Source organism: Mesorhizobium sp. M4B.F.Ca.ET.214.01.1.1 (genome assembly GCF_004791545.1).
Lineage (GTDB): Bacteria > Pseudomonadota > Alphaproteobacteria > Rhizobiales > Rhizobiaceae > Mesorhizobium > Mesorhizobium abyssinicae.
The window spans coordinates 506,770-561,281 of the sequence record NZ_SRUX01000003.1 but is presented as its reverse complement, the minus strand read 5'-3'; the positions used below and the strand labels follow the sequence as shown (position 1 = coordinate 561,281).

Below are 54,512 nucleotides of genomic sequence, written 5' to 3'. Positions count from 1 at the left end.
CAGGCAGATGTCGCTCGACTATGCCAGGCACAATGTCCGCATCAACGCGCTTTGCCCTGGCTGGGTCGACACGCCGTTCAACGAGCCGTTCATCGCCCAGATGGGCGGGCGCGAAGCGATCGAAAACTATGTCCGGACCAAGATCCCGATGGGGCGCTGGGCAAGCGCCGACGAGATCGCCGAAGCGATCCTGTTCCTCGTCTCCGACCGCTCGTCCTTCATGACCGGGCAGGCGCTGGTGGTCGACGGCGGCGAAAGCATCGGCTGAGCCAGGGGGTCCCCCGGCTCGCCTTACACGTGCTTGCGGCCGCCGGTGTCGCGAAACCAGCTGTCCGGGTAAGGGTACCACCAGCCCTGGATCTCGGGTTTGTGGTCGATGATCACCATCTTCGAGCGGCGGAAGGCGTCGAGCCCCTGGCGGCCGAGCTCGCGGCCGAGGCCGGAAGCCTTCCAGCCGCCGAAAGGCAGCGCGTCGTTGTCGATCAGCGGGTTGTTGACCCAGACCATGCCGGCCTCGAGCCGTTCGGCCGCCTCGTGCGCTTCGGCGAGATCGGTGGTGAACACCGAGGCGCCGAGACCGAAGGGGCTGTCATTGGCAAGCCTGATCGCCTCGTCGAAATCCTTCACGCGGCAGATCGCGGCGACCGGCCCGAAACATTCCTCGCGCACGATCGCCATGTCCGGGGTGACGCCGCTCAGGATCGTCGGCTCGTAGAACCAGCCGGTGTTGTGCGCCGGCGGGATGCGCCCGCCCGTCACCGCCCTGGCGCCGTTGCGAACCGCGTCGTCGACCAGGCGCATGACCTTGGCGCGTGCGGCTTCGCTGACCAGCGGGCCGATCTCGGTCCTGTCCAGGCCGTTACCGATCCTCAGCGCCCGGGTCTTTGCGGCGAACAGATCGACGAAGCGGTCGTGCACGGCATCGACGACGAAGAAGCGCTCGGCCGAGGTGCAGACCTGGCCGGTGAGGTGGAAGGCTGCGGTGACGGAGCCGGCCGCCGCGACGTCGAGCGGGGCGTGTTCCGAGATGATCAGCGGATCGCTGCCGCCGGCCTCGATGACGCAAGGCTTCATGCGCTCGGCGCACGCCACCGCGACGGCCTTGCCGGCGGCAACCGAGCCGGTGAAGGCGACCGCATGGGTGCGGTCGGAGGCGATCAGCGCCTGCGCGGTGGCGGCTCCGCCGGGCAGGCAGGAGACGAGGCCTTCTGGCAGCGAACGGAACACCGTCATGTAGTCGAGCGTCGACAGCGTCGTCGCCTCGGCCGGCTTGATCACGCAGGCATTGCCGGCGGCGAGCGAGGCCGCAACCGTCCAGCACATCAGCAGGATCGGGAAGTTGTAGGGCATGATGTGGACCGAGACGCCGTAGGGCTCGTAGCGCGCATACTGGAACGAACCCGCCTGCGTCGTGCCGGCGACCTTGCCGGCCTCGTCTCGCGCCATCTCGGCATAATAGCGGAAGATCGGCGCGCAATTGGCGATCTCGCCGATCGCTTCCGGATAGGGCTTGCCCATCTCGCGCACCATCAGCTCGGCGCAGCGGGTGAAGTCCGCCGCCTCGATGGCATTGGCCACCGCGTGCAAATGTTTTGCGCGGCTCTTGGCGTCGAGTCTTTTCCACGCCGCCTGCGCCGTTGTCGCGGCGGTCAGTGCGGCATCGATCTCGCCGTCGCTGGCCGAAGCGATGGCGCCGACCGTCTCCAGCGTTGCCGGATCGATCACCGGTTTTTGCGCACCGGTGGTCGGCCGGTAGTCCGGATTGACGAAGTATACCGGACGGTCGGGCGAGAATTCCATGAAACAATCCTCCGGGTCCGCTCAGCGGATCATGTAGACCTTCTTGATCGTCTCGTGGACGGTGCAGACGCCTTTCCAGTCCTGCGGGAAGAACGCCGCCGTGTCAGGCTCGATCTCGATCACCTCGCCGGACTCATGCACATAGGTGCAGCGCCCCTCGAGGAAATGGCAGAACTCGTCGCGGGTGACGTGGCAGTGCCATTTGCCCGGCGTGCAGACCCATAGGCCGCATTCCGAGCGGCCTTCCGGCCCCTTGTAGAGCAGCTTGCCGGAGGTGTGGGACTGGCCCTCGATCATCGTCGGGATGACGCCCCAGTCGACGAGGTCGACAATAGTGAGCGGCGATTGCATGGTCGGCGTGGTCATCGATCTTATCCTGGATTTCGTTGGCTGCTTACCGGCACATGAAGGCCTTGGTCAGCGTTTCGGTGATTTCGGAAGTGCCGGTCCAGCCGGCTGGGAAGAAGACCAGTGTCCCGGCCGCGACCGGGATCGCCTCGCCATTCTCGTGGATGTAGCTGCCGCGCCCGGACAGGAAATGACAGAACTCGTCGACGGCGAAGGTGATGTGGCGCGTGCCGGGCGTGCAGGACCACAGCCCGCATTCGCTCGATCCGTCCGCATGCTGGAACAGGACCTTGCCCGACGCACGCGGTGAGCCGGCGATTGAGTTGGCGCCGGCGCCCCAGTCGTCCAGTTCCACGGTCGAGGCCTTCGGCCAGTGCGGTGTCGGCATGTCAAGTTCCTCGCTCAGGCCAGCATGTAGACGTTGCGCATGGTCTCATGCACGGTGCATTCGCCGCTCCAGCAGGCCGGGAACAGCACCACCGTCCCGGCTGTCACCTCTAGCACCTCGCTGTCGTCGGATTTGTAGGTGGCGCGACCTGAAACGAAGTGGCAGAGCTCGTCGCGCGGGATCTTGAGCCGCCAGCGTCCCGGCGTGCAGACCCAGATGCCGGATTCCGGCTGGTTGTTCGGACCCTTGTGCACCAGCCTGCCGGTCGAGTGCGAAGCGCCTTCGAGCGCGTCAGGCTGCGCGCCCCAGTCGACGAGATCGGCGCGGGTCGAGGCCTGGTGGAGGTGCGGGGCGGAGGAGGTCACAGCAACTGCTCCAGCAGCCCGGCAGCCTTCTCGGGGCCGTTCTGCGACTGCATCTGCGCCGATGCCTTGGCGAGCGTGGCCTTGATCGCCGGATCGGTGAGGCAGGCCTCGATCTTCGCGATCAGCTCGGCATCGCTCCAGTCGTAGCGCGGGATGCCGAAGCCGCAGCCGATCTCGCCGACGCGGGTGGCATTGTCGTGACCGTCCCAGACATAGGGCATGATGATCGCCGGCTTGCCGAAATAGAGGCACTCGGTGAAGGAGTTGTTGCCGCCATGGTGGATCACCGCGTCGACCTGCGGGATCACCGAAGGTTGCGGGAACCAGCCGTCGACGATGACGTTGCCGGGCACATCGGTGTATTGGTCCTTGTAGCCGCCGACATTGACCAGCGCCCGGTAGCGCGTCTTGCCGAGCGCAGCGATGATGCGCTTCAGGAGGTCGACGTCGCCGGCCCCCAGGCTGCCGAACGAGACGTAGAGCAGTGGTCCGTCATTGTTCCTGGCGAAGGTCGGTATTGCGTAGGGCTTTTCTTGCCGCACGCAGCCCTCGAGATACTGGAATTTCGCCGGGTCGAGCGGGTGCCGGCGTTTGAACTTCGCCGCTTGCGGATAGAGCAGCAGGTTGAGATAGGGCGAGGCCTCAAAGAACTGGCCGATCGGGTAGGGCGCCTCGCCATTGGCGGCGAGGAAGGCGTTGAAGTCGTCATGGATCGGCTTGATCACCGCGTTGAAATGGTCGCGGTAGCGCTTGTGGCCGGCATGGTCGTTCTCGGCGCAGCCGGAAAGATGCGGCGGGATGTCTTCGTCCTCGATCTCGTTTTCCGAGCAGGAGATGACCCGCACCCAGGGCTTGCCGTATTGTTTGATCGCCGGAAACAGGATGACGTTGTCGACCGATATGACGTCGGGCTTGATCTTGTCGAGCACGCCGGGCAGATCCTTCTGCGCCCATTTGGCGCTGTCGACGATCGCCGTCCAGCAATCCTTCACGTAGTTGTCGACCTGGTCGTAGGGCGACTTGCGGAAGTTCGGGATGTGGCCGTTGATGAAGTCCTCCCAGAATTTGGCCATCTGCTCCGGCGGCATCGGCTCGGAGAGGTTCACCGGATGCGCCTCGAAGCCGTAGCCCTTGTAGACGTCGACGAAGCCCGGATCGGACAGGAACACCGCCCTGTGGCCGCGCGCCTCGACCGCCTGGGCGATGCCGACGGAATTGAGCGCCGGTCCAAAGGCCGCTTCCGGGAAAAACGCGATGGTCTTCTGCCCCATGGTTTCAATCTCCATCAATCTGCGAAAATTCTGACATCGGCGGCGTCCCAGCCGAGCTCGATCCGGTCGCCGGCGGCAACCGGCCGGCGGTCGGCGGCATCGGCGGTGACGCGCACCAGGAACGGCTTTTGCGAAAGAGCGGTGCGGACATGCACCTGCAGGTCGAGGCCCTGATAGGCGAGCGCCTCGACCGTGCCGGCAACGCGGTTGGCGGTGTCGGGCGACGGAAACAGCCGGATGCGTTCGGGCCGCACAGCGGCGACAGCCGAGGCGCCCGACGAAAGTGTCGCCGGAACCTTACCGGTGATCTTCGTGCCATTCGTCGCCTGGACGCCGTTGGCGTCAGCACGGCCGGGGACAAAATTCATCACGCCGATGAAGTCGGCGACGAAGCGGTCGGAAGGATGCTCGTAGATCGCGTGCGGCGTGTCGCATTGCAGCAGCCTGCCATCCTTCAGCACCGCCATGCGGTCGGCCATGACCAGCGATTCCTCCTGGTCGTGGGTGACGATGACAAAGGTGATGCCGACCTCGTGCTGCAGGCGCTTCAGTTCGAGCTGCATGGCGCCGCGCAGTTTCTTGTCGAGCGCGCCGAGCGGCTCGTCGAGCAACAGCAGGCGCGGCCGCTTGACCAGAGCGCGGGCGAGCGCGACGCGCTGCTTCTGGCCGCCAGACAATTGCTCCGGCTTGCGGTCGGCGAAAGGCACGAGCTCGGTCGTCGCCAGGATGGCGTCGACGCGGCTGCGGATCTCGGCCGCCGGCAGGCGCTCCATTTCGAGGCCGTAGGAGACGTTGGCCCTGACGCTCATATGCGGAAACAGCGCATAGGACTGGAACATCAGGTTGACCGGCCGCTTGTTGGGCGGCGTGCGGGCGATGTCGCGGCCGTCGAGCAGAATCTGGCCGTCGCTCGGCGTCTCGAAGCCGGCCAGCATGCGCAGCAGCGTTGTCTTGCCGCAGCCGGAGGGACCGAGCAGGGCGAAGAACTCATTCTCGCGGATGTCGAGCGAAATGCCGTCGACGGCCCTCACGCGGCCGAAATTCTTCGACACGCGATCGATCCGGAGCAGCGTGCGCGGTTCGCTCATTGGCCGATGACCCCACGATTGAGCCGCTGCGAAAGGGTGAGCGCGGTGATCGAGACCGCCATGACGATGGTCGCCAGTGCGTTGATCTCCGGCGTGATGCCGAAGCGGATCATCGAATAGATCTGCATTGGCAGCGTGGTCGAGGCGCGCCCGGCCCCGGCGGTGAAGAAGGCGATGATGAACTCGTCGACCGAGAGCGTGAAGGCGAGCAGCGCGCCGGCGACCACCGCCGGCAGGATCACCGGCAAGGTCACCCGCCGGAAGGTGGTGAGCGCGGAGGCTCCGAGATCGGCGGAGGCCTCGACGATCGACCAGTCGAAGCTCTTCAGCCGCGCGCGTACCACCGAGCAGACGAAGGCGAGGTTGAAGACGACATGGGCGAGAATGATGGTGTGCAGGCCCATGGTGACATCAAGCATGGAGAAGAACGACAGCAGCGCGATGGCGAGCACGATGTCGGGGATGATCATCGGCGCGAAGATCAGTGCCTCGAGACCCTTGCCGTACTGCCGGCGCATCTCGATGCCGATCGCCAGCAGCGTGCCGAGCAGCGTGGCGATGGCGGTCGAAACCAGCGCCACGATCAGGGTGTTCAGCGCTGCCTGCAGGATCGCCGTATTGCCGGCGAGCGAGGCGTACCATTTCAGCGAAAACCCGGACCATGCCGTCGGCAGTCCGCCCGCATTGAAGGAGAGCGCCACCAGGACGGCGATCGGGATGTAGAGGAAGGCGAAGACGAGGACGAGGATCGTCCGCAGGCCGAGAAGGCGGGCAGGCGATGACGTCATGGCTGCCCTCCGACGGTCAGGAGGCGAGTGGCCGGACAGCCTCCTTCCCCCCGTTTACGAGGAGAAGATGCCGGCAGGCCGATGAGGGGCAGCGCTGAGCGTCGCAAAGGCTGGCGCCGCCCCTCATCCGCCCCTTCGGGGCACCTTCTCCCCGTGAACGGGGAGACAGAAGCAAGGCAGCGCTCAGCCATCGGCGCCTCCCTCGGCTTCCCTGGTTCGGCCGGCGGCGCGGTCGGCAAGCAAAGCCTGCGCCATCAGCACCGCGAGCATGATGGCGATCAGCGCCATTGCGAGAGCGGCGCCGAACGGCCAGTCATTTGCGGTCAGGAACTGGTCGTAGACCAGGTTGCCGATCATCTGGAAGCGGCCGCCGCCGAGCAGAGCGGGGGTGACGAAATTGCCGATCGACAGCACGAAGACGAAGACCGCGCCGGCGGCGATGCCCGGCACCGTCAGGGGCAGGATGACGCGGCGAAAGGTGGTCAGCGCCGAAGCGCCGAGGTCGCGCGAGGCCTCCGCCAGCTCCGGGTTGAGGCGCGACAGCGGCGCGTAGCAGGCGAGGATGACGAAGGGCAGGTAGTTGTAGACCAGGCCGGCGATGACGGCGCCCTCGGTGTAGAGCATCGACGGCGGCTCGCCGGTGTAGCCGATCCAGCGCAGCAACTGGGTGACGAGGCCTTCGCGGTTGAGCAGCACGATCCAGGCATAGGTGCGGATCAGATAGTTCGACCAGAACGGCAGCACGGCGAAGAACAGGAAGACCGGCTGCAGCCGGCGGGGCGCTGCTGATATCGCATAGGCAGCGGCGTAGCCGATGATGACCGCGATCAGCGTTGCGGTGCCGGCGATGCGCGCCGAATTGAGGAAGATGCCGGCATAGAGCGGGTCGAGGACCTGGCTGAAATTCTCCAGCGTGAAAGTGTATTCGATGCCGCCATAGATGCCGCGCCGGAAGAAGGCGAGCGCCAGCACCAGCGCGCATGGCACCACCATGAGCGCGGTCAGCCAGGCCAAAGCCGGCGCCATCAGCAGGTTGGAGCGAAGTCTGGTCTGGGACAATTTTCGATACCGCTCAGCGGCCGACGGCGACAGCCCGCCATCGGCCATTGTCTCTGGGCTGCAAGCGCCTACTGCGCGGCCTTGATCTCGCTGACGATCTTGGAATAGTCGCGCTGGGCGTCACCGACGTCGCGCAACTGCTCGAACTTGACGAGGTCGGCCACCGGCATCGCCATGTTGGGGAATTTGGCCAGGAAGTCGGCCGGCAGGCTCTCCATCGCCGGCTTGTTCGGCACCTTGTAGTCGATGTTCTGGGCCGCCCATGCGTGGTTCTTGGCGTCGAGCATGAAGTTGATGAACTTGAAGGCGGCGTCCTTGTGCTCGGAAGCCTTCATCACCACCATCGTGTCGACCCAGAGGTCCGAGCCTTCCTTCGGGATGACGTATTTGATCTCGGGTTTCTCGGCGATGCCGTAGTTGCACCAGCCGTCCCAGGCCTGCACCAGCAGCGCCTCGCCGGACACCAGCTTCGAATAGAAGGTGGTGTCGTCATAGGCGAGCAGGGTCTTCTTGGCCGAGATCAGCAGGTCCTTGACCTCGGCCATCTTGGCCGGATCGGTCTCGTTGACGGAGAAACCCTTGTCGAGCTGGCCGGCGGCGAGCAGCCAGCGGTCGGTCGCCAGCATGGTGGTCTTGCCCTTGAGGTCGTCGGAAGGCGCCAGCAGGTCGCTCCAGCTGGTCGGCGCGGCCTTGACCAGGTCCGAACGATAGCAGAGGCCGGTCGTGCCCCAGGTGTAGGGCACCGAGAAGGCGTTGCCGACATCGTGCGGCAGCTTGGTCGCTTCTGGATAGAGATTGGCGAGGTTGGGGACCTGGGCATGGTCGATCGGCTCGGTCAGGCCGAGCTTGTTCAGCACCTCGGCGAAGGGCGAGGAGACGAAGACCACGTCATAGCCCTTGCCGCCGGAGGCAACGAGCTTGCCCATGATCTCCTCATTGGTGGCGTGGACCACGACCTCGCCGGCAACACCGGTCGCGCTCTTGAAGGCGGCCATGGCGTCGGGCGCCATGTAGCCGTCCCAGTTGGAGATGACGAGGTCGGCGGCGGCCGCCGGCGCCGAAAGCGCCAGAGCGAAGCCGAGCGCGATTGAAGACGTTCTGAACGAACGATGCCGCAGGGCGGTGGTCATGACAGTCTCCCATTCCGGTTGGTCAAATTCGTTGGCGGACCGGCATTCGCGGTTCCCGCCGCGGCTCGATCCTGTTCCCCGGTCTTTTGTTGCCGATTGCAGTGACAGTACTATTGCAGAAAAAAGTACGTCAATCCATAATTTGGCAGGCGGCTCCGGAGTCTGGCCGATTGCCTCGGCGGGGACGATCGGCCAAACCGGGGTCGCACCGATCCACGAGAACAAGTCATGCAAGCGGCAGCCAGGCGACCTCGCACCAACCATCTCGATCTCGCGCAGCGCATCCTGGACGTTGCCAGGCAGCGCGGCTTCGCGCCCGGCGCCCACCTTCCCGAGCAACAGATCGCCTCGCTCTGCAGCGTTTCGCGGACTCCGGTGCGGGCGGCGCTGCGCCTGCTCACCGAACAGGGCGTGGTGCGCTGGGAAGCAGCCACAGGCTACCGCCTCGCCATCGACCTCGCGGCGCAAAGGGCTGTCGCCACCGAATTGCCGAATGCGGAGGAAGACGAACTGGCCGAGGCGATCCTGCGCGACCGCTCGGCGCGGCGGCTGGACCAGACGGTAACCGTCAGCGGGCTGATGCGGCGCTACGATGCGGAACGCAAGACGGTACTAAAAGCGCTTCAGAGACTGACTGAAGAGAATCTCGTCGACCGCGCGCCGGGCCAGTCCTGGCTGTTTCGCCGGGCGCCCGACGATCCCGAGGCGCAGGGCGAGAGCTACGACTTCCGGCTGCTGCTGGAACCCGCCGCCATATTGACGCCGGGCTTCAGCCTCGACGGCGCGCGGGCGGCGGCGCTTCGGCAGGGCATGGAGGCGCTGATGGCGCAGCCCGATGCGGCCTTCGACACCAGGGAATTCCAACGGCTGGACATCGAGTTCCACGGCATGATCGCCGACGGCTCGGCCAACCGGTTCATCACCGACGCGCTGTCCGATCATCTCCGGTTACGCCGGCTGCCCGGCATCTATGCGGGCGTCAACGTGTTCCGGCTCAAGCAGTCGCTGCGCGAGCACCTCACCATACTCGACCATCTGGAAAGCTGGCAGTATGAGGTTGCCGCCGATCTGTTGCGTGTGCATCTCAGGCTGTCGCGCAGCCAGCGGCCACGGGCGGCGAGCCGCGGCGCGCCGGCGCTGTTCGGCATGATCAGCCGGCCGGATTGACCGAGGACCATCGTGACGCGCAAAGCCAGCCCGACCATAGCGCTGTTTCCCGAAGCGAGCTTCGGCGCGGCGCTCAATTGCGTCGGCATCGCGCAGGCCTTGCGAGCCAGGGGCGCCCGGCCGGTCTTCATCTGCCATGCCGGCTTCTCCGGCGTCTTTGCCGATTACGGCTTTCAGGAATACCAGCTGCCGACCAACGACCCGCTGAGCGACAGCGAGCGGCAGAGCTACTGGCAGGCTTTCGTGCGCCGACACCTGCCGCATTTCCGGCTGAGCCCGGTCGACCAGCTCGAAACCTATGTCGCGCCGACATGGCAGGCGATCGTCGACACGGCGGCCCAGGCCGAGGCGCCGCTCAGGCAATTGCTGGCGCGGCTGAAGCCCGACGCCGTCGTGCTCGACAATGTCATCATGTTTCCGGCGATCGCCGGCGCAAGCTGCCCGTGGGTGCGCGTCGTCTCCTGCGCCGAGACGGAATTGCCCGACGCCGAGGTGCCGCCCTATCTTTCCGGCCTTGCGGCCGACGACCCCGGGCGCGCCGCCTTCGAGGCGCGCTATCTCGCGGCGGTCGCCCCGGCGCATGAACGGTTCAACCGGCTGCGCGCCGATTCAGGCCTCGCGCCGCTGCCGAGGGGCCTGTTCCTGGAGGCATCGCCCGATCTCAACCTGCTGCTGACGCCGGCCATCGTGCGCCGCGAACGCGCCGAGCCGCTCGACCCCGCGCGCTTCACCTATCTCGAGGGCTGCGTCCGCTCCGAGGGGCCGTTCGAGGTGCCGGTCTTTCCGCGCAACGGCGGGCCGCTGGTCTATCTCAGCTTCGGCAGCCTGGGCGCCATGGATGTCGGGCTGATCCAGTGCATGCTTGCCGTCTTCGACCGGCTGCCGGCACGCTTCATCGTCAATGTCGGCGGCCTGCGCGATGCCTATCGCGCGGTGCCCGACAATGTCTATCTCGGCGCCTGGTTCCCACAGCCCTCGGTGGTGGCGAAATCGGACCTCTTCATCCATCACGGCGGCAACAATAGTTTCTGCGAGGCGCTTCGCTTCGGCGTGCCGTCGCTGATCATGCCCTATTGCTGGGACGGACACGACAATGCGCGGCGCGCCGAGGAGACCGGCGTCGGCAACCATATCGGCCGCGATGGCTGGACCGAAGGAGTACTGGAGCGAGCGATCCTCGGCCTGCTGGCCGACGATGCGATGCGCGCCCGCCTGAAGGACAGTGCAGCGCAGATGGCGCTGAAGCCCGGAACGGATGTGGCCGCCGAAGCGATCCTCTCTTTGATACGGACATGACCAAATGCCTGAAAACCACCTGACGACCCTGCCGCCGACGAGCGGCGCCAACGATCCGAAAAGCTGGCTGGCCGCGCACGCGATCAGCGAAGTCGAATGCCTGGTGCCCGACATGAACGGCGTGCTGCGCGGCAAGGCGCTGCCGGCGGCGAAATTCCTGAAGGCGCTGGAAGACCGCGCGCTCTATCTGCCGAGCAGCGCCTTCCTGGTCAGCATTGACGGCCGCTATTCCGGCTCGATCGACGAAGGCTTCGCCTATTCGGACCCGGACATGCGCATGGTGCCGGATGTCTCGACACTTTGCCTGGCGCCCGGCGGCGGGCCTGGCAAGGCCTATGTCTTTGCCGATGCCTTCCACATGGACGACCGCCCGTGGATGGCCTCGCCGCGTCACGTCCTGCGGGCGGTGCTCGATCTCTATCGCCAGCGCGGCTGGCGGGCGGTGGTGGCGCCGGAGCTCGAATTCTATCTCACCGCGCCAAATCCCGATCCGGACCAGCCGCTGACCGCCCCGGCCGGGCGCAACGGCCGCGCCGAAAGCGTGCAGCATCCCTACGACATGGCGGCGCTGGAGGAGTTCGAGCCGGTGATCCAGCGCATCTACGCGCATGCGGCGGCCGCGGAGCTGCCGCTCGATACGCTGATCCATGAGTCGGGCACGGCGCAACTGGAAATCAACTTCCTGCATGGCGATGCGCTGGCGCTGGCCGACAAGGTGCTGTTGTTCAAGCGCCTGACCAGGCAGGCGGCTCAGGCGAGCGGCATGCACGCCACCTTCATGGCCAAGCCGATCGCGGCGCAGGCCGGCTCCTCGATGCATCTGCACATGTCCATTGTCGACGAGGCTGGCAACACGCTGTTTGCCGGCGGCGACGATGCCGACACCGCGATGTTCGGCCACTTCATCGGCGGCTTGCAGAGATATGTTCCGGAAATCATGCCGCTGTTTGCGCCGAACGTGAATTCGTACCGGCGCATTCGTCCGAACCACAGCGCGCCGGCCAATATCGAATGGTCGCACGACAACCGCTCCTGCGGCCTGCGCGTGCCGGCGGGCGGCCGCGCCGCGCGGCGGGTGGAGAACCGGCTGCCGGGGGCCGATGCCAATCCCTATCTGGCGATCGCCGGCTCGCTGCTCGCGGGCTATCTCGGCGTGGAGGAGAAGATCGCGCGCTCGGCGGAAGCGTCGGGCAATGCCTACAAGATCAAGAGCACGCTGCCGAAGACCATGGAGGAGGCGCTCGACCGTTTCACCGCCTGCGCGCCGGTGCGGGCGCTGCTCGGCGAGGATTTCTTCCAGACCTATCTGCGCGTCAAGAGCGTCGAGCTCGACCTGTTCCAGAGCGTGGTGACGTCCTGGGAACGCGACCACCTTTTGCTCAAGGTGTGACCATGGTTTCCAGTTCGACGGGTTTCAATTCCGGTCTCGATATCGGCAAATCCTACTATGTCGCCACCGCCAATCCGGCGCCGGATCATCCGGCGCTCATCGGCGATATCGAGGCCGACCTTGTGGTGGTCGGCGGCGGCTGCACCGGGCTGTCGGCGGCGCTCCACGCCGCGCAGCGCGGGCTGAAGGTGGTGCTGCTCGAAGGCGGCAAGATCGGCTGGGGCGCATCGGGCCGCAATGGCGGCCAGATGATCCCCGGCCTGCGCAAGGGCGCCAAGGGCCTGGTCAAGGCCTTCGGACCGGAACGGGCGAAGGCGCTGTTCGACCTCGCCTTCGAGGCGCGCGGGCTGGTGCTCGACATCATCGAGCGGCACGCCATCGACTGCGACCTCAGGCTCAGCGGCCATCTGGTCGGCGCGGTGAACAGTTCCGACCTCAAGGACCTGGAAGATGAGGCCGAGTGCCTGGCCCGCGTGATGAATTTCCGCGACGTCGAGATCCTGTCGGCGGCGGAAGCGCGCGGCAAAGTCGACACGCCCTATCACGGCGCCATGTACGAGCCGCTCGGCGGCCATATGCATCCGCTGAACTACACGCTTGGGCTTGCGCGCGCGGCCGTCGCGGCCGGTGTCACCATCCACGAGAATTCGGTCGCCGCGCGGCTGGAGCGGGAGCCTTCGATCAGGGTCTCGACGGCGACAGGATCGGTGCGGGCGAAGCATGTCGTACTGGCGGGCGACGCGCTGCTGCAAGGACTGGAGCCGCGCGTCAACAGCCGCATCATGCCGGTCGGCAACTACATCGTCGCCACCGAGCCGCTGGAGGGCAAGCGCAATGTGATCCCGGCCAACGTCGCGGTGTCCGACACGCGCTTCGTGGTCAACTACTACCGGATGTCGGCGGATGGGCGGCTGCTGTTCGGCGGCGGCGAGCGCTACACGCCGTCGCCGCCGGCCGACATTGCCGGCTTCGTGCGGCCGCATATGGAACAGACCTTCCCGCAACTGAAGGGCTGCCGCATCGACCATGCCTGGGGCGGGCTGGTGTCCGTGACGACGTCGCGCCTGCCGCATGTCGGGCACTATGGCGAGGTCTATTTCGCGCATGGCTATTCCGGCAAGGGCGTCATCCTGTCGACGCTGTCGGGCAAGCTGCTGGCCGAGGCGATCACGGGAGACGCCTCGCGGCTCGACCTGTTCTCGACGCTTAGCCCGCTGCCGTTCCCCGGCGGCACGGCGCTGCGCGGTCCGCTCTATGTGCTCGGCATGCTTTGGTATGCGATGCGCGACCGCATCAAGCACTGAGCGCGCGGGACGACGGCAAGCTGGCTAACCGGCATCCCTGTTGGTCAGCGCGATGTGGCAGCAGCCGGAGCCGTGGCCTGGCGTCCAAGTGACGTTGGCGAAGCGCACGCCGGTCGCCTCGAACAGGCCGCGGTCGAAGGCGCCGGCGATGCGGCAGAGCGTGGCGAGCTTCTCCTCGCCGACGCCGGCCTCGACCCAGGCGTCCTTCAGCGGACAGCGCTTCACCTTGAAGGCGATGTGGGTCGCGTTGCGCTCGACATCGGTCGGGTACATGCGGCCGCCATCCGGGCTGACGGCCAGAAACGCCTCGCCGATCGCCGGCGCATCGTTGGGGCCGAAATCGGCGAAAGCCGCGGCTGCGACTTCCTTGCCGCGCTGCTCGATGGTGCGGATCATGACAGCCTCGGCTCTCTCGGCGCCGAGTTCGGCCGTCAGTTCGTCGAGGAAGAGACGGTAGAGATCGGCCCGGTTGCGGAAAGCGGAATCGAGCTCGCGGGACAGTTTTTCGGCTCTGACGTCGGGGTCGGTCATGGTGCGGTGGTCCTGTTCAATCTCGGTGCCGCCGCCACCAGCGCCCTGCCGATCGCCGATTGCGGATTGCCGATGACGGCACGGGCATCGCCGCTTTCGGCGACCCGGCCGGCATCGAGGATGACGAGGCGGTGGGCGACGGCGCGGACGACGCCGAGATCGTGCGAAATGAAAAGGTAGGCGATCCGTTCCGTGGCCTGAAGGTCGAGCAACAAGTCCAGGATCCGGCCGCGCACCGATACGTCGAGCGCCGACACGGCCTCATCGAGCACGATCAGCGACGGTTTGGTGGCGATGGCGCGGGCAATGGCGACGCGCTGGCGCTGGCCGCCGGAGATCTCGTGGATGGCGCGCGGCGCGAGATCGGCGCCAAGGCCAACGCGCTCCAGCAGGGCGGCGATGCGGCGCGGGCGCTCTGTGCGCGAGGCAATGCCGTGAATGCGCAAGGGGTCGTCCAAGACACGCGCCACGGTGGCGCGCGGATTGAAGGCGGCGAGCGGATCCTGGAACACCATCTGCAGGCGCGCGCGCCTCGCACGCAGGGCAGATCCGCCCAGCGAGCGGAAGTCTGCGCCCTCGAACTGGATGGTGCCGGCGTCCGGCTCGGTCAGCCTGAGTACCAGCCGCGCGATGGTCGACTTGCCGCTGCCGGACGGGCCGGCAAGCGCCAGCGTCTCGCCGGGCTCGATCGCAAACGCAACGCCATCGACGGCGGCGACGGTTCCGCCGCCGCGACGATAGCGCTTGGTGAGACCGGAGACGGCGAGCAGGCTCATGCCGGCGCTCCGGCCTGCCGCAGCGGTCCGGCGTCGAGGCCGAGATGAGCGTCGAGCAGCGCGCGCGTGTAGGCGTGGCGCGGGGCGTTGACGATCTGCGCCGTCGTGCCGAGCTCGAGCAGTTCGCCATAGCGGAACACGGCGATGCGCTCGGCAAGCTCGGCGGCGAGCGCGATGTCATGACTGATGAACAGCAGCGTCATGCCGTCCTCGGCGACCAGCCGCCGGATGAGCGACACGATCTCGGCCTGCACGATGGTGTCGAGCGCGCTGGTCGCCTCGTCGGCGATTAGCAGTTTTGGTCCGGCAGCGATGGCGGCGGCGATGGCGACGCGCTGCTTCTGGCCACCCGAGAGTTGATGCGGATAGGCGCGCATGGAGGCGTCGGGATCGGGCAGACGGACGCGTTCGAGCAGGGTTTTGGCATGGGCGTAGGCTTGCGGCCAGGAGAGGCCGAGATGGGTCAGGGCGACTTCAGCGATCTGCTTGCCGACGGGCATGACCGGGTCGAGGCTGGAGGAGGGGTCCTGGAAGACGAAGCCGATGTCGCGGCCGAGGCGGGGTACTGCGCTGCCAAGATGAAGAGGTCGGCGCTCTACGGCGCCCCCCTCTGTCCTGCCGGACATCTCCCCCACAAGGGGGGAGATTGCCTTCTCATTACCGCTTTCGCCGATCATCGACGTTGAAAAAGAAGTGCCGGCGACGGAACTGCTGATCTCCCCCCTTGTGGGGGAGATGTCCGGCAGGACAGAGGGGGGCGCGAAGGAATGAGGCATTTGCAAATTCGGCATCGCCCATTCGATCGCACCTCCAATCCTGGCACCCCTCGCCAACAACCCCGCAATCGCCAGCGCCAGGGTGCTCTTGCCCGAGCCGCTCTCGCCGATGATCGCCAGGCGCTCACCGGCCTCGATCTCAAGGCTCACGCCCCTCAGCGCCGGCACCTCGCGGCCATCGCCGCGATAGCTCACCGTCAAATCGCGGATCGAAAGCAGCGCCGTCACGACAGGCTTCTCCGCACCGCCGTCGTCTCGACGACGCCTTCGCCGGCGAGGTAGACGCCGAGCACGGTCAGCACCAGGGCGATGCCGGGAATGATCGACAGGAAGGGCGTGGTGCGCAAGACGGCGCGGCCTTCGGCGATCATGGCGCCCCAGGTGACGCGGTTGGGGTCGCCCAGGCCGAGAAAGGACAGGGCGGCTTCCGTCAGGATCGCCGCCGCGACGATCACCGAGGACAGCGCCAGCACCGGCGGCAGCGCGTTGGGCAGCACTTCGCGAAAGGCGATCTCGAGCGGATGCATGCCGATGACGCGGGCGCCGGCGACATAGTCGCGCTCGCGGATCGACAGCACCTCGGCGCGTGCGACGCGCGCCGGTCCGGTCCAGGCACCGAGCGCGATGGCGGCAACGACCACGCCAAGCGAAGGGCCGACGATGCTGACGAAGGCCAGCGCCAGCAGGAAGCCGGGCACGGTCTGGAAGGCATCGGTGATGCGCATCAGCACCTCGTCGATCAGGCCGCCGGCAAAACCGGCCAGCGTGCCGACCACCGCGCCGATCAGGAGTGCTGCGCCCGCCGCCGACAGCCCGACGGCCAGCGAGGTGCGGGCACCGTGGAACAGTTCGGCCAGCACGTCGCGGCCGAGCCGGTCGGTACCGAGCGGCAGCGACCAGTCTTGGAATGGCGGCAGCAATGCCGGGCCTGCGATGGCCTGCGGGTCGCCGGGAAAGAGCAGCGGCGCGGTAAGCGCCATGGCGAATAGCAAGGCGAGGATCGCAGTTCCGGCGATCGCTTCCGGGCTGCGAAGGAAACGATGCAGCCGGCTCATGCGCCGGCCTCACTGGCGCCGACGCGCGGATCGAGCAGGGCGTAGGCAAGGTCGACCAGGAGGTTGATCACGATGACGAGCACGGCGCTGGTGAGAATGATGCCGAGCAGCAGCGGCGTGTCGCGTCCGGCGACGGCTTCCTGCGCCAAACGGCCGAGGCCGGGTACGGCAAAGACGCTTTCTATGACGACGCTGCCGCCCAGCGTCTGCGCCGACTGCAGGCCGAGCATGGTGATGAGCGGCAGCAACGCGTTGCGGGCGACATGGGCAAGCACGATGCGTCGGCGCGACAGCCCCCTGGCGCGGGCGGCGAGGACAAAGTCCTGCCGCCAGGCCTCGGCCATGCCGGCACGCATCATGCGCAGGTAAAGCGCGAGGTAGATGAAGCCGAGCGCCGAAACCGGCAGCACGAGATGGGTGGCGATGTCGGCGGCCCGCGAAAGGCCGGTCTTGGCGGAGGCGATGGTCTCGATGCCGCCGATCGGCAGCCAGCGCAGGTCGACGGCGAAGACGACGATCAGCACCAGGCCGAGCCAGAAGCCAGGCACGGCATAGAGTGCCAGCGAGCCGATCGACAGGAAGCGGTCGCGAAAGCTTCCGGGCTTTGCACCGGCATAGATGCCGAGCGCCGAGCCGAGGCCGAAGGAGAGCGCGGTGGCGCTGCCCATCAGGATCAGCGTGGTGGGCAGGCGTTCGAGGATGATGTCGCGGATAGGTCGCGAGAAGGTGACGGACTGGCCGAGATCGAGATGGCAGAGCGCCCAAAGATAGTTGGCGAGCCGCGTCAGTTCCGACTGGTCGAGGCCCCAGCGGTGGCGCAGCACCTCGATCAGGCCGGCGTCGCCGCCGGTCGAGACGATGTAGGCGTCGACCGCGTCGCCAGGGGCAGCTTCGAGCAGGAGGAATGTGCCGATGATGACGATCGAAAGCACAAAGACGCTGCCGACGAGACGGCGGCGGATGAGGGCGAGGGCGCGGGTCATGGCGAAGCCGCTCCAAGGCCAAGCCATGAACGCCGAGTTCTACGGCGCCCCCCTCTGTCCTGCCGGACATCTCCCCCACTTGGGGGGAGATCAGCTGGCACCGCGGCTTTCGCCAACCTGCAACGCTGCAGGAAAGTGCGAGGCGCCAAAGCCGCCAATCTCCCCCCTTGTGGGGGAGATGTCCGGCAGGACAGAGGGGGGCGCGAAGGAGCTCTCATTCTCGAAGCTGAGCACCCGAGCTGTCGATGCGCAAGTATGGGATCAGCCCGCCAAATAGGTGTCCGCCCAGTTCGATACCGCCCAGCGCGGGTTGTTGGCGATGTTGCCGACCGTATCGCGCGCGACGCTGATGAAGCTCCATTCGGCGACGTTGATCAGCGGCAGGTCGGCGGCGACCTTTTTCTGAAATTCCTTGTAGAGCTCGGTGCGGGCGGTGGTGTCGAGCGTCTCCGATGCCTTGGCGATGAGCGCGTCGAGCTCCGCGTTCTTGTAGCCGCCCTGGTTGGAGAAGGGCACGCCGTCCGGGATGCCGCTCTGCACCAGGATGGTGGTCGAGATCGCCGGGTCGCCGCGGAACACCGGCGGGCCGACGGCGAGGTCGAAGGCATGGTCTGTGTAGACGGCCTTGATATGCGCGGGAGAGTCGTTGTTGACCAGTTCGGCGTCGATGCCGACGGCGGCGAGCGCCTGGCGCAAATAGTCGCCGAACTGCTTGGTCTCGTTGAAATAGGGCGCCGGCAGGAGCTTCAGCGAGAAGCGATTGCCGTCGGGGCCTTTCTTGTAGCCGGCCTCATCGAGAAGAGCATTGGCCTTGGCGACATCGAAGGCATAGGTCGGCACGTCGGCGGTGTAGAACTGCGGGTCGTTCTTCGGCACCGGGCCGGTCGCGGTGGCGGCATAGCCGAGGAAGATCGTCTTGACGACGAAGTCCTTGTCGATGGCATGGGCGATCGCCTGGCGCACCTTGAGGTCGGCGAGTTCCTTGCGCCGATGATTGATCTCGACCACGAGCTGGTAGGTCAGCCCCTCATAGCCCTTGGTGATCACCTTCAGGCCCGGCACCTTGGAGATGCGGTCGAGATCGGCGAGCGGCACGGCGGAGAAAGCGGCAAGCTGGATCTCTTCCGCCTCGAGCGCCGCGGCCGCCGAGGTGCGATCGGGGAGCACCTGGTAGACGATCTCGTCGAGATAGGGCTCGTCCTTGCCCCAGTAGTCGGCGTTCTTCGCCAGCCGGTAGTACTGGCCGGCCTTGTATTCGGCGAATCTGTACGGGCCGGTGCCGACGGGCGCGTTGTTGGCCGGGTTCTCCTCGATCTTGCCGTTCTCATAGACATGCTTCGGCACGACGCTCGACAGCGCCGGCAGCGCATTGCGGATCAGCTGGAACGGCGTCGGCTTGGCGAATTTGAACACGGCGGTCAGCTCGTCCGGCGTTTCGACCGTGCTGAGATCCTTGAACACGGTGCGGCCGAGATTCTGCAGCGGCTTCCACAGCTGCAGCGCCGAGAAGGCGACGTCGGCGGAGCTGAACGGCTTGCCGTCATGCCACTTGACGCCGTCGCGCAGCTTGAACGTCACCGAGAGGCCGTCGGCAGCACCTTCCCAGGACAGCGCCAGGCGTGGCTGGAGCCCGTCCTTGCCGTCGAAGGAAGCCTCGGCCAGCGTCTCCACGACCTTGCTGGAGATGAAGAATACGCCGTTGGAGGCGACGATCGCCGGGTTGAGGTTGCGCGGCTCGGAATCGGCGGCAACGACCAGACGGCCACCCCTCTTCGGCGTCTGCGCGCGACCGATCACCGGCATGGCGGTGGAGGCGAGCAGCGCCGCCGAGCCGGCAAGCACGGTGCGCCTGGAAATGGTGAAAGCTGACATGATCGACCTCCGTCCTCCGCGCCACCCGGCGGGCGCCAATTCCCCTCGACGCCAGCGGGTCCGCGAACGTCCTTGCGGCGGCGATTATGGCCCTTGCCGAGGGTTTCGCCAGAGACGGAATTGGCGCATGGTGGCGTGGCTTTGAAATTTTCGTCCGCTGGACCAGGAAGCGGCCCAATCAACCAGACTGGTAGGACCAGATATGGCGATTGGCTGCGAGATTTGGCTTTGAGAAGTCTCTGCAGGCCAGGGGCTCCTATTTCTGGCTGGACCAGAGTGGTGAGCTGGTGCAGATTTGGCCGACAGCCAGACGATCAGCCACAAGACCAGCCGGCGAGCCGGCCCGATCGGCGGGCACATTCAGGGAGAGAAAAAATGAACATCGCCCCGGGCAAGAATGCGGTCGCCATTCCATTCGACCAAGCCAGGTTGGACGGGCTGATGGAGGAAGCGGGCATCGACGTGCTGCTCGCCACTTCCAAGCACAACACGCAATATCTGCTCGGCGGCTACAAGTTCATCTTCTTCGCCGCCATGGATGCGATCGGCCACAGCCGCTATCTGCCGATCGTCGTCTACGAGAAGGGCGGACCGGACCGTGCCGCCTATATCGGCAACCGCATGGAGGGCGCCGAGCACCAGAACAACCCGTTCTGGACACCGACCCTGCACGCTGCCTGCTGGGGCACGCTGGACGCCGCCAATCTTGCCGTCGAGCATGTGCAGAAGATCGGCAAGGGCGGTGCCCGCATCGGCATCGAGCCGGCCTTCCTGCCGTCGGATGCCTACACGCTGATCCGCAAGGCGCTGCCGGACGCGAAGCTCATCGATGCGACCGGCATGCTGGAGCGCATGCGCGCCATCAAGACAGACGCCGAGCTCGAAAAGCTGCGCATCGCCTCGGAGCTGATCACCGATTCCATGCTGGCGACCATCCAGTGGGCGCGTGAAGGCACGACCAAGACCGAGATCATCGAGCAGTTGCGGCGCGAGGAGACCAATCGCGGCGCGCATTTCGAATATTGCCTGCTGACGCTGGGCTCAAGCCACAACCGCGCGGCCTCGCCGCAAGCGTGGAAGCAGGGCGAGGTGCTGTCGATCGATTCCGGCGGCAATTATCACGGCTATATCGGCGATCTCTGCCGAATGGGCATCCTCGGCGAGCCGGACGCCGAGCTGGAGGATCTGCTGGCCGAGGTCGAAGCCGTCCAGCAGGCGGCGTTTTCGAAGGTCAGGGCTGGCGCGCTCGGCGGCGATATGATCGCCCATGCCGAGGGCGTGCTGAAAGCCTCTAAGGTCGCGCCTTACACGGATTTCTTCGCCCACGGCATGGGGCTGATCACGCATGAGGCGCCATTCCTTATGACCAACCATCCGGTCACCTATGAAGGCACCTACGCCGGGAAGCCGCTGGAACAGAACATGGTGCTGTCGGTCGAGACGACGATGCTCCACCCGACGCGCGGCTTCATCAAGCTGGAGGATACGGTCGCGGTGACGGACACCGGCTATGTGATGTTCGGCGACCGGGCGCGGGGGTGGAACAGGGGCGGGGTTTCATAAGGCTGAAAGTCGGCGCCGCCCCTCATCCGCCTGCCGGCACCTTCTCCCCGTAAAACGGGGAGAAGAAGGCAGCTTCGGCCATTTGCGAAATCGTTGACGAAGGCATCTTTCTCCCCGTTCTACTGGGAGAAATGTCCGGCAGGACAATGAGGGGCGGCGCCAGCCTCGAAGGTTCACTCCCCTGCCGGAACCAGCCTGAAATCCGGCAGGTCGCGCAGCACAAGCTCCGGTCCGGCCGGCGAATAGACGACAAAAAGCTGCATCGGCTGGTCGCCGGTGTTGAGCGTCGAGTGGAAGCGGCTTTCAGGCACGTAGATGGTGCAGCCGGGGCCGACCTTGGCCACCACCGGATTGCCTTCTTCGTCTTCGACCATCTGCTCGCCATGACCGGAGATGACGAAGATGATTTCTTCGGCGCCGGGATGATTGTGGCGGGTGTGGCCCTTGCCGGAGGGCAGGTCGACGACGCCGCCGGAAAAACGCTCCGCGCCATTCACTTCGGGCGCGACCGTTAGGGCCAGCCTGCCCCAGTCGAAGCCGAAGGCGCTGACGTCCTTCGGATACACGAACACCTTGCTCTTGTCGGTCATCGTCTCATCCCTTCTTTTTCTTGATGGTCGCCTTGCCGCCGCCGACCGCGACAGCCTTGAAGTCAGCCGTCTGTTTGGCGATTGCGGCCTCCGCCGGCAGCCGTTCCATCGAACTCGCGCCATAGAAGCCATGCAGCCCTTCGCAGCGCTCGAGGATGTAGCGGGCATCGTCCGGCATCGAGATCGGCCCGCCGTGGCAAAGCAGGATGACGTCCTTGCGCACCGAGCGCGCGGCCGCCGAGATGGCATCGATCTCCTTCACACAGTCGTCGAGCGACTTCGCCGAAGTGGCGCCGATCGAGCCGCCCGTCGTCACGCCCATATGGGCGACGACGATGTCGGCGCCGGCTTTGGTCATGGCGCGCGCCTCGTCCGGGTTGAAGACGTAGGGCGTGGTCAGGAGGTCGAGCTTGTGCGCTTCGGCGATCATGTCGACCTCGAGCCCAAAGCCCATGCCGGTTTCCTCGAAGCTTTGCCGCATGGTGCCGTCGAACAGGCCGATGGTGGGGAAGTTCTGTACGCCGGAAAAGCCCATCGTCTTCAGTTCGGCCAGGAACAGCGGCATGATGACGAACGGATCGGTGCCGTTGACGCCGGCCAGCACCGGCGTCTTCTTGACCACCGGCAGCACCTCATAGGCCATCTCCTTGACGATCTCGTTGGCATTGCCATAGGCGAGCAGGCCGGCGGCCGAACCGCGCCCGGCCATGCGATAGCGGCCGGAATTGTAGATGATGATGAGGTCGATGCCGCCGGCTTCCTCGGCCTTGGCCGACAGGCCGGTGCCGGCGCCGCCGCCGACGATCGGCACGCCGTCGGCGATCATCTTGCGGAATTTCTCCAGGATTTTCTTGCGCGGAATGGCGGCCATGCGTCCGGGTCTCACTTCTTGGCGATATCGAGGAAGGCCGCTGTCGCGGCCCTGGCGAATTCGGGATCGTTGATGTGCAGCGGCAGGCGCGTCACGTGCCGCGTCGCGTTGGGGCGGATCGAACGCTCGACGGCATCGAACAGCGCCGCGTCGGCTTCCGGGTCGAAGAAGGCGCCGCCTTCGATGTCGAGCGCCGAGACGCCCTTTTCCGGAATCAGGAAGTGGAGCGGACCCTCGCAGCGGCTCAGCCTTTCGCCGATCCATGCGCCGATCGCGCGGCATTCGGCCGGCGTCGTGCGCATCAGCGTCACGTTGGAATTGTGCTCATAGAACAGGCGCCCGCGATAGCGCTCCGGAATGGTCGGCGGCGCCCAGAAGTTGACCATGTCGAGCGCGCCGACCGAGCCGACATAGGGCAGCTTCGTGCGAGCGACGGCGCCGAAGCGATCCTCCGTCGCCGGCAGCACGCCGCCGAACAGTAGATCGCAAACCTCCGTCGTGGTGATGTCGAGGAGGCCGGCGAGCAGCCTCGAATCGGCGAGCTTCTCCATGGTGCGGCCGCCTGTGCCGGTGGCGTGGAAGACCATGCAGTCATAGCTGGCGCGCAGCTGGTCGGCGATCGCGGTCACGCAAGGCGTGGTCACGCCGAACATGGTGAGCCCCAGGGACGGCTTGCCGTCGGAGGCGGGTGCGGGTTTTGCAGCCATGCCCGAGATCGCCTGGGCGGCATTGTGCAGCACGACGCGCGACAGCCGGTTGAGACCAGCCATGTCGGTCACCGACGGCATCATGACGATGTCGGAGACGTCGACGTAAGGCGCGGTGTCGCCGGAGGCAAGCGTCGAGACCATGATCTTGGGCAGGCCGAGCGGCAGCGCGCGCATGCCAGAGGTGACGATCGAGGTGCCGCCGCCGCCGCCAATGCCGATCATTGCGGATATGTCGCTGCGCGACTGGACGAAGCGGGTGAAGGCGGCGGCCATCGCGGCGACCGACCTGCCGCGGTCGTCGATGCCGAGCACGGCGTTGCGGCCTTGGGGATGGTGGTCGGCGATCTCCTCGGCCGTGACATCGATCGGGACGGCGGCGGCGCGCGTTCCGACGTCGACGCGGGTCACGGCGGCGCCCGTGGCGACGATCGCGTCCGCCAGGAAGGCGAGTTCCTCGCCCTTGGTGTCGGCGGTGCCGACCACATAGATGCGCTTCATCGCGTTTCCCCGCTCCCTGGCGTTGTCGCCCGCCGCTCCTTGCCGGCCGTCAAGACCATTGCAATTTTTTGAGACGCGCGTATCGTATTGACATGGATGTCTCACGTCAACAAGCCGCGCCGAACGACGACACCGGACAGGGGGCAGGTCGCGCGGCCGAGCGCGGCGCGCGCGCCCGCACCAGGCGGCTTATGCTGGAGACGGCAACCAGGCTGATGCAGGCCGGCGCGACGCCTTCCGTCAGCGAGGTGGCGGAGGCGGCCGAAGTGTCGCGAGCGACCGCCTATCGCTATTTCCCAAGCCAGGCGGCACTGGTGCAGGCGGTGGTCGACGAGGGGCTTGGCCCGATCCTCACCTGGAAATCGACTTCCGACGATGCGGAGCGTCGGGTCGCCGAACTCTTCGCCGACGCCATGCCGCGCATCGAGGCCTTCGAGGCGACGTTCAAGGCGGCGCTGAAACTGTCGCTCGATCAATGGGCCAGGCGGCAGGCCGGCACGCTGGGCAGCGAGCCCGCCTTCACGCGCGGCCATCGCGTCGACCTGCTGAAGGACGCGATCGCGCCGCTCAAGGGTCAGTTGCCGCCGCGCGAATTCAAGCGTCTGGCGCAGGCGCTGTCGCTGATGTTCGGCGTCGAGGTGCTGATCGTGCTGAAGGACATATGGGGGCTGGACAGCCGCCGGATGATGACGGTCGCGCAATGGGCGGCGGGCGCGCTGGTGCGGGCTGCCCTGGCGGAATCGGAAGGTGGCGGCGCGTCGGCGGTAATGGCCAAATAAAGCAAATCTGGTTGGACCAGATGGCGTGACCAGTTGTGCATAATAGGCCCGATGAGGTGACCGGAACAAGGTGCATACGTATCAAGGAGTAGGAAAATTAAGGGAAAACAGGCAGATACCGCTGCAAATGGCCTGTCCGGCGATTCTTGATCGCTCAAGAAAGGGCTTGACGTCCGTCCGAAATTGGTAATACCAGATCAGAATAGTCGAAGCGGATCGAAAGTGAAGGTGGCGATCCATTTTCGGCCGGGCGAGGAGGCCCAAACCGGAAAGTGCCATCACGGGAGGAACTACCAGGGCCGGCCTCGTTGGCGGCTCGCATGACACGGTAGAATGCGCACAAGGGAGGAAACATTATGCGCAAGTTAGTGACCAGCGTGCTTGCTGGTATCGGCCTGACGCTTGCCTGCGGAACGTCCGTCTACGCGCAGGAAAAGGAACTCACCATCTTCTGGGCGGAATGGGATCCGGCCAACTATCTGCAGGAACTCGTCAACGACTACACAGCCGAGACCGGCGTGAAGGTCACGGTGCAGACGACGCCATGGCCGGATTTCCAGACCAAGGCTTTCACCGAGTTCAACGCGCACGGCGACGCCTACGACATGGTGGTCGGCGACTCGCAATGGCTCGGCGCCGGTTCGACGCAAGGCCACTATGTCGACCTCACCGACTTCTTCAACAAGCACAAGCTTGGCGACGTGATGGCGCCCGCCACAGTCAAGTACTATGCCGAATACCCTGGCGGTTCCGGCAAATACTGGGCGATCCCGCTCGAAGGCGATGCGATCGGCTGGTCCTATCGCAAGGACTGGTTCGAGGATCCGAAGGAGAAGGAAGCCTTCAAGGCGAAGTACAATTACGACCTCGACGTGCCGAAGACGTATGCGCAGCTGCGCGACATCGCCGAGTTCTTCCACCGTCCGGACCAGAAGCGGTACGGCGTCGCCATCTACACCGACAATTCCTATGACGCGATGGCGATGGGCGTCGAAAGCGCAATCTTCAGCTATGGCGGCGACCTCGGCGACTACGCAACCTACAAGGTCGACGGCATCACCAATTCGAAGGAGGCCGCCGCCGGCCTCGACATGTACAAGGAACTCTACAAGTTCACGCCTCCGGGTTGGGGCAAGACCTTCTTCGTGGAAGACAACCAGGCGATCACCGGCGGCCTCGCCGCGATGAGCATGAACTTCTTCGCCTTCTTCCCGCCGCTGGTAAACAAGGCCACCAACCCATTCGCCGACGCGACCGGCTTCTTCGCCAATCCGGCCGGCCCGGACGGCAAGCGCTTCGCCGCTCTCGGTGGCCAGGGAATTTCAATCGTCTCGTACTCGAAGAACCAGGAAGAGGCGACGAAGTTCCTGGAGTGGTTCATCAAGGACGAGACCCAGAAGAAGTGGGCCGACCTCGGTGGCTACACCTGCAGCCAGGCCGTGCTGAAATCGGAAGCGTTCCAGAACGCCACGCCTTACAACAAGGCGTTCTATGACACGATGTTCATGGTCAAGGATTTCTGGGCGACACCGGAATACGCCGAGGTGCTCGATCAGCTGAACCAGAACATCTATCCGTTCGTGGTCGGCGGCAAAGGCACCGCCCAGGAAGCGCTCGACAAGACCGCCGCCGAATGGAAGGCGACGTTCACCAAGTACAATCGCTACAAGTAAGCATCACATTCAGAATGCCGGAGGAGGGTTTTCCCCTCCGGCATTCCTGTTTCAGGGAGACGCTCGTTGGCTTCGGTAGCCCTCACACATCTCGATCCTGCCTCAAGGGCCGCGGCGCGCGGCTGGTCGGATCTGACCATCCGCAATCTGTTCATCATCCCGACGCTGGTGTTCCTGATCATCTTCAACATCTTCCCGCTGATCTATTCGCTGGGCTATTCCTTCACCAACTTCGCGGCCAACCGGAGCGAGCCCTGGCAATTCGTCGGCCTGCAGAATTACCGTGAGCTGCTCAGCGACGATCACATCTGGTCGAACTTCATCATCACGGCGAAATACGTCATCGTTTCGGTGGCCGGCCAGATGATCGTTGGCTTCGGCCTTGCGCTGCTGCTCAACCGCAGCTTTCCGATGAAGGGCCTGATCACCACGCTGCTGCTGTTGCCGATGATGATGTCGGCCGCGGTCGTCGGCCTGTTCTGGCAGCTGCTCTACAGCCCGTCCTGGGGCCCGATCAACTACGTCTTCGGCCTCGGCGATTTCGCCTGGCTGTCCAACCCGGACAGCGCGCTCTACGCCGTCGCGATCACCGATATCTGGATGTGGTCGCCCTTCGTCATGCTGCTTTCGCTCGCCGGCCTGTCGGCCGTGCCGCAGCATCTCTACGAGGCCGCGGCGATCGACCGCGCCGGCTGGTGGTACACCTTCACCCGCATCACCTTGCCGCTGGTCTCGCCGATCCTTTTGATCGCGCTGATCTTCCGCACCATGGAAGCCTTCAAGACCTTCGACATCGCCTACACGATGACGACCCAGCCGACCGCCGAACTGATTGCGATCCGGCTCTACAAGCAGGCGTTCCAGCAGTGGGATACCGGCAAGTCCTGCGCGCTGGCCTACATCGTGCTGATCATGGTGCTGGCTATCACCAACCTCTACGTGAAGTACCTCAACAAGGTGAAGGAGCGCTGAGATGGCCGCCGTCCGCACTTCTTCCGAGGTCGCCCTCAACCGCGCGGCAATCGTCGCGGTGCTGGTCGCGACGCTGATCTTCCTCGCGCCGATCTACTGGATCGCCTCCACGGCGTTCAAGCCGAAGGAACTGGCGGTCAGCGTGCCGCCCACCGTCCTTTTCCAGCCGGAAGTCACGCCCTTCATCCGTCTGTTCACCAAGCGCGTGCAGATGCAGAAGCCGGTCGACCCGCAAGTCTACGAAGCCGCGCCCTGGTGGGAGAAGCGCATCTATGACGGCGGCGAGCGGGTGCTGAAGGTCGGCAAGGACGTGCAGCTTTCGCAGTATCCCAACCGCTTCATGAACAGCCTGATCGTGGCGGTCATCAGCACGGTGCTCGCCGTCGGCATGGGAACCTTCACCGCCTACGGCTTCTCGCGCTTCAAGGTCGCGGGCGAGGCTGACCTTCTCTTCTTCATCCTGTCGACGCGCATGCTGCCGCCGGTGGTCGTGGCGATCCCGATGTTCCTGATGTACCGGATGGTCGGCCTCAACGACTCGCATATCGGCCTGATCATCCTCTACGTCGCCTTCAACCTGTCCTTCTCGGTCTGGCTGATGAAGGGCTTCATGGACGAGATCCCGAAGGAGTACGAGGAGGCTGCGCTGGTCGACGGCTACACGCGCATGCAGGCTTTCTTCAAGATCGTGCTGCCGGAAGCGGCGACCGGCATTGCCGCCACCGCGGTGTTCTGCTTCATCACCGCCTGGAACGAGTACGCCTTCGCGCTGATCATGACCAACCGGCGCGCCCAGACCGCGCCGCCGTTCATTCCCAGCCAGATCGGCTCCGGCCTGCCGGACTGGACGACGATCGCGGCGGGCACGTTCCTGTTCCTGCTGCCGGTCGCGATCTTCACCTTCCTGCTGCGCAACCACCTGCTTCGCGGCGTGACTTTCGGAGCGATCCGCAAATGAGCTTTCGCGCGGTCAACGAGAAGTACCTTTTGCCGGCCTCGCAGATCCTCATGGTGCTGGGCATCATCGCGCTCTGCCAGCCATGGAGCCTCAGCCTGCATTCCTATGGCGTGACGATCATCCTGATCGGGCTGATCGGCTTCAACATCACGTCGAAGATAGCGCCGGAGCGCCCGGAGGAAACCGGCGCCGCAATGCACGAGGGGGCCCGGCAGTGACGCAGATCGAACTTCGCGGCATCGAGAAATTCTTCGGTGCCGTCCAGGTCATCCACAATCTGAACCTCGCCATCGCCGACAACGAGTTCATCGTGCTGCTCGGCCAGTCGGGCTGCGGCAAGACGACGACGCTGCGTGCGATAGCGGGGCTCGAGACGATCGACCAGGGCGACATCCTGATCGACGGCAAGGCGGTGCAGCACCTGAAGGCGGCGGACCGCGACATCGCCATGGTGTTCCAGTCGTTTTCGCTCTACCCGCATATGACGGTGTTCGAGAACATCGCCTTTCCGTTGCGCGCGACGCGCATGGACAGCGGCGAGGTCGACAAATCGGTTCGCGAGGTCGCCCGGGTCCTGCGCATCACCGAACTGCTCGGCAAGAAGCCGTCGGCGCTGTCCGGCGGCGACATGCAGCGCGTGGCGATCGGCCGCGCGCTGGTGCGGCGTCCAAAGGCGATGCTGATGGACGAGCCGATCGGCGCGCTCGACGCCAAGCTGCGCGAGGAGATGCGGGCCGAGATCAAACGGCTGCACATCAAGCAGGGTTCGACCACGATCTATGTCACCCACGACCAGATCGAGGCGATGAGCCTCGCCGACCGTATCGTCATCATGCATGAGGGCTTCATCCAGCAGGTCGGCACGCCGGACGAAGTTTATTCGCACCCGGCCAATTTGTTCGTCGCCCAATTCGTTGGCAGTCCGGTGATGAACATCACCGAGGCCAGCGTTGCCGAAGCGGCCAGCCTCGCCACCGTCACGGTCGGCGATGCGCCCGCGGGGTTCGAGTTCCCGAGCGCGCTCTTGTCGAAGCTCAATGGCCACGCTGCCAATGGCGGCCTGACGCTGGGTATCCGGCCCGAAGGCGTGCTCGTCCGGCGCGAGGCCGCGCCGGGCTACTTGCCGGTGGAGGCGCATATCATCGAACCGCTCGGCTCCTTCGACATTGTCGACCTCAAGGTCGGCTCCAAGATGCTGCGCGCCCGCACCAAGGCCGGCTACGTCGCCGGCCCCGGCGAGAAGGTGCATGTCCGCATCGATCCCGAGCAGGCGCATTTCTTCGATACGGCAAGCGGCAAGTCATTGGGGGTGAGGCTGTAATGGCCCATATCGAACTGAAGAACATCACCAAGAAGTTCGGTGGCCACACCGCGCTGACGAGCCTCAACCTCGAAATCGCCGACGGCGAGTTCTTCGTGCTGCTCGGCGAGACCGGCGCCGGCAAGACGACGACGCTGCGGCTCATTGCCGGGCTCGAGAAGCCTACCGAAGGCCAGGTTTTCATCGACGGCGTCGATGTCGCCGACTGGGGCGCGGCCGAGCGCGACGTGGCGCTGGTGCTGCAGCAATATTCGCTCTACCCGCGCTACACGGTGCGCGAGAACCTCGAATTCCCGTTGAAGCCGAAGATCCGCCGGCTGCCGGACGCCGAGATCAAGGATCGCGTCGCCCGCGCCGCCCGCACGCTCCGGATCGAGCATCTGCTCGACCGCAAGACCGACCGGCTGTCCGGCGGCGAGATGCAGCGCGTCTCGATCGGCCGGGCCATCGTGCGCAAGCCGCGCGTGTTCCTGATGGACGAGCCGCTGTCGGCGCTCGACGCAAAGCTGCGCGAGGCGCTGCGCACGGAACTGAAGAACCTGCAGATGCAGCTCGGCGCCACCTTCCTGTTCGTCACCCACGACCAGATCGAGGCGATGTCGATGGGCGACAAGGTCGGCGTGCTCAATCATGGCCGCATCGTCCAGACCGGCACGCCGCAGGAGATCTACAACAACCCGCGCGACACCTATGTGGCGAGCTTCGTCGGCTCGCCGCCGATGAACCTCATCGACGGCAAGCTCGTCGACAATCGCGCGGTGATGGCGCCGATGAATTTCGAACTGCCGCTTTCAGGAGCCGGCAATGCGGCCGACGGTCGTCCGCTCGTCTTCGGCATTCGTCCGGAGGATGTCTATCTGGAGAGCGGCGCGCCGGTGGAGGCCCACGTCCACGATGTCGAAAACCACGGCGTCGAGAAGATCCTGACGCTCAGGGTCGGCGACACCATGCTGCGCGCCACGGTGCCGGCGAGAACCGATGTCGAGATCGAGCAGCCGGTCCGCTTCGCCTGGAACCCGGACAAGGTGGTGCTGTTCGACAAGGGCAGCGGGGTCAGCCTGCGGCACGCCAGCTAGCCTGACGATTTTCAAGCAACCGGGGCTGGCAGGCGCATCGTCTGGCTACTTCGGCAGATAGGTCTCGTAGGGCGTGTCGTTGATCAGCAGGATCACGCACTCCGTGTCCGACAGGCAGGCATCGTCATGCATCTCATTGGCCTTCTGGGTCCAGTAGGACCCTGGCGGCAACTCGACCCTGTTCGCCTCGCCGCCATCCATCTGCCAGTGCGCCCACAGCCCCTCAATGACCACGGCGCGATAGTCCGCGGTATGCGCGTGGACAGGCGCGCGCCAGTTGCCGGGAACTTTGAGCAAGGTTCCCGCCGGGCCCTTTGCACGCTCGCCCCATAGCGGGCCGAGGCGCTGCGGCTGGTCCGGCGCTTCGACAGCGTAAGGGATCTTGTTCGCCGGCAGGTAGCTGTCTTCGAGGGCGAATGCCCGCCCCGGAAAGACGGTGAGCGCGGCGAGCGCAAGCAAGGCTGGGTGATTGGCCATGGCGGGTTCCTCCGCCGGCCAGCTTAAGCCGCCCCCGCCGGCAGGGAATGACGCTGCGTCCAAAACACTTGGCAATTCCTCCAGGCGACAGGAGCCGACCCGCGTTCAGGCGACCGGGCTGTCGTCGCCGTCGCCGGTGTTGCGCAGATGGCTCGGCGCCACGCCCATGACGCGCTTGAAGGCGCGGCTGAAGGACGCCTCGGAATCATAGCCCAGCCTGCTCGCGGCCACCGAAACCCGCATGCCGTCGCGGGCCAGCCATTGCCGCGCCTGGTGCATGCGAACGCTGAGCACATATTTGGCCGGCGTCTCGCCGACCACGGTGGCGAAGCGCTGGGCGAAGGCGGAACGCGAGGCTCCCATCATCCGCGCCAGCGACTCGACCGTCCAGTCGCGGTCCGGGTTCAGGTGGATGGCGGCAAGCACCTTGCCGACATCGGGATTGCGGACGGCGGCGATCCAGCCGGTGGCGTCGCCGCAGCCGTTCTCCACCCACGAGCGGATGATGGTGGCGGCCAGCACATCGGCGAGGCGCGCCAGGATGCCGCCGGAACCGACCCGGTCCATCGTCACCTCGCCGGCCATCGCATCGAGCAGGTGCTGGATGCCCGGCGCGTTCGCCATCAGCTTATGCGCCTGCATCAGGTCCGGCATCATGTCGAGCAGCGGATGCGAGCCGTCGAGGTTGAAATGCATGCTGCCGCAGAACAGCAGGGTCTTGCAGCCATCGCAGCCATTGGAGACGTCGTAGATGTTCTCGCAAACCGGCTCGATGCTGTAGCGGCCGATCGGCACAGCAGGCACGCCCGGCGCGCTGGCCAGAACGTGCTCGTCGCCGCGCGGGATCAATAGCGCGTCGCCGACCGACAGCTCGATCCATTCCTTCGCCGGCGAGAACAGCCAGCATCCCTGCTGGCCGATGAAGTGGAAGCGCGCCGCCTTCTGCGCGGGAAAGGACACCGCCCAGGGTTCCCCCAGCACGCAGCGGCCATAGTCGACGCCATCGAGGCGCAGTCCGCGCAGCATGTCGGTCAAGGGATCGCCGGAAGCCGGCAGTGCGGTTTTGGACGAATTGTAATTCATTTCGGCGTTTCTAGCATGGAAACTCCATCTGGTCACTTCCTATGTTGCATTGCAGCCAAATGTTGCGCCGCAAACAAATCGGACTGACGGAGCGCGCCCGCGAAGCATGTAGCGGGTGGAGGCCGAGCCGGTCATTTCCTAAGTGGCGCGCAAACAGATCGGAGATCTTGCCATGACCGAACCCGCCACGGGCGTCATCGACGCCGCTGTTCTGGACAGCCCCGACTCTCAAGAACGATCTGAGCCTGCCTGGGGCGCGGTGGTGTCGCTGGCGCTGGGCGTGTTCGGCCTGGTGACGGCGGAATTCCTGCCGGCCAGCCTGCTGACGCGGCTGGCGCAGGACCTCGGCGTCAGCGAGGGCGCTGCCGGGCAAGCGGTGACGGCGACGGCGGTGGTCGGCGCGATCGCGGCGCCGACCATGGCCATCGTCACCAAGCGGCTGGACCGCCGGCTGGTGATGTGGATGCTGACGGTTCTGCTCATCGTCTCCAATCTGCTCGCAGCCTTTGCTTCCTCGCTGACCATGCTGCTTCTGGCCCGGGTGGTTCTCGGCGTCGCGCTCGGCGGCTTCTGGTCGATGTCGGCGGCGATGGCGCTCAGGCTCGTGCCGATGCGGCTGATGCCGCGCGCCATGTCGATCATCCTCACCGGCGTTTCGGTCGCCACCGTCACCGCCGCGCCGGTCGGCGCCTATGTCGGCGACGTCTGGGGCTGGCGCACCGCCTTCATGATCGCGGCCGTCGTCGGCGCACTGGCGCTCTTGGTGCAGCTTGCCACCATCCCGCGGCTGCCGCCGGCCGGCGTGGCCAGCGTGCGCACCTTGCTGGAGGTCTTGAAGCGGCCGATGATCAGGGCGGCGCTGCTGGTCGTGCTGCTGGTCGCCTCGGGTCACTTTGCCGGCTTCACCTATGTGCGCCCGTATCTGGAAGTGGTTCCGGTGCTGCCGATCGAGACGATCTCGCTGGTGCTGCTCGGCTATGGCATCGGCGGCTTCTTCGGCAACTTCGCCGGCGGCTTCATGGCCGAGCGCAACCTGAAGGCCGCGGTCGCCCTGGCGCCGCTGCTGATTGCCCTGTCGGCGCTGGTGCTGCTGACGCTTGGCGCATCGCCGGTGACGGCGGCGATCGCCGTCGCCGCCTGGGGCTTCGCCTTCGGCGCGGTGCCGGTCGGGCTGCAGACCTGGCTGGTGCGCGCGGCGCCAGACGAGGCCGAAAGCGCCGGCGGGCTGATGGTCGCCACGTTCCAGGTGGCGATCGCGCTCGGCGCCGTCTTCGGCGGCCTGCTGGTCGACCATGCCGGCGGCGCCAGCGCCTTCGCCTATTGCGGCATCGCAACGCTGCTGGCGGCCCTGGCGGCGGTGCTAATGGGGCCGAAGCGCGCGGGCTAGCCGGCCCCCGCGCGATCATCCTACATCGGCCCGGCAGCCGTCCGGGCCGATGTCGCCGTGATCGCCGCCACGAAGCGCTTCAGGCTGTGCTCGACATAGGCGGTCAGCTCCATTTCGGGATCGAAGCTCCACCACAGCAGCGAGCCCTGCCAGTGCGACGCCATCAGCAGGCCGATGTCCTGGGGCATGCCCGGCATACCTGCGAAACAGTCGACGAGCACCTTGCTCAGCGCCGCTTTCCAGGCGCCGCCGCGCGCCCGCAGCACGGGATCGCGCAGGTCCTCGCGCAGCACCAGCAAACCTTCGGCATAGGATTCGATGTCGCCATAGCCGCTGGATAGACCACCCAACAACTGGATCGCCCCGGCCGGGGTCCTCGGCGTCGAGGCGGACAGCGCTTTGGTTTTCCGGTCGAGCCCATCCCAGGCATAAAGCAGCGTGCGTTGCTTCAGCTGCGCCTTGCTCCCGAAGCGCTGCACCAGCGTCGACCCCGATAGGCCGCATGCCCGCGCCAGCCGCTCGAAGGTCAGCGCCTCCGGGCCTTCGGCGTGCATCAGCCGGTAGGCGACCTCCAGCACCTGCTCGTCGGGCTGCGTTTTCGGCCGGGTCATCTTGACATCCATTTATAAACGAATGATCATTTATAAACGAGGAGCGTGGCAAGCGCCAGCCCTCGTTGTGGTGTTTTGGTTCGGGAGGTTGCGATGATGCTTGAAGGAAAGGTCGCCCTTGTCGCCGGCGCCACGCGCGGTGCCGGCCGTGGCATCGCGGTCGAGCTCGGCGCCGCCGGCGCCACCGTCTATGTCACCGGGCGCACGACGCGGACGCAGCAGTCGCCCTATGGCCGTCCGGAGACGATCGAGGAAACGGCTGAGCTGGTCACGGCGCAAGGCGGCAAGGGCATTGCCGTCCAGGTCGATCATCTGATTGCCGACGATGTGCGCGCACTGGTCGAGCGTATCCGTGCCGAGCAGGGCCGTCTCGATGTCCTGGTCAACGACCTGTGGGGCGGCGAAAGGCTGTTCGAATGGAACAAGCCGGTCTGGGACCATGATCTCGAGAACGGCTTGCGCCTGCTGCGCCTCGCCATCGACACGCATCTGATCACCGCGCACCACGCGCTGCCGCTGATGATCGAGCGGCCGGGCGGGCTGCATGTCGAAGTCACCGACGGCACGGCCGAATACAATGCCGACCACTACCGGCTGTCGCCGTTCTACGACCTCGCCAAGGTGGCGGCGACGCGCATGGCATGGGCGCACGCCAAGGACCTCGCGCCACATGGCGCCACGTCGGTCTCGCTGACGCCCGGCTGGCTGCGTTCCGAAATGATGCTGGAGGCCTTCGGCGTCAGCGAGGCGAACTGGCGCGACGCGACCGCCAAGGTACCGCATTTCGTCATTTCCGAGACGCCGCGCTTCGTCGGCCGCGCCATCGCGGCGCTGGCCGCGGATCCGGAGCGGTCGCGCTGGAACGGGCAGTCGCTGTCCAGCGGCGGGCTGGCGCAGGTCTATGGCTTCACCGATCTCGATGGTTCGCGCCCGGATGCCTGGCGCTATGTCCCGGAGGTCCAGGATGCCGGCAAGCCGGCCGATGCGACCGGGTATCGCTAGAATTGCGCTAGGCCGAGCGACCGTCGAAGTCGAAGATCTGGACCGCGGCAAGGTCGATGCCGTCGAGGCAATTGATGTTGACATAGGCGCTGCGTTCGCTGCCGTCGCCGACGTCCTCGGCGAAGGGATGGATGCCGCAGGAGCGGCAGAAGCGATGGGCGATGGCGCCCTTGCCAAAGGTGTAGCGGCCGAGGTCGTCGCCCCAGGCGAGCAGCCGCAGGTTCCGATGCGGCACCGCCCAGAGCAATGCAGCCTTGCGGGCGCAGATCGAGCAGTTGCAGCGCACGACCCCGCCGATCTCGCCCTCGACCTCGTACGCCACCTTGCCGCAGTGGCAGCCGCCTTTGTAGAGCATCGTTGCTTCTCTCCCTTCGGCCCGGCAGTGCAAATATGCCTGATCCAACTTGTTGGAGCATGATCTTTCCGAAAACCGGTTCCCGCTTTTCGGGATCATGCTCTAAAGACGTTGCAGCCTTGCGGAGTCCGACACCGAACATGCACCCAGTCCGCGATCATCTCGAAATTCTGCTGTCGCGTCTGGCGGCCCGCGCGAGCAACGAGAGCGTGTTCGTGCGGCTCTACCCGGAAGCAGCGCGAGCCGCCGCCGACGCCAGTGATGCGCGGCGTAAGGCCGGCGTGACGCTCGGGCCGCTCGATGGCACGATCGTCTCGATCAAGGATCTGTTCGACGTCGCCGGCGAGCCGACCACGGCCGGCTCGCTGATGCTCAGGACAGCGGCCCCCGCCTTGCGCGATGCCGCGATCGTCGGCCGGCTGCGCCAAGCCGGCGCGGTCATCCTCGGCAAGACCAACATGACCGAATTCGCCTTCACCGCGATCGGCGACAACCAGCACTACGGCACGCCCGGCAATGCTACCGACGCCAGCCTGATACCGGGCGGCTCGTCATCGGGCGCCGGGGTGTCGGTGGGTGAAGGAACCTGCGACGTCGCCATCGGCTCCGACACCGGCGGCTCGGTCCGCATCCCGGCATCGCTGAATGGCGTGGTCGGTTTCAAGCCCACGGCGCGGCGCATACCATTGGCCGGTGCCTATCCACTATCCGCGACGCTGGATTCGATCGGGCCACTGGCGCTGAGTGTCGCCGCATGCGCCGTCGCCGACGCCGCGATGGCCGGCGAGGAGATGCCGCCCCTGCACCTGCCGTTGCCGCTTGCCGGTCTTCGTGTCGGGATCCCGCGCGGTGTTCTTTTCGACGACACCGAAAGCGAGGTGGCGACCGCGTTCGATCGATGCCTGGGCAAGGTCGAGCAGGCCGGCGCGCGGATCGCGGACCTGTCGGTCGAGGACCTGCTTGCCGACATGCGCGCGGCGACCAGGCGCGCCACGATCGCGTCGATGGAGGGCGCCGAGGTCCATGCCGACTGGCTGGCGACGGGCGCATCCGTGCCGGTCGATCCGCATGTCAGCGGGCCGTTATCGCGCGCCCTGGCTATCCCCGCATCGGTCTATATCCGGACACTACGCCGCCGCGCGGCGCTGGCCGCCGCGATGGACGAGCGCCTGGCCAGCGTCGACGTGCTGGGCCTGCCGACGACGCCGGTGACCGCGCCGACCATCGCTTCGATGGCAAGCGACGTGGCGTTGCGTGACCGGATCGAAGGCCTGCTGCTGCGCAACACCCAGGTCGCCAACCAGTTCGATCTCTGCGCGATCTCGCTGCCGATGCCTGGAACGGCACGCCCGGCCGGGCTGATGCTGGTGGCGCGCAACGGCCAAGACCGGCATCTGCTGCGCATCGCGGCAGAAGTGGAGCGGCTGCTCGGTTGATGACCGGCGCGCCGTGTCAGCGCGACGAACAGTGCCGGCGCTCGCTTGGCCTCGCGGTCCGTTCGATGCCGGTCGCGACCAGCGTCCGCACGATCTGCCGCTTGCCGTTGAAGGTCTGGGTCCTGGTCTCGATCGAGCCGGCAATCACGATCGTGCCGGCGTAGAGCTTGTCCTGGAGATCGAGCGCCTTGTCTTCCTGCGGCAGGCCGTCGATGTCAATCACGACGCCCCTGATGATCTCGCCGGTGGCGAGCTCGAGCGCACTGTTGGAAGGGCAGGGCGCCGCGATGCAGCGCAGGCCGTTGTCGCAGAACACATAGCCGTCCTGCCCGTCAGCCAAGGCCTGTACGGCCGTGGCGCAGAGGCTCGCGGCTAGAAGGGAAAGGCGGGCGATGAACATGGCGGCAATGTCCCCGTCGAATCCGTGAAAATTGAGGCGCCGCCGGTGACGAGCTACAGGTCGACCGGGAAGCGCCGCCGGTAGTGAGCGGTCACTTCCGGGTTGCGCAGATTGACAGGCAATTTGTTGGCGAGCACCTGCAGCGCTTCGCCGGCGGCGCCGACGCCCATGCGCATCATCGATTCCTCGGTGATCCCCGCCATGTGCGGGGTGACGATGACATTGTCGAAGCCGAAATAGGGATGGTTCGGCGGCAGCGGCTGCGTTGCAAAGACATCGAGCGCGGCACCGCCGATGCTGCCCTTGCGCAAGGCCTCGATCAGCGCGTCGTCGTCGACCACGGGCCCGCGCGAGACATTGATCAGCAGCGCGTTGGGCTTCATGCGCGAAATGCGCTCGCGGCTGATCAGGCCGCGTGTCTCCGGTGTCAGCGGGCAGCAAAGCACGACGATGTCGCTCTGCTCGACCAGGGCGTCGATCGATAGGAAGCCGACCTTGTCGGGCGCCGGGCGCATGCTGCGCGTCGTCGCCACCACATTGAGGTCGAAGCCGTGGGCGGCGATATGGCCGACCGCCTGGCCGACCGCGCCGAGGCCGACAATGCCGATGGTCTTGCCGGCGAGCTCGGTGTTGGCGTTGGCGTGGTCGCGGCCGGCGAGCCAACCCTTGGCGCGCAGGTCGCGGTCGACCATGCGAAAACGCCGAAGCAAGGCCAGCGTCACGAACATCACGTGCTCGGCGACCGAGCGCGCATTGACCGCCGGCACGTTCGCCACAAGCACGCCGGCCGCGGTCGCCGCCTCGACCGGGATCATGTCCAGCCCGGCGCCATGCCGGATCGCGGCGCGCAGCTTCGCGGCGCCATCGAAAAGCTCTGCCGGCAGCGGCGCACGGACGATGACGATATCGGCATCCTTCGCTTCGGCGGCAAGCGTCCTGCCATCGAGGGCGGAAGCGACGACCAGCCTGCCCGCCCCGGCCAGCATGGCGGAGGCGCGCGGATGCAGCGGATGCGTCGACAGGATTCTGGGCATGTGGCTCCCGTTTGTTTGCCGCATTTCCGCGACGCCAGGCGATGCCGCCTGGCTGCAAAATGCTCTAGGCCTTTTCGAGCGCCGGGCTCGTCGGCTCCGTCCCGTGGCCCTCGATCAGGCCTTTCCAATAGCTTTCGGCGCCCTGCAGATGGGCGTTCATCAGCGCCTGAGCGAGGTTGCCGTCGCGGCGCAGCAGCGCCTCGTAGATCTGGATGTGCTCGGCATGCGAGCGCACGCTGCGTTCGGGGTCGTTGAAATAGATCGGCAGGCGCTGCTCGCCCATCAGGTAGTAGACGCTGCAGATGTTGTGGAAGATGCCGTTCTTGGTGGCGCGCACGATCTCGAGGTGGAACTCGCGGTCTTCCTTGGCCAGGCCCTCGCCGGCGGCGATGCGCTCCTCCGAGGCTTTCAGGATCTCGCGCAGCCGCTCGAAATTCTCCTCGGTGGCGCGCGAGCAGGCAAGCTCGGCGGCCTTGATCTCGTGGATCTTGCGCAGCTCGACCGTTTCGTAGATCTGGATCGGATCGAGCGGCAGGCCGGCGCGGGCGAACAGAGCCAAGGCTTCGACGCTCGCCTGCTTGGTGTCGACATAGATGCCGGATTTGGCGCGGCGCTCGACGATGCGCATGGCCTCGAGAATGGCCAGCGCCTCGCGGATCTGGCCGCGGCTGACCGAGAAATGCTCGGCCAGTTCACGCTCCGACGGCGTGCGGCCCGTCTCCTTGTCCGAGCTGGAGAACAGAAAGGCGGCGAGTTCCGCGAGAAGGTTCTTTTCTTTCATCGTCAGCAGCGTTGCGCGTGCGCCTCCAGGAACCGTTCCGAAATTGTGAATCCCAATCCGGGCTTTTCAGGGATCGCTATCATACCGTCCTTCGCTTCGACAGTCTCTTCGACAAGATCGTGGATCATGGGGTTGGCGCCGAGCGAATATTCGACGGTGAAGCTCGCCGGCGACGCCGCGCAGACATGCAGACCGGCAAAGAAGCAGGGCGCGCCGGCCCACAGATGCGGCGCAAAACGCAGGTTGAAGGCGCTGGCGATGGTGCCGATCTTCATCGCCTCGCTGATGCCGCCGCAGAATGCGGGGTCCGGCTGGAAAATGTCGGCCGACTTCAGAACGGCGAGATCGCGGAAGGCGTAGCGGGTCGCCTCGCTCTCGCCGGTAGCGATCGGGATGGTGGACGAGGCTCGGACTTCGGCCAAGCCCGGCTTGTCGTCGGCGATCACCGGCTCCTCGAACCAGGCGAGGTCGAGGTCGCCGGCGAGCTGGATGAAGCGCTTTGCCTCGGCCACCGTATAGGTGCCATGCGCGTCGACCATCAGCTCGACCTCGGGGCCAAGCGCCTCCCTTGCCGCGCGGACGCGGGCGGCGGAAGTATGCGGGGCGCCATCCATGGCGCCGATGCGCATCTTCAGCGCCTTGAAGCCGCCCTTGGCGATGTAGGATTGGAGCTGCTCGCCGATGGTCTCGGCCGGCGCCCAGCCGCCGGAAGCGTAGGCCTGCATGCGCTCGACCTTGCGGCCGCCGAGCAGTCGCCAGACAGGCTGGCCAAGCGACTTGCCGAGGATGTCCCAGAGCGCGATGTCGACGGCGCTGATGGCGGCAACGCTCATGCCGCGCCGCGCCAGCTGCGGCATGGCGTGTCCGGCATGGGCCGCGGTGTGGTGGCGCACGCCGTTGTAGAGCATTTCCCAGATGACGCCGATGTCGGCCGGGTCGCGGCCGACGAGCTGCGGCCCGACCTCGTGGTTCAGCATATGGACCAGTGCGCCATAGCTGCCGGCGCTGCCGGCGGCGTTCTTACCCTCGCCCCAGCCGACCAGGCCGTCATCGGTTTCGACGCGCAGGATGGCGGCGTCGAACGTCGTCACCTGACCGAAATCGCTGCGGTGCTGCTTCGCCGCTGCGATCGGTATGCGAACCCACCAGGCTTGGACCGTCTTGATGCGCATGGCCATCCCCGGCCCCGCCGCCCGTTCGGGCGGAAGGGCGTCTTCCTTTCGACCGGCTATTTGATCAGCGGCAGCAGCGTTTCGGCGGTGATGCGCATCTGGTCGGTGTAGAACTTCTCCGTCAGCACGCTGGAGCCGTGATCCTGGATGAACTTCAGCTGCTCGGGCGAGATGTCGACCGGATGGCGCTCGACCATGTCGGGATAGGGCGCGGCCGGCGTGCGGTCGACGGGGGCCACGAACTCGTTGGTCAGCGCGCCGTCGTAGCCGATCTCCTTCAGCGTGCGCACGATCCGCGGCCAGTCGATCTGGCCGAGGCCGGCGGCGAAGCGGTTGTTGTCGGCGACGTGGAAGTCGAACAGGCGTTTGCCAACCTGGCGGATGGCGTCATAGACGTTAAATTCCTCCATGTGGATGTGATAGGCGTCGAGGCAGACGCCGCATTCCGGGCTGACCGCGTCGGCAAGCGCGAGCGCCTGCGCGCCGCGGTTGAATAGATAGGTCTCGAAGCGGTTGAGCGGCTCGACCGCGACCTTGACGCCGACTTTCTTGGCGTGCGCGAAGCACTCGCGGGTGGCGTCGACCACCCAGCCCCATTCCTCCGCCTCGGTGCCGTCGGGCACCACCTTGCCGACGGTGGCGGGAACCAGCGTGATGATCTCGCCCTCGAGCTCGCTCACCATGGTCAGCACGTCCTTGACGTATCGCACCGAGCGCTCGCGCTGGCCCTGGTCCTTGGCGGCGAGGTTGCGTTCGCCCAGCATCAGCGTCACCGAGCCCCAGCAGCGGATGCCGTGCTCCTTCAAGAGCGCGCGCGTCTCCTTGGTCTTGTACTGCTCGGGCTCGCCGGAAATCTCGATCGACTCATAGCCGAATTTCTTGATGCGCTTCAGCGTCACCTCCAGCGGCTCCGCCCGCATCCAGTTGTGCGTCGAAAGATGCATGGTCTATCCTTCCCAGAATTCGCCTGTCACGTTCTCCCGCGGCGCTCTCCCGCGGAGCCCGCCGCCAGTTTCCTCCCCAAGGCGTTCCAGCATTTTTTGGCAAACTGGTTCGACCAATTGGGCCTTTTTGATGGTCTACAGCAATTTCGGATGGACGGCAAGAAGTCGACCAACGCCGCCCGTTTACGAAGTTACCATATTGAATAATATGTAATTTTCCCACCGCGACGGATTACCGGCGGCGCCGTTTTGCCATGCTCGGCCGCTTGACCAAACAACATTATTTGGTAATACCAGAATTGCGGCGTGTTCAAATCGCCGACATGAAAGACCAAAGAGACTGGCCCCGTCCGCAATCGGCGCTATGCTCGGTCGCGATGAAAAAAGAGGGAGGATGCCGATGCCGTCGACGATGAAGGGTCCCGGTCTGTTTCTGGCGCAGTTCGCGGGCGATGCCGCGCCGTTCAATTCGTTGCCGTCGATCACCAAATGGGCCGCCGGTCTGGGCTACAAGGGCGTGCAGATCCCGACCTGGGACGCACGGCTGTTCGACCTGGAAAAGGCGGCGACCTCCAAGGCCTATTGCGACGAGGTGAAAGGCATCTGCGCCGATGCCGGCGTCGAGATCACCGAACTGTCGACGCATCTGCAAGGGCAACTGGTGGCGGTGCATCCGGCCTATGACGCGCAGTTCGACGGCTTCGCGCCTGCTTCGGTGCACAACAATCCGAAGGCCAGGCAACAATGGGCGGTGGAGCAGATGAAGTTCGGTGCCAAGGCGTCGAAGAACCTGGGGCTGAAGGCCTCGGTCTCATTCTCCGGAGCGCTGGCCTTCCCCTACCTCTACCCATGGCCGCAGCGCCCGGCCGGGCTGATCGAGGAGGCTTTCGCCGAACTCGGCAAACGCTGGAAGCCGATCCTCGACGTCTATGACGAGAACGGCGTCGATATCGGTTACGAGATCCATCCGGGCGAGGACGTGTTCGACGGCGCCACCTTCGAGATGTTCCTCGACGCGGTGGGCGGCCACAAGCGCTGCAACATCAACTACGACCCGTCGCACTTCCTCTTGCAGCAGCTCGACTATCTCGAATTCATCGACATTTACCACGAGCGCATTAAGGCGTTTCACGCCAAGGACGCGGAGTTCAATCCGACGGGGCGGCAAGGCGTCTATTCCGGCTATCAGGGCTGGACCAACCGGGCCGGGCGGTTCCGTTCGCTCGGCGACGGGCAGGTCGATTTCGGCGGCATCTTTTCCAAGCTCACCCAGTACGGCTACGATTCCTGGGCGGTGCTGGAATGGGAATGCTGCCTGAAGCATCCGGAGGATGGCGCCGCCGAAGGCGCGCCCTTCATCCAGCATCACATCATCCGGGTGACGGAGAAGGCGTTCGACGACTTCGCCGGTGGCGCGACCGACAAGAAGGCGCTGCGCGCGATGATGGGAATCTAATACCGCTTTTCCCTCCCCTCGAGGGGAGGGTGGCCCAAAGGGCCGGGCGGGGTCGGCTCATGCCGAGCTTCACGCTCGGCAACCCCACCCGATCCGCTGCCCGGATCGACCTCCCCTCGGGGGGAGGCAAGCACCAACGAGGGAGACAGGAATGGTCGGCGCATCGAAGTCGGAAACGGGAGGCGGCCCGATCCGCTATGGCATGGTCGGCGGCGGGCAAGGCGCCTTCATCGGCGCGGTGCACCGGATCGCGGCCAGGCTGGACAACGACTTCGTCCTGGTGGCCGGCGCGCTGTCTGCCAACCCGGAACGCGCAAAGGCATCGGCCGCCGAGCTCGGGCTCGATCCGGCGCGCAGCTACGGCTCCTACGCCGAAATGGCCAAGGCCGAGGCGAAGCGGCCCGACGGCATCGAGGCGGTGGCGATCGTCACCCCCAACAACGTGCATGTGCCGGCGGCCAAGGCGTTTCTCGAGGCCGGCATCCACGTCATCTGCGACAAGCCGCTGGCGACCACGCTGGCCGAGGCGAAGAAGCTTGCCGCCCTGGTCGAGAAGACCGGCAAGGTGTTCGTGCTCACCCACAACTACACCGCCTATCCGATGATCAGGCAGGCGCGCGAGATGGTGGCCAAGGGCCAGCTCGGCGACATCCGCATCGTGCAGTCGGAATATCCGCAGGACTGGCTGACCGAGGATCTCGCCGCCACCGGCCAGAAGCAGGCTGCGTGGCGCTCCGACCCGAAGCAGGCCGGCGCCGGCGGCGCGCTCGGCGACATCGGCACCCATGCCTACAACCTGGCGCGCTTCGTCTCCGGGCTGGAGCTCGATACGCTGTCGGCCGATCTCGACGCCTTCGTGCCGGGGCGGCAGCTCGACGACAACGTCAACGTCATGCTGCGCTTCAAGCCGGTCGGCAAGACGCATCCGGCCAAGGGCATGATCTGGGCAAGCCAGGTGGCGCCCGGCCATGAGAACGGGCTGAAACTGCGCATCTACGGGTCGAAGGGCGGGCTGGAATGGGTGCAGGCCGATCCGAACTATCTGTGGTATACGCCGTTCGGCCAGCCGAAGCAGCTGCTGACCCGCGCCGGCGCCGGCGCGCTGCCGTCCGCCGGGCGTGTCACCCGTGTTCCCTCGGGCCATCCGGAGGGCTATCTCGAAGGCTTCGCCAACATCTACCAGGAAGCGGCCCGCGCCATCCGCGCGGCGCGCAGGAAGGGCGGCAAGCCGGCAAAGGATGTCGTCTTCCCGACGATTGCCGACGGCGTCGAAGGCATGGCCTTCATCGAGGCCTGCGTGAAGTCGTCGAAGAAGAATGGGGCGTGGACGAAGCTCTAGGGGTGTCGATATTCAGGTGAGGCCGGTCTGCGAACGGCGGCTTCCTGCGCTTCCGGTGCTCGCGTACTTAAGTGCGCTCCGCTCCGGTTCTCGGAAGCCACCGTTCTCGACTCGGCCTGACCTGAATCTCATCCCCCCTTGATCGAAGGTGATGGGGAGGGGTCGATGAAAATCGGCATGTGCATGTTCCTATGGACGACCAGCGTCTCGAAGAAGCATGAGGCGCTGCTGAGAGACATCAAGTCGACCGGCTTCGACGGCGTCGAGATCCCGGTGTTTTCCGGCGCGCCCGACGACTACAAGAAACTTGGCGACCTGCTCGATCGCATCGGCCTGGAGCGCACCGCGGTCTCGGCAATGGGCGATCCGGCGATGAACCTGATCTCGACGGACGCCGCGACGCGCAAGGCCGGCATCGACTACATGAAATGGGCGATCGACTGCAGCGCCGCCCTTGGCGCCGACAGGCTGAGCGGGCCGCTTCATTCGACGCTCGGCGCCTTTTCCGGCAGCGGGCCGACGGCCGCAGAGAAGAAGCGCTCCGTCGCTTCCCAGCGCGCCATCGGCGACCATGCCGGCAAGACGGGGGTGACCATCGGGTTAGAGGCGCTCAACCGCTTCGAATGCTATCTGTTCAACACGATGGACGATCTGTCCGAGCATATCGACGCGATCGACCGGCCGCACATCAAGGCGATGTACGACACGTTCCACGCCAACATCGAGGAGGCCGATCCGATCGGCGCCTATACGCGCAATCGCCGGAAGGTCGTCCACATCCACATTTCAGAGAATGATCGCGGCGTGCCGGGCCGGGGCAATATTCCCTGGAAGGAGACGTTCTCGGCCATCCGCAAGAGCGGTTACGACGACTGGCTGACCATCGAATCCTTCGGGCGTTCGCTGAAGGACCTGGCTGCGGCGACCAAGGTTTGGCGGGATTTTGCCGAGACGCCGGAGGCTGTGTATCGGGAGGGGTACCAGCATATCAGGGATGGGTGGAAGAAGGCGGCTTAGAATGGCCGTCCGACGAGCGCCGCGATCCTTCGCGCCCCCCTCTGTCCTGCCGGACATCTCCCCCACAAGGGGGGAGATTGGCGGCTGCGGCGCTTAGCTCAATTCGGCAACGTAGGAGATTGGCGAAAGCCGTGGTCGTGGCTGATCTCCCCCCAAGTGGGGGAGATGCCCGGTAGGGCAGAGGGGGGCGCTGTCCCGTCGACCTCTCGCAAGATTCTGCTAGCGAGGACTAACCCCGCTCAGCCTGCAGCCTATTATAATCATGCAGCGTGCGGCTGAGCCGGCGACGCAGGAAGTTCGAGATGTTGTCGAAGACGAAGACGACGGCCAGCGTCAGCAGCACCATGTAGAAGACGTTGGCCCAGTTGGAATTGGTGCGCATCGCTTCCCAGAGCTTCAGGCCGATGCCGCCGGCGCCGACGGCGCCGATGATGGTGGCGCCTCTGGTGTTGGATTCCCACTGGTAGAGCGTCTGGCTGATGAAGACCGGCAGCACTTCCGGCAGCACGCCGTAGCGCTGCACCAGCAAGCCATTGGCGCCGGTCGACTGCACGCCTTCGCGCGGCTTGTCGTCGATGTTCTCCAGCGCCTCGGAATAGGTTTTGCCGAGCGTGCCGATCTCGGTGAAGAAGATCGCGGCACTTCCCGCCAACGGGCCGGGTCCGAAGGCGCGGGTGAAGAACAGCGCCCAGATCAGCATGTCGACCGAGCGCATGAAATCGAAGAAGCGTTCCAAGACCTGGCTGAGCAGCCCGCTCGGCGTGATGTTGCGGGCGGCGAAGAAGGCGAGCGGGAAGGCGACGATGCCGCCGAGCAGCGTGCCGAGGAAGGCCATGACGATGGTCTGCAGCAGTTTCGTCCAGACATCGCCATGCTGCCATTGGGCGTTGTTCCAGATGTTGTCGGCGGCAAGCGCGATGTTCGATGTTCCGGGCTTGAGCTCCGGGCCGGAAACCAGCAGCGAAGCCACTTCGCCGGCCGGCTTGCCGAAGAAGGGCGAGCGCGTGTCGAAGACGAAATTCGCCCAGCCGAGGAAGCGCTTGCGCACCTTGACGCGGTCGACGGTGACGCGCACCTCGCCGACGAAGCCCATCCTGGCGACAATTTCGTCGTCATGCGCGGTGATCCAGTCGGGCACCGGGCCCGAGATCACCGGCTTGCCGCCGGTCAGCGACACGGGCACCGTCTGGCCGTTGGCGACAATCACGGCTTTGGTCTTGTCGAAGGTGACGGATTTGGCCGGTCCGTCGATCAGCACGGTGAAGGTGCCGTCCGGGTTCCTGATCACCCAGTCAGGATTGGGGTTCTCGCCAAGCGCTGAGAAGCGCGGATATTTCGGCGTGATCTCCGGCTGGTCGAGGCGAAACTCCGGCTGCAGGTCGTAGCTGATCCATTGCGCCAGAAAGAGCGGCAGGCGCTCCCAGTGCGACTCGCGCAGCACCTGCGGCATGCTGAAGAACCACAGGGCGTAAGCGAGATACAGGACAGTTCCAGCGACCAGGAACAGCGGGCCGAAACGCTGGTAAAGCGGCCGGCGGAAGACGTGCGGGTAGCGCGCCTCGATCGACAGAATGTCGTCGGCGGTTATGGCCATATCAGGCGCTCATCAGGAAGGCCTGCTCGCCGACGAGCTTGCGGCGCAGCCAGGCGGAGAACTGGTCGACGATGAAGATGGTGGTGAACAAGAGCAGCACTAGCGCCAGCGTTTTGGCGCCGAAGCCGCGCGAGATGGAGAGCTTCAGCTCCTCGCCGATGCCGCCGCCGCCGACCGCGCCCATGATCGTCGAGATGCGCACGTTGATCTCGATCCTGAGCAGCGTGTAGGACATGAAATTGGGCAGCACCTGCGGCAGGGCGGCGAAGCGGATGCGCTCGAACCAGTTGGCGCCGACCGCCCGCAAGCCCTCCTCGGCGCGCATGTCGATGTTCTCGTTGATCTCGTAGAACAGCTTGCCCAGCGCGCCGATCGAATGCAGGCCGATGGCGATGATGGCGGCGACCGGGCCGATCGAGACGATGGCCGCGAACAGGCCGGCAATGACGATCTCGGGGAAGGCGCGCAGCAGTTCCATGAAGCGCTTGACGACGAGCCTGAGCGCCGGGCTCGGCGTCAGGTTGCGCGCGGCGATGAAGGAGAAGGGCACGGCGAAGACGAAGCCGACGAAGGTCGAGACCAGCGCCACGTTGACCGTGGTCAGCATCAGCTCGAAATATTCGGGGATGTAGAATCCGCCCCAGACAGGGACGCGGCCGAGCGGGAAGTTGAATTCCTGGGTGCCGGTGTCATGCGGCGAGGCGACGTCGAACAGGGCGCGCCAGACGTCGTTCCAGTCCTTGGGAATCAGCCAGCTCAGGAAGTCCAGTATGTGCGGCAGCCGGTCGAGGAAATGGCCGGCATTGGCCTCGTCGGCGAACCACATGGTCGCGCACATGGCGACAAAAAGCAGGCCGACACCGAGGCCGGTGTAAAGCCGGCGCAAGGACGTCTGGCGCCGCCAGGCATCGGCCGCCAGGCGCGTCGCGTCAGAGTGGATTGTCGCTGAGGTCATGATCGGGAGATGCAAAAGGGGCGGCGTTTTTTGGCGCCGCCCCTTTTCCTGATGCCGTCAGCCGCCGATGGCGGCTTTGCGGGCTTCGACGATGACGTTGTAGAAGTCCGGCTTGACCGGAACGTAGCCGGTGAAGTCGCCGCCCTCGACGCCCTCGAAGCAGGGCTTGTCCTTCGTCGGCAGCGCGGTGAAGAACGCGGTCAGCTTGGCCTTCATGTCGTCGCCGAGCGCGGTGCGCACGACCAGCGGGCCGTTCGGGATCAGGCCGGAGCGCCAGACCTCGACGAAGTCGTTCGGGTCGACGGCGCACTTGGCGACTTCCTTGTGGAAGGTGCCGGAGGTGTAGCCGTTCTTGAAATCGCCGATGCCGGAGGAATCGTCCACCGCGACGTCGACCTTGCCGTCGCGGACGGCGAGAACGTTGTTCTCGTGGCCGCCATTGAACTGGGTCGAGGCGAAGAAGGCTTCGTTCGACTGGCCGGTGTCCTTAGGGATCTGGGTCAGCGGGATCAGGTAGCCGGAGGTCGAGTCCGGATCGGCATAGCCGAGCTTCTTGCCCTTGGCCGACTTGATGTCGGTGATCCCCGACGACTTCAACGCCAGGCCGATCGAATAATAGCCGGTGGCGCCGTCGGTCTGCTGGGTGGTGAGGATCGGGGTGACCGCCTTCGGGTCCTTGATGTAGACGCTGGCATAGCCGGAAGCGCCGAGCTCGGCGAAGTCGAGCGTGCCGCCGAGCAGGCCCTGGATGACGCCGTCATAGTCGGCGGCCGGGAACAGCGAGACCTTCTCGAAGCCGAATTCGGCCTTCAAATGGTCGGCCAGGCACTGGTAGTTGCGCAGCCGGTCCGTCTCGTTCTCGCCACCGAGGATGCCGACGCGGAATTCCTTGACGTCGGCGGCATGAGCGGCGCTCGTCGCGATGGCGAGCAGTGATACGGCGCCAAAAACCATCTTCCTAAACATTTGGATCTCTCTCCTGTTGTTCCGGCCTCGCGCCGGCGACGTTCGAATTTTGACAGCTGCCTTTGACGCGGGCGGGCGATCCGGGTTGCTCGTTTGCTTGGCCATGATCCTTGCCGAACCGGTTGCCGCTCTTCGTCAGCGTGGACGGTTCGAAAGCATCGACTAGTAGCCGGGGAATGCGGGCTCGAGCGGTCCGGCGGATGCGGTGATCTTCGGCTTGAAGGTGACGCTGGTCGACGTGATGGCCTCGGAGATATCGGCGCCATTCGCATCCGCGCCATAGACGAGGCGCACGGCGTCGCGGTCGAGGTCCTCGGGCGCGCCATCGAACACGACCTTGCCGGCGGCCATCCCGATGATGCGGTTGCAATAGGCCCGCGCCGTGTCCAGCGTGTGCAGATTGGTGATGACGGTGATGCCTTCGCGTAGGTTGATGTCCTGCAGCGAGTCCATCACCACCTTGGCGTTGAGCGGGTCGAGCGAGGCGATCGGCTCGTCGGCGAGCAGCACCCTCGGCTGTTGCATCATGGCGCGCGCGATCGCCACGCGCTGCTGCTGGCCGCCGGACAGCGTGCCAGCCGGCTGCAGCGCGGTGCGGGCGATGTCGAGGCGTTCAAGCGCCGCAACCGCCTCGGCGCATTCGGTGCGCGAGAAAATGCCGAACAGATTGGACAGCGTCGAGCGGTGGTTTAGCCGGCCAAGCAGCACGTTGGTCAGCACGTCGAGGCGCGGCACCAGGTTGAACTGCTGGAAGATCATGGCGCAGTCGCGCTGCCAGCGCCTAAGCGGCGAGCCCTGCAGCGCCGAGACTTCGGCGCCGTCAAAAAAAATCGACCCCTGGCTGGGGTCGATGAGACGGTTGATCATGCGCAGAAGCGTCGACTTGCCGGCGCCGGAACGGCCGATGATGCCGACCATCTGGCCCTGCGGGATCGACAGGTCGACGGCGCTGACGGCGGTGTTCTTGCCGAATCGTCGGCTGACACCGCGGATTTCGAGCGTGGCAGAGGCTGCTGACATGGGGCTAGGCTCCAGTCCAGTCGGTTACAGGGTCTGTTAACCTTGGCTAGCGCAGCCCCATGAACCTGCGGTGTCGGATTGATGTCAGTTTTGTTACCGCCCACAGCTGCGCGGTAGCAGTCATCAGCCGAGGACCAGGAGCTCCTCGAAATGCTCCATGTCACGGAAGCTGCAAAAGGCCGCCGGGTGGAGTTCGATGACCGGCGCCTCGCGGTCGAGGAAGGACAGGCAGTCATCGAACAGATCCTGCCACGCCGCCGCCCGCTCGTCGGCAAGGCGGCGGATCTGGTAGGCGAAGGTGATGTGGAAGACGTAGGTGTCATGGTCGGGATGGCGATAGCCGAAGGGCACCGACAGCGCGTCGCGCCAGGCCTGGAGGATGCGCCGGTCTTCCTCCGAGGCGCCGGCGACGGTGAGGCCGTTCGGGGTGATACCGATGGCCTTGACCCTGAACGCGCCGCTCCCCGCGAAGCCCTTCAGGCGCTCCAGATAAAGGCGGGTCATGTCGTCGATGCTGGTGTCGAGCGGCACATCCCGAGGCCAATAGGGGAGCCGGCGGCGGCGCTCGATGATGCCCTGGAACAGCGTCATATGCAGGCTGGAGACCGGGGTGAAGACAAGCCGGTCGGCGTCGGGCATGGCGCGCATGCGCTCGCGCACTGCGACTACAGCGGCTTCGGAGGGTGAGCCGGCTACGAGATGGGAGACAACGGTGTTGCCAGGCTCGAACAGGAAATTGCCCGCCGTGTCGTAGCGGGTGCCGAGATGCACCGGCGGCGCGGGGTTGGTGCCTTCGAAGAAGCCGGCGAGCGAGGGTCTGGCTTTGTCGAGCATGGCGATCTCCCTGGCGAGATCGCCTCTTGTCCGACTCGTATGTCAAAGATGTGAATCTAGGGGCGTCGTCCTGGGCATAGGTATCGAAGCTAGCGGTCTCACTAGCAGTTGAGGCAGTTCTACCGGGAGATGGGCGCCAACACGAAGAGAATTAGCACCCCTACCGCTGCCAGGCCCAAGCCCAAGATGGTCAAGACAATGGACGAGACTCGGTCGGACCGACTCCAGCGGTTTACCTGGCTCCGAACGACCCAAATCCCCAATACAACCAGCGCCAACCCAATGCACGCCGGTATAAACAGTATAGCCACGAAATGATCTCCTTCCACACGACTGGCCTAGGAGATGTTTGATATAGCGAGATTAAATTACTGTACGACCACACCACGTTCCCGTGAATGTCAACCATACCTCTCCAGGAAAGCCTCTGCCGAAAGCGCGCGAAAATCGTCGAGCGACGCGCGCAACCGGGCATGGTCCCAGTCCCACCAGGCGAGCGCCTGGTAGCGCTCGGCGGTGCGACGGTCGAAGCGCTCGCGGATCGGCTTCGCCGGCACGCCGCCGACGATGGTGTAGGGCGCGACATCCTTCGACACCACGGCGCCCGCGCCGACCGCCGCGCCGTCGCCGACGGTGACGCCGGGCAGGATTGTGGAGCCATGCCCGAGCCAGGTGTCATGGCCGATGGTGACGCGCTTGGCGCGGCGCTGCGCGAAAAACTCGTTCTCGTGCTCGGCATCGTCCCAGTAGTCGGAGGCGCGGTAGGTGAAGTGGTGCAGCGTCGGCCGCCAGGTCGGATGGTTGGTGGCGTTGATGCGCACGCTGGCCGCGATGTTGGAAAACTTGCCTATGGTCGCGCACCAGACGGCGCAGTCCTGCATCATATAGGAATAGTCGCCGAGCTCGCTTTCCGAAACCCGGCTGCGGTCGGCGATCTCGGTCCAGCGGCCGAGCGTCGAGTTCTCGACCTGCGCGGTCGGGTGAACCAGCGGCGTCTCCGACAATTTCCTTGTCATGCGGCAATCCTGCCTGCGGCGAAAGCGGTGACGTCGATGACGCGGTCGGCGACCGCCTCGCGCACGTCTTGATCGTGGAAGATGCCGAGCAGGGCGACGCCGGCCGCCTTCTTGGCGGCGATCAACTCGACCACCACGTCGCGGTTCCTGGCATCGAGCGAGGCGGTCGGCTCGTCGAGCAGCAGGATCGGATGCTCGGTGATGAAGCCGCGCGCGATGTTGACTCGCTGCTGTTCGCCGCCGGAGAAGGTCGCCGGCGGCAAGGTCCAGAGCTTTTCGGGCAGGTTGAGCTGGGTAAGCAAGGTGCGTGCCTTGTCTCGTGCTGCCTCGCGTTCCTCACCGCGCTCGACCAGCGGCTCGGCGACGACGTCGAGGGCCGAGACGCGCGGCACGGTGCGCAGGAACTGGCTGACATAGCCGATCGTTTGCCGGCGCACGGCAAGCACCGTGCGCGGGCTGGCGCTGGCGAGATCGATCAGGCCGTCCTCGTGCTGGACGATGATCTGGCCTTCGTCGGCGGCGTAGTTGCCGTAGAGCATCTTCAGGATCGAGCTTTTTCCCGCGCCGGACGGGCCGCCGAGCACGGCGCATTCGCCGGCGCGGATCGAGAACGACACGCCGGCGACGACAGGCAAGCGGATGCCATCGCGCAGATGCATGGTGAAGCTTTTGGCGACGTCGGAGACAACGAGAGGGGTGGGCATCAGAAGATTCTCCTATTGTCGCCGATCGGCGGGAGAATATGGCACTTCTCCCCGTATAGTGACGGGGAGAAGGGGCGGCCTCGTGCGGTTTCGCCAATCTCCAACGTTGCAGATAGCCCGTGACAGAGGGGGGTGGCTTGGCGCCATCATCACACCTGCAAAATCGAAGAAACAAGCAACTGCGTATAGGGCGCACGCGGGTCGTCCAGCACGCGGTCGGTGAGGCCGCTTTCGACGACATGGCCGTCCTTCATCACCATCATGCGCTGCGACAGAAGTCGCGCCACGGCGAGGTCGTGGGTGACGACGATGGCCGCCAGGCCAAGGTCGGTAACCAGCCCGCGCAGCAGGTCGAGCAGGCGCGCCTGCACCGAGACGTCGAGGCCACCGGTCGGCTCGTCCATGAACACCAGGCGCGGCCCAGTCACTAAGTTGCGGGCGATCTGCAGGCGCTGGCGCATGCCGCCGGAAAAGGCGCGCGGCTCGTCGTCGATGCGGTCCTCGTCGATCTCGACGCGCGACAGCCAGTCGACGGCAGTGGCGCGGATTTTTCCGTAGTGGCGGTCGCCGACGGCCATCAGCCGCTCGCCGACATTGGCGCCGGCAGACACCGTCATGCGCAGCCCATCGGCCGGGTTCTGGTGGACAAAACCCCAGTCGGTGCGCATCAGGAAACGACGCTCGGCCTCGCTCATGCGGTAAAGCTCGCGCCATTGGCCGTCACGCATGCGGTAGCTGGCGGTGCCGGAAGAGGGCAGCAGCCGGGTCGACAGGCAGTTGAGCAGCGTCGTTTTGCCGGAGCCGGATTCACCGACCACCGCCAGCACCTCGCCCGGCCAGAGGTCGAAACTGACAGTCTCGCAGCCGACGCGCGAGCCGTAGAATTTGGACAGCGCCGAGACGCGCAGCAGCGGTTCGTCGGTCATTCGGCCGGCTCCGTTCTTTCGAGAGCAAGTTGGGCGTCAGGCGCTAGGTGGCCGCGATGGCCTTCCTCACGCCGCTTCTCGCAGTGGTCGGTGTCGGAGCAGACGAACATGTGGCCGCCACGGTCGTCGAGGATGACCTCGTCGAGATAGACATTCTCCGCCGCGCAGAGCGCGCAGGGCTGGTCGAAGGTCTGCACCTCGAACGGATGGTCCTCGAAGTCGAGGCTGACCACGTCGGTGAATGGCGGCACGGCATAGATGCGCTTTTCGCGGCCGGCGCCGAACAACTGCAAAGCCGGCGACCGATGCATTTTCGGATTGTCGAATTTCGGCGTCGGCGACGGGTCCATCACATAACGGCCCTCGACCTTGACCGGATAGGCGTAGGTGGTGGCGATGCGGCCGTGCCTGGCGATGTCCTCGTAGAGTTTGACATGCATCAGGCCGTATTCCTCAAGCGCATGCATCTTGCGCGTTTCGGTCTCGCGCGGCTCCAGGAAGCGCAGCGGCTCGGGGATCGGCACCTGATAGACCAGAATTTGGCCTGCGTTGAGCGGATGCTCGGGGATGCGATGTCGGGTCTGGATGATGGTGGCGCTGGCGGTGTCGGTAGTCACCGCGACATTGGCGACCTTCTTGAAGAAGGCGCGGATCGAGACGGCATTGGTGGTGTCGTCGGCGCCCTGGTCGATGACCTTCAGCACGTCGTCCGGGCCGATGATCGAAGCGGTGACCTGAACGCCGCCGGTGCCCCAGCCATAGGGCATCGGCATCTCGCGCGAGGCGAAGGGCACCTGGTAGCCGGGGATGGCGATGCCCTTGAGGATGGCGCGGCGGATCATCCGCTTTGTCTGTTCGTCGAGATAGGCGAAGTTGTAGGTGGCGATGTCGGTCATGGCTATACCATCCGCTCCGTGCTACCGAATTGACTTGCAAGGCGTGGAAACCGGACTGGATCGACATGAACTCTGCCGGCTGGATGCACCTCGGGATCGTGTTGCTGGCGTTCGCCGGCGCGGTCGTCTTTTTTCTTCGGCGCACGATTTTTCCGGCGCCAAGGGAAGGTTCCAACAATTCCGAAGGTTGGTACGGCGGCGGTGGTGGCTACGAGGGCCACAGTGGACACGATGGCGGTGGGCACGCCGGTCACGGTGGCGGAGACAGCTGAGCTCATTGCACGACCTCCAATTCCCTGGCGTAGCGCGTCAGCCGCTCGGCCAGCGTGCCGGTGTGCAGCTCGAACAGATGGTTGTCATGGTCGTGGAAATAGATCGAGCGGCCTTCGCCCTCGACACGCGGGCGCGGCGGGCGCATGTCGAGCCCGAGCTTTCTGACACGGTCGACGTAGCGGTCGAAATCGCTCTCGTCGATCTTGAAGCCGACGTGGTTGTAGCTCCGATCGTTGAGTGGCTCGCCTTGCATGATGGCGATCCAGAGATCGCCGATCAGGAAGAATTTCTCGCGCGATAGCGAGAACTGCCGGGCGCCGCTGTCATAGACCTCGCGCGCGCCGAAGACGCCGGTCAGGATCTCGCCCATGCGGTCGAGGTCGCGCACGACGAAGGTCATGTGGGAGAGGCCCTCGATCATTCGGCGGCCTCGCGC

At 65.5% G+C, this 54,512-nt stretch carries 58 protein-coding genes (2 of these 58 only partly in view); 20 read left to right on the top strand and 38 right to left on the bottom strand.

The annotated features are described in order from the left end of the window. On the top strand, positions 1-268 hold the 3' end of the coding sequence (locus EN857_RS09170; RefSeq protein WP_127393755.1) for a glucose 1-dehydrogenase. It extends 494 nt beyond the left edge of the window; only the last 268 of its 762 coding nucleotides appear in the window; its start codon lies beyond the left edge, outside the window; it ends in the stop codon at positions 266-268. A 23-nt stretch (positions 269-291) separates the two neighbouring features. Here EN857_RS09170 and EN857_RS09165 read toward each other — a convergent pair whose 3' ends face one another. The 9 genes from EN857_RS09165 to EN857_RS09120 form a co-directional block, all read right to left on the bottom strand. Next, a complete protein-coding gene (locus EN857_RS09165; RefSeq protein ID WP_127393754.1) occupies positions 292-1,800 on the bottom strand; it encodes an aldehyde dehydrogenase family protein in 1,509 nt (502 codons plus the stop codon). Positions 1,801-1,821: 21 nt separating this feature from the next. Next, positions 1,822-2,166 (bottom strand): cupin domain-containing protein, encoded by a 345-nt coding sequence (locus tag EN857_RS09160; protein WP_127285932.1) that lies wholly within the window; start codon positions 2,164-2,166, stop codon positions 1,822-1,824. A gap of 28 nt (positions 2,167-2,194) precedes the next feature. Then, positions 2,195-2,536 (bottom strand): cupin domain-containing protein, encoded by a 342-nt coding sequence (locus tag EN857_RS09155; RefSeq protein WP_127393753.1) that lies wholly within the window; start codon positions 2,534-2,536, stop codon positions 2,195-2,197. Between the two features lie 14 nt (positions 2,537-2,550). Beyond that, positions 2,551-2,901 (bottom strand): cupin domain-containing protein, encoded by a 351-nt coding sequence (locus tag EN857_RS09150; protein WP_127393752.1) that lies wholly within the window; start codon positions 2,899-2,901, stop codon positions 2,551-2,553. After that, on the bottom strand, positions 2,898-4,172 hold the full coding sequence (locus EN857_RS09145) for a glycosyltransferase (RefSeq protein ID WP_128346506.1): 1,275 nt from the start codon (positions 4,170-4,172) through the stop codon (positions 2,898-2,900). Before EN857_RS09145 ends, EN857_RS09150 begins: the two co-directional genes overlap by 4 nt. Before the next feature lie 14 nt (positions 4,173-4,186). Next, positions 4,187-5,260: an ABC transporter ATP-binding protein gene (locus EN857_RS09140; protein ID WP_127394251.1), complete on the bottom strand. Its 1,074-nt coding sequence runs from the start codon at positions 5,258-5,260 to the stop codon at positions 4,187-4,189. Beyond that, positions 5,257-6,048, bottom strand: coding sequence for an ABC transporter permease (locus EN857_RS09135; RefSeq protein WP_127394250.1), 792 nt, complete (start codon positions 6,046-6,048; stop codon positions 5,257-5,259). Before EN857_RS09135 ends, EN857_RS09140 begins: the two co-directional genes overlap by 4 nt. A gap of 183 nt (positions 6,049-6,231) precedes the next feature. Beyond that, the gene (locus tag EN857_RS09125; protein WP_127312151.1) at positions 6,232-7,074 is read right to left on the bottom strand and encodes an ABC transporter permease; all 843 of its coding nucleotides are present in this window, start codon (positions 7,072-7,074) and stop codon (positions 6,232-6,234) included. A gap of 101 nt (positions 7,075-7,175) precedes the next feature. Then, complete coding sequence (locus tag EN857_RS09120; protein ID WP_127285925.1) at positions 7,176-8,237, bottom strand: spermidine/putrescine ABC transporter substrate-binding protein; 1,062 nt, start codon at positions 8,235-8,237, stop codon at positions 7,176-7,178. A gap of 228 nt (positions 8,238-8,465) precedes the next feature. On the opposite strand from EN857_RS09120, the gene EN857_RS09115 reads away from it, so the two are divergent. Genes EN857_RS09115 through EN857_RS09100 form a run of 4 tightly spaced genes read left to right on the top strand, consistent with a single transcriptional unit; the run spans position 8,466 to position 13,394 of the window. After that, a complete protein-coding gene (locus tag EN857_RS09115; RefSeq protein WP_127285924.1) occupies positions 8,466-9,404 on the top strand; it encodes a GntR family transcriptional regulator in 939 nt (312 codons plus the stop codon). Positions 9,405-9,416: 12 nt separating this feature from the next. Further along, positions 9,417-10,700: a glycosyltransferase gene (locus tag EN857_RS09110; protein ID WP_135858324.1), complete on the top strand. Its 1,284-nt coding sequence runs from the start codon at positions 9,417-9,419 to the stop codon at positions 10,698-10,700. Positions 10,701-10,704: 4 nt separating this feature from the next. After that, positions 10,705-12,090, top strand: a complete 1,386-nt coding sequence (locus EN857_RS09105; protein WP_127311873.1) for a glutamine synthetase family protein — start codon at positions 10,705-10,707, stop codon at positions 12,088-12,090. 2 nt (positions 12,091-12,092) lie between these two features. Further along, positions 12,093-13,394, top strand: a complete 1,302-nt coding sequence (locus tag EN857_RS09100) for an FAD-binding oxidoreductase (protein ID WP_128274196.1) — start codon at positions 12,093-12,095, stop codon at positions 13,392-13,394. A gap of 24 nt (positions 13,395-13,418) precedes the next feature. Here the strand turns inward: EN857_RS09100 and EN857_RS09095 are convergent, their stop codons facing one another. From EN857_RS09095 to EN857_RS09065, 6 genes are all read right to left on the bottom strand, one after another. Beyond that, the gene (locus EN857_RS09095; protein ID WP_127393018.1) at positions 13,419-13,925 is read right to left on the bottom strand and encodes an L-2-amino-thiazoline-4-carboxylic acid hydrolase; all 507 of its coding nucleotides are present in this window, start codon (positions 13,923-13,925) and stop codon (positions 13,419-13,421) included. Continuing rightward, positions 13,922-14,701, bottom strand: a complete 780-nt coding sequence (locus EN857_RS09090) for an ATP-binding cassette domain-containing protein (RefSeq protein ID WP_127312005.1) — start codon at positions 14,699-14,701, stop codon at positions 13,922-13,924. The genes EN857_RS09095 and EN857_RS09090 overlap by 4 nt, the downstream gene beginning before the upstream one ends. Then, positions 14,698-15,705, bottom strand: coding sequence for an ABC transporter ATP-binding protein (locus EN857_RS09085; RefSeq protein ID WP_187331320.1), 1,008 nt, complete (start codon positions 15,703-15,705; stop codon positions 14,698-14,700). Before EN857_RS09085 ends, EN857_RS09090 begins: the two co-directional genes overlap by 4 nt. Continuing rightward, positions 15,702-16,532 (bottom strand): ABC transporter permease, encoded by an 831-nt coding sequence (locus tag EN857_RS09080; protein WP_127393017.1) that lies wholly within the window; start codon positions 16,530-16,532, stop codon positions 15,702-15,704. Before EN857_RS09080 ends, EN857_RS09085 begins: the two co-directional genes overlap by 4 nt. After that, complete coding sequence (locus tag EN857_RS09075) at positions 16,529-17,515, bottom strand: ABC transporter permease (protein WP_127393016.1); 987 nt, start codon at positions 17,513-17,515, stop codon at positions 16,529-16,531. The genes EN857_RS09080 and EN857_RS09075 overlap by 4 nt, the downstream gene beginning before the upstream one ends. Before the next feature lie 261 nt (positions 17,516-17,776). Next, positions 17,777-19,387: an ABC transporter substrate-binding protein gene (locus EN857_RS09065; protein WP_127393015.1), complete on the bottom strand. Its 1,611-nt coding sequence runs from the start codon at positions 19,385-19,387 to the stop codon at positions 17,777-17,779. Positions 19,388-19,762: 375 nt separating this feature from the next. On the opposite strand from EN857_RS09065, the gene EN857_RS09060 reads away from it, so the two are divergent. Continuing rightward, positions 19,763-20,950, top strand: a complete 1,188-nt coding sequence (locus tag EN857_RS09060) for a Xaa-Pro peptidase family protein (protein WP_128346248.1) — start codon at positions 19,763-19,765, stop codon at positions 20,948-20,950. Between the two features lie 173 nt (positions 20,951-21,123). Here EN857_RS09060 and EN857_RS09055 read toward each other — a convergent pair whose 3' ends face one another. The 3 genes from EN857_RS09055 to EN857_RS09045 are packed head-to-tail and all read right to left on the bottom strand — an operon-like array spanning position 21,124 to position 23,619. Further along, on the bottom strand, positions 21,124-21,540 hold the full coding sequence (locus EN857_RS09055) for a cupin domain-containing protein (RefSeq protein ID WP_127393379.1): 417 nt from the start codon (positions 21,538-21,540) through the stop codon (positions 21,124-21,126). 4 nt (positions 21,541-21,544) lie between these two features. Continuing rightward, positions 21,545-22,411, bottom strand: coding sequence for a phosphoenolpyruvate hydrolase family protein (locus tag EN857_RS09050; protein WP_127393378.1), 867 nt, complete (start codon positions 22,409-22,411; stop codon positions 21,545-21,547). A gap of 11 nt (positions 22,412-22,422) precedes the next feature. Continuing rightward, positions 22,423-23,619 carry a Tm-1-like ATP-binding domain-containing protein gene (locus tag EN857_RS09045; protein ID WP_127393377.1) on the bottom strand — a complete coding sequence of 399 codons (1,197 nt, stop codon included), beginning with the start codon at positions 23,617-23,619 and terminating at the stop codon, positions 22,423-22,425. Positions 23,620-23,711: 92 nt separating this feature from the next. Between EN857_RS09045 and EN857_RS09040 the strand changes: the two genes are divergently transcribed. From EN857_RS09040 to EN857_RS09010, 7 genes are all read left to right on the top strand, one after another. Then, positions 23,712-24,398, top strand: a complete 687-nt coding sequence (locus EN857_RS09040) for a TetR/AcrR family transcriptional regulator (protein WP_127393376.1) — start codon at positions 23,712-23,714, stop codon at positions 24,396-24,398. A 356-nt stretch (positions 24,399-24,754) separates the two neighbouring features. Beyond that, entirely contained in the window at positions 24,755-26,071 is a 1,317-nt protein-coding gene (locus tag EN857_RS09035) for an extracellular solute-binding protein (RefSeq protein ID WP_127284650.1), read from the top strand. A 66-nt stretch (positions 26,072-26,137) separates the two neighbouring features. Beyond that, positions 26,138-27,043, top strand: coding sequence for a sugar ABC transporter permease (locus EN857_RS09030; RefSeq protein WP_127393375.1), 906 nt, complete (start codon positions 26,138-26,140; stop codon positions 27,041-27,043). A 1-nt stretch (position 27,044) separates the two neighbouring features. Next, positions 27,045-28,001 (top strand): carbohydrate ABC transporter permease, encoded by a 957-nt coding sequence (locus EN857_RS09025; RefSeq protein WP_127284649.1) that lies wholly within the window; start codon positions 27,045-27,047, stop codon positions 27,999-28,001. Beyond that, positions 27,998-28,219 (top strand): hypothetical protein, encoded by a 222-nt coding sequence (locus tag EN857_RS09020; RefSeq protein WP_127284648.1) that lies wholly within the window; start codon positions 27,998-28,000, stop codon positions 28,217-28,219. Before EN857_RS09025 ends, EN857_RS09020 begins: the two co-directional genes overlap by 4 nt. Beyond that, positions 28,216-29,322, top strand: coding sequence for an ABC transporter ATP-binding protein (locus EN857_RS09015; protein WP_127284647.1), 1,107 nt, complete (start codon positions 28,216-28,218; stop codon positions 29,320-29,322). The genes EN857_RS09020 and EN857_RS09015 overlap by 4 nt, the downstream gene beginning before the upstream one ends. Next, a complete protein-coding gene (locus EN857_RS09010; protein ID WP_127284646.1) occupies positions 29,322-30,398 on the top strand; it encodes an ABC transporter ATP-binding protein in 1,077 nt (358 codons plus the stop codon). The genes EN857_RS09015 and EN857_RS09010 overlap by 1 nt, the downstream gene beginning before the upstream one ends. A 45-nt stretch (positions 30,399-30,443) precedes the next feature. Here the strand turns inward: EN857_RS09010 and EN857_RS09005 are convergent, their stop codons facing one another. Both EN857_RS09005 and EN857_RS09000 read right to left on the bottom strand, forming a co-directional pair. After that, positions 30,444-30,875, bottom strand: a complete 432-nt coding sequence (locus EN857_RS09005) for a DUF4437 domain-containing protein (protein ID WP_127284645.1) — start codon at positions 30,873-30,875, stop codon at positions 30,444-30,446. Between the two features lie 105 nt (positions 30,876-30,980). Further along, the gene (locus tag EN857_RS09000; protein WP_128272474.1) at positions 30,981-31,958 is read right to left on the bottom strand and encodes an AraC family transcriptional regulator; all 978 of its coding nucleotides are present in this window, start codon (positions 31,956-31,958) and stop codon (positions 30,981-30,983) included. A gap of 172 nt (positions 31,959-32,130) precedes the next feature. On the opposite strand from EN857_RS09000, the gene EN857_RS08995 reads away from it, so the two are divergent. Then, positions 32,131-33,345: an MFS transporter gene (locus EN857_RS08995; protein WP_127393344.1), complete on the top strand. Its 1,215-nt coding sequence runs from the start codon at positions 32,131-32,133 to the stop codon at positions 33,343-33,345. A gap of 20 nt (positions 33,346-33,365) precedes the next feature. Here EN857_RS08995 and EN857_RS08990 read toward each other — a convergent pair whose 3' ends face one another. Beyond that, complete coding sequence (locus EN857_RS08990; protein ID WP_187331321.1) at positions 33,366-33,956, bottom strand: helix-turn-helix domain-containing protein; 591 nt, start codon at positions 33,954-33,956, stop codon at positions 33,366-33,368. Positions 33,957-34,049: 93 nt separating this feature from the next. On the opposite strand from EN857_RS08990, the gene EN857_RS08985 reads away from it, so the two are divergent. Next, positions 34,050-34,958: an SDR family oxidoreductase gene (locus EN857_RS08985; RefSeq protein WP_127287323.1), complete on the top strand. Its 909-nt coding sequence runs from the start codon at positions 34,050-34,052 to the stop codon at positions 34,956-34,958. Positions 34,959-34,965: 7 nt separating this feature from the next. On the opposite strand, the gene EN857_RS08980 is transcribed toward EN857_RS08985, so the two are convergent. Further along, on the bottom strand, positions 34,966-35,313 hold the full coding sequence (locus EN857_RS08980; RefSeq protein ID WP_127393343.1) for a GFA family protein: 348 nt from the start codon (positions 35,311-35,313) through the stop codon (positions 34,966-34,968). Between the two features lie 140 nt (positions 35,314-35,453). Between EN857_RS08980 and EN857_RS08975 the strand changes: the two genes are divergently transcribed. Further along, positions 35,454-36,749, top strand: coding sequence for an amidase (locus EN857_RS08975; protein ID WP_127393342.1), 1,296 nt, complete (start codon positions 35,454-35,456; stop codon positions 36,747-36,749). Between the two features lie 16 nt (positions 36,750-36,765). Here EN857_RS08975 and EN857_RS08970 read toward each other — a convergent pair whose 3' ends face one another. From EN857_RS08970 to EN857_RS08950, 5 genes are all read right to left on the bottom strand, one after another. Next, the gene (locus EN857_RS08970) at positions 36,766-37,149 is read right to left on the bottom strand and encodes a hypothetical protein (RefSeq protein ID WP_127284125.1); all 384 of its coding nucleotides are present in this window, start codon (positions 37,147-37,149) and stop codon (positions 36,766-36,768) included. A gap of 53 nt (positions 37,150-37,202) precedes the next feature. Then, a complete protein-coding gene (locus EN857_RS08965; protein ID WP_128346804.1) occupies positions 37,203-38,183 on the bottom strand; it encodes a hydroxyacid dehydrogenase in 981 nt (326 codons plus the stop codon). 64 nt (positions 38,184-38,247) lie between these two features. After that, positions 38,248-38,964, bottom strand: a complete 717-nt coding sequence (locus tag EN857_RS08960) for a FadR/GntR family transcriptional regulator (RefSeq protein ID WP_127392125.1) — start codon at positions 38,962-38,964, stop codon at positions 38,248-38,250. A 2-nt stretch (positions 38,965-38,966) separates the two neighbouring features. Continuing rightward, positions 38,967-40,136 (bottom strand): mandelate racemase/muconate lactonizing enzyme family protein, encoded by a 1,170-nt coding sequence (locus EN857_RS08955; protein ID WP_127392124.1) that lies wholly within the window; start codon positions 40,134-40,136, stop codon positions 38,967-38,969. Between the two features lie 56 nt (positions 40,137-40,192). Further along, positions 40,193-41,080: a sugar phosphate isomerase/epimerase gene (locus tag EN857_RS08950; RefSeq protein WP_127392123.1), complete on the bottom strand. Its 888-nt coding sequence runs from the start codon at positions 41,078-41,080 to the stop codon at positions 40,193-40,195. A gap of 400 nt (positions 41,081-41,480) precedes the next feature. Here EN857_RS08950 and EN857_RS08945 point away from each other — a divergent pair, with 400 nt between their 5' ends. The 3 genes from EN857_RS08945 to EN857_RS08935 all read left to right on the top strand — a co-directional run bounded on the left by EN857_RS08945 (position 41,481) and on the right by EN857_RS08935 (position 44,892). Continuing rightward, complete coding sequence (locus EN857_RS08945) at positions 41,481-42,536, top strand: sugar phosphate isomerase/epimerase (RefSeq protein ID WP_127284120.1); 1,056 nt, start codon at positions 41,481-41,483, stop codon at positions 42,534-42,536. Between the two features lie 151 nt (positions 42,537-42,687). Then, on the top strand, positions 42,688-43,875 hold the full coding sequence (locus tag EN857_RS08940; RefSeq protein WP_127392122.1) for a Gfo/Idh/MocA family oxidoreductase: 1,188 nt from the start codon (positions 42,688-42,690) through the stop codon (positions 43,873-43,875). Between the two features lie 165 nt (positions 43,876-44,040). Then, entirely contained in the window at positions 44,041-44,892 is an 852-nt protein-coding gene (locus EN857_RS08935) for a sugar phosphate isomerase/epimerase (RefSeq protein ID WP_127392121.1), read from the top strand. Between the two features lie 229 nt (positions 44,893-45,121). On the opposite strand, the gene phnE (EN857_RS08930) is transcribed toward EN857_RS08935, so the two are convergent. From phnE (EN857_RS08930) to EN857_RS08890, 9 genes are all read right to left on the bottom strand, one after another. Next, a complete protein-coding gene (gene phnE, locus EN857_RS08930; protein ID WP_127392120.1) occupies positions 45,122-46,486 on the bottom strand; it encodes a phosphonate ABC transporter, permease protein PhnE in 1,365 nt (454 codons plus the stop codon). Position 46,487: 1 nt separating this feature from the next. Continuing rightward, positions 46,488-47,441 carry a phosphonate ABC transporter, permease protein PhnE gene (gene phnE, locus EN857_RS08925; RefSeq protein ID WP_127284116.1) on the bottom strand — a complete coding sequence of 318 codons (954 nt, stop codon included), beginning with the start codon at positions 47,439-47,441 and terminating at the stop codon, positions 46,488-46,490. A 57-nt stretch (positions 47,442-47,498) separates the two neighbouring features. Further along, positions 47,499-48,407, bottom strand: a complete 909-nt coding sequence (gene phnD / locus EN857_RS08920; RefSeq protein WP_135858321.1) for a phosphonate ABC transporter substrate-binding protein — start codon at positions 48,405-48,407, stop codon at positions 47,499-47,501. Positions 48,408-48,569: 162 nt separating this feature from the next. Continuing rightward, on the bottom strand, positions 48,570-49,427 hold the full coding sequence (phnC, locus tag EN857_RS08915) for a phosphonate ABC transporter ATP-binding protein (RefSeq protein WP_127284114.1): 858 nt from the start codon (positions 49,425-49,427) through the stop codon (positions 48,570-48,572). A gap of 123 nt (positions 49,428-49,550) precedes the next feature. After that, entirely contained in the window at positions 49,551-50,261 is a 711-nt protein-coding gene (locus tag EN857_RS08910; protein ID WP_127284113.1) for a DUF1868 domain-containing protein, read from the bottom strand. Positions 50,262-50,662: 401 nt separating this feature from the next. Next, positions 50,663-51,277, bottom strand: coding sequence for a DapH/DapD/GlmU-related protein (locus tag EN857_RS08905; RefSeq protein WP_127392118.1), 615 nt, complete (start codon positions 51,275-51,277; stop codon positions 50,663-50,665). Next, positions 51,274-51,981: a phosphonate C-P lyase system protein PhnL gene (gene phnL, locus EN857_RS08900; protein WP_127392117.1), complete on the bottom strand. Its 708-nt coding sequence runs from the start codon at positions 51,979-51,981 to the stop codon at positions 51,274-51,276. Before phnL ends, EN857_RS08905 begins: the two co-directional genes overlap by 4 nt. Positions 51,982-52,130: 149 nt before the next feature. Then, the gene (phnK, locus tag EN857_RS08895; RefSeq protein ID WP_126058225.1) at positions 52,131-52,907 is read right to left on the bottom strand and encodes a phosphonate C-P lyase system protein PhnK; all 777 of its coding nucleotides are present in this window, start codon (positions 52,905-52,907) and stop codon (positions 52,131-52,133) included. After that, positions 52,904-53,803 (bottom strand): alpha-D-ribose 1-methylphosphonate 5-phosphate C-P-lyase PhnJ, encoded by a 900-nt coding sequence (locus EN857_RS08890; RefSeq protein ID WP_127394078.1) that lies wholly within the window; start codon positions 53,801-53,803, stop codon positions 52,904-52,906. Before EN857_RS08890 ends, phnK begins: the two co-directional genes overlap by 4 nt. A 65-nt stretch (positions 53,804-53,868) precedes the next feature. Here EN857_RS08890 and EN857_RS08885 point away from each other — a divergent pair, with 65 nt between their 5' ends. Continuing rightward, a complete protein-coding gene (locus EN857_RS08885; RefSeq protein ID WP_127394077.1) occupies positions 53,869-54,075 on the top strand; it encodes a hypothetical protein in 207 nt (68 codons plus the stop codon). Positions 54,076-54,077: 2 nt separating this feature from the next. Here the strand turns inward: EN857_RS08885 and fosX are convergent, their stop codons facing one another. Both fosX and EN857_RS08875 read right to left on the bottom strand, forming a co-directional pair. Continuing rightward, positions 54,078-54,497: a FosX/FosE/FosI family fosfomycin resistance hydrolase gene (gene fosX, locus EN857_RS08880; RefSeq protein WP_127394076.1), complete on the bottom strand. Its 420-nt coding sequence runs from the start codon at positions 54,495-54,497 to the stop codon at positions 54,078-54,080. Further along, on the bottom strand, positions 54,494-54,512 hold the 3' end of the coding sequence (locus EN857_RS08875) for a carbon-phosphorus lyase complex subunit PhnI (RefSeq protein ID WP_128346116.1). 1,094 nt of this gene lie beyond the right edge of the window; the window shows 19 of its 1,113 coding nt (coding positions 1,095-1,113); its start codon lies off the right edge, out of view; the stop codon is at positions 54,494-54,496. The genes fosX and EN857_RS08875 overlap by 4 nt, the downstream gene beginning before the upstream one ends.

Coding starts and splice junctions, on each gene's coding strand:
- fosX (WP_127394076.1), bottom strand. CDS start 54,497: ATGATCGAGGGCCTCTCCCACATGACCTTCGTCGTGCGCGACCTCGAC.
- EN857_RS09000 (WP_128272474.1), bottom strand. CDS start 31,958: ATGAATTACAATTCGTCCAAAACCGCACTGCCGGCTTCCGGCGATCCC.
- phnL (WP_127392117.1), bottom strand. CDS start 51,981: ATGCCCACCCCTCTCGTTGTCTCCGACGTCGCCAAAAGCTTCACCATG.
- phnE (WP_127392120.1), bottom strand. CDS start 46,486: ATGGCCATAACCGCCGACGACATTCTGTCGATCGAGGCGCGCTACCCG.
- EN857_RS09165 (WP_127393754.1), bottom strand. CDS start 1,800: ATGGAATTCTCGCCCGACCGTCCGGTATACTTCGTCAATCCGGACTAC.
- EN857_RS09075 (WP_127393016.1), bottom strand. CDS start 17,515: ATGACCCGCGCCCTCGCCCTCATCCGCCGCCGTCTCGTCGGCAGCGTC.
- EN857_RS09065 (WP_127393015.1), bottom strand. CDS start 19,387: ATGTCAGCTTTCACCATTTCCAGGCGCACCGTGCTTGCCGGCTCGGCG.
- EN857_RS09140 (WP_127394251.1), bottom strand. CDS start 5,260: ATGAGCGAACCGCGCACGCTGCTCCGGATCGATCGCGTGTCGAAGAAT.
- EN857_RS09025 (WP_127284649.1), top strand. CDS start 27,045: ATGGCCGCCGTCCGCACTTCTTCCGAGGTCGCCCTCAACCGCGCGGCA.
- EN857_RS09040 (WP_127393376.1), top strand. CDS start 23,712: ATGGATGTCTCACGTCAACAAGCCGCGCCGAACGACGACACCGGACAG.
- EN857_RS09035 (WP_127284650.1), top strand. CDS start 24,755: ATGCGCAAGTTAGTGACCAGCGTGCTTGCTGGTATCGGCCTGACGCTT.
- EN857_RS09005 (WP_127284645.1), bottom strand. CDS start 30,875: ATGGCCAATCACCCAGCCTTGCTTGCGCTCGCCGCGCTCACCGTCTTT.
- EN857_RS09115 (WP_127285924.1), top strand. CDS start 8,466: ATGCAAGCGGCAGCCAGGCGACCTCGCACCAACCATCTCGATCTCGCG.
- EN857_RS09105 (WP_127311873.1), top strand. CDS start 10,705: ATGCCTGAAAACCACCTGACGACCCTGCCGCCGACGAGCGGCGCCAAC.
- EN857_RS08890 (WP_127394078.1), bottom strand. CDS start 53,803: ATGACCGACATCGCCACCTACAACTTCGCCTATCTCGACGAACAGACA.
- phnD (WP_135858321.1), bottom strand. CDS start 48,407: ATGTTTAGGAAGATGGTTTTTGGCGCCGTATCACTGCTCGCCATCGCG.
- EN857_RS09155 (WP_127393753.1), bottom strand. CDS start 2,536: ATGCCGACACCGCACTGGCCGAAGGCCTCGACCGTGGAACTGGACGAC.
- EN857_RS08975 (WP_127393342.1), top strand. CDS start 35,454: ATGCACCCAGTCCGCGATCATCTCGAAATTCTGCTGTCGCGTCTGGCG.
- EN857_RS09020 (WP_127284648.1), top strand. CDS start 27,998: ATGAGCTTTCGCGCGGTCAACGAGAAGTACCTTTTGCCGGCCTCGCAG.
- EN857_RS09135 (WP_127394250.1), bottom strand. CDS start 6,048: ATGACGTCATCGCCTGCCCGCCTTCTCGGCCTGCGGACGATCCTCGTC.
- EN857_RS09100 (WP_128274196.1), top strand. CDS start 12,093: ATGGTTTCCAGTTCGACGGGTTTCAATTCCGGTCTCGATATCGGCAAA.
- EN857_RS08980 (WP_127393343.1), bottom strand. CDS start 35,313: ATGCTCTACAAAGGCGGCTGCCACTGCGGCAAGGTGGCGTACGAGGTC.
- EN857_RS09055 (WP_127393379.1), bottom strand. CDS start 21,540: ATGACCGACAAGAGCAAGGTGTTCGTGTATCCGAAGGACGTCAGCGCC.
- EN857_RS09145 (WP_128346506.1), bottom strand. CDS start 4,172: ATGGGGCAGAAGACCATCGCGTTTTTCCCGGAAGCGGCCTTTGGACCG.
- phnK (WP_126058225.1), bottom strand. CDS start 52,907: ATGACCGACGAACCGCTGCTGCGCGTCTCGGCGCTGTCCAAATTCTAC.
- EN857_RS08950 (WP_127392123.1), bottom strand. CDS start 41,080: ATGCATCTTTCGACGCACAACTGGATGCGGGCGGAGCCGCTGGAGGTG.
- EN857_RS08910 (WP_127284113.1), bottom strand. CDS start 50,261: ATGCTCGACAAAGCCAGACCCTCGCTCGCCGGCTTCTTCGAAGGCACC.
- EN857_RS09050 (WP_127393378.1), bottom strand. CDS start 22,411: ATGGCCGCCATTCCGCGCAAGAAAATCCTGGAGAAATTCCGCAAGATG.
- EN857_RS08970 (WP_127284125.1), bottom strand. CDS start 37,149: ATGTTCATCGCCCGCCTTTCCCTTCTAGCCGCGAGCCTCTGCGCCACG.
- EN857_RS08905 (WP_127392118.1), bottom strand. CDS start 51,277: ATGACAAGGAAATTGTCGGAGACGCCGCTGGTTCACCCGACCGCGCAG.
- EN857_RS08940 (WP_127392122.1), top strand. CDS start 42,688: ATGGTCGGCGCATCGAAGTCGGAAACGGGAGGCGGCCCGATCCGCTAT.
- EN857_RS08995 (WP_127393344.1), top strand. CDS start 32,131: ATGACCGAACCCGCCACGGGCGTCATCGACGCCGCTGTTCTGGACAGC.
- EN857_RS09060 (WP_128346248.1), top strand. CDS start 19,763: ATGAACATCGCCCCGGGCAAGAATGCGGTCGCCATTCCATTCGACCAA.
- phnC (WP_127284114.1), bottom strand. CDS start 49,427: ATGTCAGCAGCCTCTGCCACGCTCGAAATCCGCGGTGTCAGCCGACGA.
- EN857_RS09090 (WP_127312005.1), bottom strand. CDS start 14,701: ATGAGCCTGCTCGCCGTCTCCGGTCTCACCAAGCGCTATCGTCGCGGC.
- EN857_RS09160 (WP_127285932.1), bottom strand. CDS start 2,166: ATGACCACGCCGACCATGCAATCGCCGCTCACTATTGTCGACCTCGTC.
- EN857_RS09045 (WP_127393377.1), bottom strand. CDS start 23,619: ATGAAGCGCATCTATGTGGTCGGCACCGCCGACACCAAGGGCGAGGAA.
- EN857_RS09120 (WP_127285925.1), bottom strand. CDS start 8,237: ATGACCACCGCCCTGCGGCATCGTTCGTTCAGAACGTCTTCAATCGCG.
- EN857_RS08955 (WP_127392124.1), bottom strand. CDS start 40,136: ATGCGCATCAAGACGGTCCAAGCCTGGTGGGTTCGCATACCGATCGCA.
- EN857_RS09125 (WP_127312151.1), bottom strand. CDS start 7,074: ATGGCGCCGGCTTTGGCCTGGCTGACCGCGCTCATGGTGGTGCCATGC.
- EN857_RS09010 (WP_127284646.1), top strand. CDS start 29,322: ATGGCCCATATCGAACTGAAGAACATCACCAAGAAGTTCGGTGGCCAC.
- EN857_RS08985 (WP_127287323.1), top strand. CDS start 34,050: ATGATGCTTGAAGGAAAGGTCGCCCTTGTCGCCGGCGCCACGCGCGGT.
- EN857_RS08935 (WP_127392121.1), top strand. CDS start 44,041: ATGAAAATCGGCATGTGCATGTTCCTATGGACGACCAGCGTCTCGAAG.
- EN857_RS08965 (WP_128346804.1), bottom strand. CDS start 38,183: ATGCCCAGAATCCTGTCGACGCATCCGCTGCATCCGCGCGCCTCCGCC.
- EN857_RS08885 (WP_127394077.1), top strand. CDS start 53,869: ATGAACTCTGCCGGCTGGATGCACCTCGGGATCGTGTTGCTGGCGTTC.
- EN857_RS08945 (WP_127284120.1), top strand. CDS start 41,481: ATGCCGTCGACGATGAAGGGTCCCGGTCTGTTTCTGGCGCAGTTCGCG.
- EN857_RS08960 (WP_127392125.1), bottom strand. CDS start 38,964: ATGAAAGAAAAGAACCTTCTCGCGGAACTCGCCGCCTTTCTGTTCTCC.
- phnE (WP_127284116.1), bottom strand. CDS start 47,441: ATGACCTCAGCGACAATCCACTCTGACGCGACGCGCCTGGCGGCCGAT.
- EN857_RS09095 (WP_127393018.1), bottom strand. CDS start 13,925: ATGACCGACCCCGACGTCAGAGCCGAAAAACTGTCCCGCGAGCTCGAT.
- EN857_RS08990 (WP_187331321.1), bottom strand. CDS start 33,956: ATGACCCGGCCGAAAACGCAGCCCGACGAGCAGGTGCTGGAGGTCGCC.
- EN857_RS09080 (WP_127393017.1), bottom strand. CDS start 16,532: ATGAGCCGGCTGCATCGTTTCCTTCGCAGCCCGGAAGCGATCGCCGGA.